Annotated in this window: 43 protein-coding genes (1 of these 43 running past the window's edge); 26 read left to right on the forward strand and 17 right to left on the reverse strand. The window is 71.8% G+C overall.

The genetic code is table 11. From position 1 onward, the window contains the following. Positions 1–209 precede the first annotated feature (209 nt). The gene (locus tag AABA78_RS12105) at positions 210–1376 is read left to right on the forward strand and encodes an ice-binding family protein (protein WP_338263123.1); all 1167 of its coding nucleotides are present in this window, start codon (positions 210–212) and stop codon (positions 1374–1376) included. A 75-nt stretch (positions 1377–1451) separates the two neighbouring features. On the opposite strand, the gene nhaR is transcribed toward AABA78_RS12105, so the two are convergent. After that, positions 1452–2360: a transcriptional activator NhaR gene (gene nhaR, locus AABA78_RS12110; protein ID WP_338263124.1), complete on the reverse strand. Its 909-nt coding sequence runs from the start codon at positions 2358–2360 to the stop codon at positions 1452–1454. Between the two features lie 52 nt (positions 2361–2412). Between nhaR and AABA78_RS39190 the strand changes: the two genes are divergently transcribed. The 8 genes from AABA78_RS39190 to AABA78_RS12145 all read left to right on the forward strand — a co-directional run bounded on the left by AABA78_RS39190 (position 2413) and on the right by AABA78_RS12145 (position 9964). Further along, positions 2413–3081 carry an ice-binding family protein gene (locus AABA78_RS39190; RefSeq protein ID WP_353544784.1) on the forward strand — a complete coding sequence of 223 codons (669 nt, stop codon included), beginning with the start codon at positions 2413–2415 and terminating at the stop codon, positions 3079–3081. A gap of 264 nt (positions 3082–3345) precedes the next feature. Then, positions 3346–3930, forward strand: a complete 585-nt coding sequence (locus tag AABA78_RS12115; RefSeq protein WP_338263125.1) for a DNA-3-methyladenine glycosylase — start codon at positions 3346–3348, stop codon at positions 3928–3930. 35 nt (positions 3931–3965) lie between these two features. Then, positions 3966–4595: an RNA polymerase sigma factor gene (locus AABA78_RS12120; RefSeq protein WP_120524966.1), complete on the forward strand. Its 630-nt coding sequence runs from the start codon at positions 3966–3968 to the stop codon at positions 4593–4595. A 65-nt stretch (positions 4596–4660) separates the two neighbouring features. Next, positions 4661–4900 (forward strand): anti-sigma factor family protein, encoded by a 240-nt coding sequence (locus AABA78_RS12125; RefSeq protein WP_014399836.1) that lies wholly within the window; start codon positions 4661–4663, stop codon positions 4898–4900. After that, complete coding sequence (locus AABA78_RS12130; RefSeq protein ID WP_171420690.1) at positions 4897–5967, forward strand: radical SAM protein; 1071 nt, start codon at positions 4897–4899, stop codon at positions 5965–5967. The genes AABA78_RS12125 and AABA78_RS12130 overlap by 4 nt, the downstream gene beginning before the upstream one ends. A gap of 176 nt (positions 5968–6143) precedes the next feature. Beyond that, positions 6144–6905: an SDR family oxidoreductase gene (locus AABA78_RS12135; protein ID WP_338263126.1), complete on the forward strand. Its 762-nt coding sequence runs from the start codon at positions 6144–6146 to the stop codon at positions 6903–6905. A 144-nt stretch (positions 6906–7049) separates the two neighbouring features. Further along, positions 7050–7673 carry a DedA family protein gene (locus tag AABA78_RS12140; RefSeq protein WP_338263127.1) on the forward strand — a complete coding sequence of 208 codons (624 nt, stop codon included), beginning with the start codon at positions 7050–7052 and terminating at the stop codon, positions 7671–7673. Positions 7674–7765: 92 nt separating this feature from the next. After that, the gene (locus AABA78_RS12145) at positions 7766–9964 is read left to right on the forward strand and encodes a hypothetical protein (RefSeq protein ID WP_338263128.1); all 2199 of its coding nucleotides are present in this window, start codon (positions 7766–7768) and stop codon (positions 9962–9964) included. Here AABA78_RS12145 and AABA78_RS12150 read toward each other — a convergent pair. Further along, positions 9961–13110, reverse strand: a complete 3150-nt coding sequence (locus AABA78_RS12150) for an ABC transporter substrate-binding protein (protein WP_338263130.1) — start codon at positions 13108–13110, stop codon at positions 9961–9963. The two genes, AABA78_RS12145 and AABA78_RS12150, sit on opposite strands and share 4 nt — an antisense overlap. Before the next feature lie 65 nt (positions 13111–13175). Between AABA78_RS12150 and AABA78_RS12155 the strand changes: the two genes are divergently transcribed. Then, positions 13176–14249 (forward strand): transglutaminase domain-containing protein, encoded by a 1074-nt coding sequence (locus AABA78_RS12155; RefSeq protein ID WP_338263131.1) that lies wholly within the window; start codon positions 13176–13178, stop codon positions 14247–14249. Here AABA78_RS12155 and AABA78_RS12160 read toward each other — a convergent pair. Continuing rightward, complete coding sequence (locus AABA78_RS12160; RefSeq protein ID WP_171412037.1) at positions 14233–15258, reverse strand: arginine N-succinyltransferase; 1026 nt, start codon at positions 15256–15258, stop codon at positions 14233–14235. The genes AABA78_RS12155 and AABA78_RS12160 overlap by 17 nt on opposite strands. A 334-nt stretch (positions 15259–15592) precedes the next feature. Here AABA78_RS12160 and AABA78_RS12165 point away from each other — a divergent pair, with 334 nt between their 5' ends. The 5 genes from AABA78_RS12165 to AABA78_RS12185 all read left to right on the forward strand — a co-directional run bounded on the left by AABA78_RS12165 (position 15593) and on the right by AABA78_RS12185 (position 19645). Continuing rightward, positions 15593–16615: a polysaccharide lyase family 20 protein gene (locus AABA78_RS12165; protein ID WP_338263132.1), complete on the forward strand. Its 1023-nt coding sequence runs from the start codon at positions 15593–15595 to the stop codon at positions 16613–16615. Positions 16616–16703: 88 nt separating this feature from the next. Further along, positions 16704–17639, forward strand: a complete 936-nt coding sequence (locus AABA78_RS12170) for a type VI immunity family protein (protein ID WP_338263133.1) — start codon at positions 16704–16706, stop codon at positions 17637–17639. 28 nt (positions 17640–17667) lie between these two features. Further along, the gene (locus AABA78_RS12175) at positions 17668–18954 is read left to right on the forward strand and encodes a TIGR04013 family B12-binding domain/radical SAM domain-containing protein (RefSeq protein ID WP_338263134.1); all 1287 of its coding nucleotides are present in this window, start codon (positions 17668–17670) and stop codon (positions 18952–18954) included. Positions 18955–18976: 22 nt separating this feature from the next. Continuing rightward, a complete protein-coding gene (locus AABA78_RS12180; RefSeq protein WP_171412030.1) occupies positions 18977–19318 on the forward strand; it encodes a hypothetical protein in 342 nt (113 codons plus the stop codon). Between the two features lie 81 nt (positions 19319–19399). Next, entirely contained in the window at positions 19400–19645 is a 246-nt protein-coding gene (locus AABA78_RS12185; RefSeq protein WP_171412029.1) for a hypothetical protein, read from the forward strand. Between the two features lie 57 nt (positions 19646–19702). Here AABA78_RS12185 and AABA78_RS12190 read toward each other — a convergent pair whose 3' ends face one another. The 3 genes from AABA78_RS12190 to aceB form a co-directional block, all read right to left on the reverse strand. Beyond that, positions 19703–20116, reverse strand: a complete 414-nt coding sequence (locus AABA78_RS12190) for a hypothetical protein (RefSeq protein ID WP_171412028.1) — start codon at positions 20114–20116, stop codon at positions 19703–19705. A 210-nt stretch (positions 20117–20326) separates the two neighbouring features. After that, the gene (gene aceA / locus AABA78_RS12195) at positions 20327–21613 is read right to left on the reverse strand and encodes an isocitrate lyase (protein ID WP_014399818.1); all 1287 of its coding nucleotides are present in this window, start codon (positions 21611–21613) and stop codon (positions 20327–20329) included. Positions 21614–21677: 64 nt separating this feature from the next. Further along, the gene (gene aceB, locus AABA78_RS12200) at positions 21678–23300 is read right to left on the reverse strand and encodes a malate synthase A (protein ID WP_338263135.1); all 1623 of its coding nucleotides are present in this window, start codon (positions 23298–23300) and stop codon (positions 21678–21680) included. A 275-nt stretch (positions 23301–23575) separates the two neighbouring features. On the opposite strand from aceB, the gene AABA78_RS12205 reads away from it, so the two are divergent. Further along, on the forward strand, positions 23576–23935 hold the full coding sequence (locus AABA78_RS12205; protein WP_338263136.1) for a PspC domain-containing protein: 360 nt from the start codon (positions 23576–23578) through the stop codon (positions 23933–23935). Positions 23936–23960: 25 nt separating this feature from the next. Here the strand turns inward: AABA78_RS12205 and AABA78_RS12210 are convergent, their stop codons facing one another. Then, positions 23961–25865 (reverse strand): methyl-accepting chemotaxis protein, encoded by a 1905-nt coding sequence (locus AABA78_RS12210; protein WP_338263137.1) that lies wholly within the window; start codon positions 25863–25865, stop codon positions 23961–23963. Between the two features lie 31 nt (positions 25866–25896). After that, a complete protein-coding gene (locus AABA78_RS12215) occupies positions 25897–26448 on the reverse strand; it encodes a PDC sensor domain-containing protein (RefSeq protein ID WP_338263138.1) in 552 nt (183 codons plus the stop codon). 225 nt (positions 26449–26673) lie between these two features. On the opposite strand from AABA78_RS12215, the gene AABA78_RS12220 reads away from it, so the two are divergent. Continuing rightward, on the forward strand, positions 26674–27252 hold the full coding sequence (locus AABA78_RS12220) for a Uma2 family endonuclease (RefSeq protein ID WP_370469454.1): 579 nt from the start codon (positions 26674–26676) through the stop codon (positions 27250–27252). Positions 27253–27256: 4 nt separating this feature from the next. Here the strand turns inward: AABA78_RS12220 and AABA78_RS12225 are convergent, their stop codons facing one another. Beyond that, positions 27257–27736, reverse strand: coding sequence for an MOSC domain-containing protein (locus tag AABA78_RS12225; protein WP_338263140.1), 480 nt, complete (start codon positions 27734–27736; stop codon positions 27257–27259). Between the two features lie 122 nt (positions 27737–27858). Between AABA78_RS12225 and fumC the strand changes: the two genes are divergently transcribed. From fumC to AABA78_RS12240, 3 genes are all read left to right on the forward strand, one after another. Then, a complete protein-coding gene (fumC, locus tag AABA78_RS12230) occupies positions 27859–29256 on the forward strand; it encodes a class II fumarate hydratase (RefSeq protein ID WP_338263141.1) in 1398 nt (465 codons plus the stop codon). Positions 29257–29349: 93 nt separating this feature from the next. Next, complete coding sequence (gene clpP / locus AABA78_RS12235; RefSeq protein WP_014399808.1) at positions 29350–29949, forward strand: ATP-dependent Clp endopeptidase proteolytic subunit ClpP; 600 nt, start codon at positions 29350–29352, stop codon at positions 29947–29949. Positions 29950–30075: 126 nt separating this feature from the next. Then, positions 30076–30483 (forward strand): hypothetical protein, encoded by a 408-nt coding sequence (locus AABA78_RS12240; RefSeq protein WP_338263143.1) that lies wholly within the window; start codon positions 30076–30078, stop codon positions 30481–30483. Positions 30484–30578: 95 nt separating this feature from the next. Here the strand turns inward: AABA78_RS12240 and AABA78_RS12245 are convergent, their stop codons facing one another. The 4 genes from AABA78_RS12245 to AABA78_RS12260 form a co-directional block, all read right to left on the reverse strand. Continuing rightward, positions 30579–31016, reverse strand: a complete 438-nt coding sequence (locus AABA78_RS12245; protein ID WP_338263144.1) for a DUF3293 domain-containing protein — start codon at positions 31014–31016, stop codon at positions 30579–30581. Continuing rightward, the gene (locus AABA78_RS12250) at positions 31009–32721 is read right to left on the reverse strand and encodes an MBL fold metallo-hydrolase (protein ID WP_338263145.1); all 1713 of its coding nucleotides are present in this window, start codon (positions 32719–32721) and stop codon (positions 31009–31011) included. Before AABA78_RS12250 ends, AABA78_RS12245 begins: the two co-directional genes overlap by 8 nt. A gap of 136 nt (positions 32722–32857) precedes the next feature. Then, positions 32858–33373, reverse strand: a complete 516-nt coding sequence (locus AABA78_RS12255) for an ester cyclase (RefSeq protein WP_338263146.1) — start codon at positions 33371–33373, stop codon at positions 32858–32860. Then, a complete protein-coding gene (locus AABA78_RS12260; RefSeq protein ID WP_338263147.1) occupies positions 33370–35784 on the reverse strand; it encodes an acyl-CoA dehydrogenase family protein in 2415 nt (804 codons plus the stop codon). The genes AABA78_RS12255 and AABA78_RS12260 overlap by 4 nt, the downstream gene beginning before the upstream one ends. A 151-nt stretch (positions 35785–35935) precedes the next feature. Here AABA78_RS12260 and AABA78_RS12265 point away from each other — a divergent pair, with 151 nt between their 5' ends. Beyond that, positions 35936–37204, forward strand: coding sequence for a phospholipase D-like domain-containing protein (locus AABA78_RS12265; RefSeq protein WP_338263148.1), 1269 nt, complete (start codon positions 35936–35938; stop codon positions 37202–37204). A gap of 3 nt (positions 37205–37207) precedes the next feature. Here AABA78_RS12265 and AABA78_RS12270 read toward each other — a convergent pair whose 3' ends face one another. Beyond that, positions 37208–37957: an endonuclease III domain-containing protein gene (locus AABA78_RS12270; RefSeq protein ID WP_338263149.1), complete on the reverse strand. Its 750-nt coding sequence runs from the start codon at positions 37955–37957 to the stop codon at positions 37208–37210. A gap of 234 nt (positions 37958–38191) precedes the next feature. On the opposite strand from AABA78_RS12270, the gene AABA78_RS12275 reads away from it, so the two are divergent. Beyond that, the gene (locus AABA78_RS12275; RefSeq protein WP_338263150.1) at positions 38192–38521 is read left to right on the forward strand and encodes a hypothetical protein; all 330 of its coding nucleotides are present in this window, start codon (positions 38192–38194) and stop codon (positions 38519–38521) included. Positions 38522–38524: 3 nt separating this feature from the next. Here the strand turns inward: AABA78_RS12275 and AABA78_RS12280 are convergent, their stop codons facing one another. Beyond that, positions 38525–39025: a GNAT family N-acetyltransferase gene (locus tag AABA78_RS12280; protein ID WP_338263152.1), complete on the reverse strand. Its 501-nt coding sequence runs from the start codon at positions 39023–39025 to the stop codon at positions 38525–38527. Positions 39026–39932: 907 nt separating this feature from the next. Here AABA78_RS12280 and AABA78_RS12285 point away from each other — a divergent pair. The 3 genes from AABA78_RS12285 to AABA78_RS12295 all read left to right on the forward strand — a co-directional run bounded on the left by AABA78_RS12285 (position 39933) and on the right by AABA78_RS12295 (position 46363). Then, positions 39933–44918, forward strand: a complete 4986-nt coding sequence (locus AABA78_RS12285) for a hypothetical protein (RefSeq protein ID WP_338263154.1) — start codon at positions 39933–39935, stop codon at positions 44916–44918. 33 nt (positions 44919–44951) lie between these two features. Beyond that, on the forward strand, positions 44952–45878 hold the full coding sequence (locus AABA78_RS12290; protein ID WP_338263156.1) for a CHAP domain-containing protein: 927 nt from the start codon (positions 44952–44954) through the stop codon (positions 45876–45878). A 77-nt stretch (positions 45879–45955) separates the two neighbouring features. Continuing rightward, complete coding sequence (locus tag AABA78_RS12295) at positions 45956–46363, forward strand: hypothetical protein (protein WP_338263158.1); 408 nt, start codon at positions 45956–45958, stop codon at positions 46361–46363. Between the two features lie 15 nt (positions 46364–46378). On the opposite strand, the gene blaCOR is transcribed toward AABA78_RS12295, so the two are convergent. Both blaCOR and AABA78_RS12305 read right to left on the reverse strand, forming a co-directional pair. After that, positions 46379–47149, reverse strand: a complete 771-nt coding sequence (blaCOR, locus tag AABA78_RS12300) for a COR family subclass B1 metallo-beta-lactamase (RefSeq protein WP_338263159.1) — start codon at positions 47147–47149, stop codon at positions 46379–46381. A gap of 136 nt (positions 47150–47285) precedes the next feature. After that, positions 47286–49697 carry a protein kinase domain-containing protein gene (locus tag AABA78_RS12305; RefSeq protein WP_338263160.1) on the reverse strand — a complete coding sequence of 804 codons (2412 nt, stop codon included), beginning with the start codon at positions 49695–49697 and terminating at the stop codon, positions 47286–47288. Positions 49698–49854: 157 nt separating this feature from the next. Between AABA78_RS12305 and AABA78_RS12310 the strand changes: the two genes are divergently transcribed. Continuing rightward, positions 49855–57671: the 5' portion of a flagellar hook-length control protein FliK gene (locus AABA78_RS12310; RefSeq protein ID WP_338263161.1), read on the forward strand. It continues 1723 nt past the right edge of the window; only the first 7817 of its 9540 coding nucleotides appear in the window; the start codon lies at positions 49855–49857; its stop codon lies off the right edge, out of view.

Raw genomic sequence — 57671 nt, forward strand, 5'->3', positions numbered from 1 at the left:
CACGCCCGGCTCCAGCTTGAAACTCAGGTCCGTGGCAGCAGCGGAAATCGGAAGAACCCACAGGCCCAGGGACACATGTCGAGAAAACCGACGTGTGCGGCTCGTCACGGAGCGCACGGTGCCTCAAAGGACCCAATGACGGTAAAACCGTCAGATAACGCTGAAAGTTCCTTCTTTTCAAAACGTCGGAGGAGGCGCATCTCTGGACGATGAGAACGAAGTCCAAAGTGAAGCAGCTCCAGAACGTCGCGGCCCTCCTCCTGCTCGTGCTCGTCTCCGCCTGTGGAGACTCGGAGGCGCAGGACCCGGAGGACGCGGGTAGCAGGGCGGACGGTGGCAACACGGCGGACGGTGGCAACACGGCGGACGCGGGGACCGCGACGGCGCCGACCCTCCTCTCCAACACCCCCCTGGCGGCGGCCACCGGCGTCCCCTTCAATGACAGCATCAGCGCCACCTTTAGCGAGGCGATGGACCGCGCCACGCTCACCCCGAGCACCTTCACCCTGACGGCCGGAGCCTCGGCGGAGCCGGTCCCGGGCACGGTGCACTACGCCAACAGGAAGGCGGAGTTCCTGCCCGCTGCCCACCTCGCGAGCAACACCCTGTTCACCGCGACTCTCACCACCGGCGCCCGGAGCGCCGCTGGCGTCGCGCTCGCGGCGCCGCACACCTGGAGCTTCACCACCGGCAGCACCCGGGTGCCAGGCGTCCCCGTGAATCTTGGGACCGCGGGTGACTACGTCATCCTCGCCAAGAGCGGCATCTCCACGGTGCCGACCTCGGCCGTCACGGGCAACATGGCGGTCAGCCCCGCTGCCGCGAGCTACATCACCGGCTTCTCGCTGACCGCGGATGCCACCAACGCCTTCGCGACCTCGCCCCAGGTGACGGGGAAGGTGTACGCGGCCGACTACGCGTCGCCCACCCCGTCCAACCTGACCACGGCGGTCGGCGACATGGAGCTGGCCTTCACGAATGCCGCGGGGCGCGCCGCCGACTTCACCGAGCTGGGCACGGGCAACATCGGCGGGATGACGCTCACCCCGGGTGTCTACAGGTGGGGCACCGCGGTCCTCATCCCGACGGACATGACGCTCACCGGCAGCGCGACGGATGTGTGGATCTTCCAGATTGCCCAGGACCTGACCCTGAGCAGCGGCACCGACATCGTCCTGGCGGGTGGCGCGCTGCCCAAGAATGTCTTCTGGCAGGTCAGCGGGCTGGTGGACCTCGGCACCACGGCGCACCTGGAGGGCATCGTCCTGAGCCAGACGGCCATCACGCTGCGGACCGGCGCTTCCGTCAACGGCCGGCTGCTGGCCCAGACGGAGGTCACCCTCGACGGCAGCACCGTCGTCCAGCCCGCCCCGTAGCCGGGCACCGGAGCCGTCCACGGCGGTAGAACCGCCAGCAGCTCCCGGAGTCCCCGCGCCTTGGCGGGGACTTCGTCATTTCCGGGCGAAGATTTCCTGCCGCGCGGCCTCGAAGATGGCGACCACCGAGGGGTGCCGCACCTTCCGCTCGGAGGAGATGGCATAGAACTGCTGGCGGACCGCTTCCGCCCGTCCCACCACGCGCACCCCGTAGTCCTGCATGACCTCGGCTTCAATCACCGTCGGGGCCGCGAAGACACCCATTCCCTGTCTTCCGAAGTCCTTCGCCAGGGCGCCGTTGTCGAACTCGGCGACCACCTTCGGCCTCAGGCCCTGCGACTCGAACCAATGGTCCAGGGTGCGCCGCACCGCTGAGGGCGCGCCCGGGAGCAGCAACGGCGCCTCATGCAGGGAGCGCGGGAAGCCGCGGCGCGTCGCGGTGGCGAGCTTCGGGGCCGCGAAGAAGGTCGTGCCGCACTCGCCGAGCAGGTGGTTGAACACCCGGACGGAGCTGGGCCCCGCGGGCCCGTCGGCGATGACCACGTCGACCGTGTGGACCGCCATCTCGGCGATGAACTCCACCACGGACTTGTCGCCGCGGCAGACCAACCGGACGGGCTGGTCGGAGCGCAGGGCGGGCTCGAGGAACCGCCGCACGAGGGACGGAGGGAGCACATCCGCGACCCCCACCACCAGTCGCAGCGGCCGCGCTCCGGACGCCCGTCCCTTGAGGGTGTCGAGGAACTCGCCGCCCAGGGTGAAGATGGCTTCCGCGTACAGGAGCGCGACGCGGCCGGCTTCAGTGAGCACCAGGTTGCGCCCGCTGTGCGCGAACAGCTTCTCGCCGAGGACTTCTTCCAGGCGGTGAATCTGCCCGCTGATGGTCGGGTGCGCCAGGCGCAGCTTCTTGCTCGCCGCGACGATGCTGCCTTCCTTCGCGACGACCCAGAAATAGTAGAGGTGATGGTAGTTGAGCGAGGCCACGGTGGGAGACTCTATGTCGAACCTGCCTGGAGGCGGTGCCGCTTCGCCGCCAATGCCTGCCGCCTGCCTTGACGTGAGACATTGCTGTGTTGTGTTTGTTTCAGGGGCCTCCCGAGCGAGCCTTGCTCCGGGCAACGGACTCATCCATACAAAAAAACCTGGACTGGAAGCGCTTCGCTTCGTCTGGGGTCACCCCGGAGTCTCTGTGCAATCCTTCACTGCAAATCCCCGCCACCCGTCTGTCTCCAGCAAGCTCGCGGCCCGGCTCGGCGTCGCCCTGCTGACACCCTGGGGCTTCCAGGCGGTCGCGAAGGGCCCTGCCTCCTCGGTGACGGGGGATATGGGCGTCAGTCCCGTCGCCGCCACCTCCCTCACCGGCTTCTCGCTGGTCGCGGACGCCACGAATGTCTTCTCGACGCCCACCCAGGGGGGCGGCAAGGGGTACGCCGCCAACTACGCGGTGCCCACGCCCATCATCGGACTGCCAGCACAGCCTTCGACTCAAATTTCAGTTCGTCAGCCTCACGGCCATGAAAGTCGCTGGCAGAGGCAAAGGAGACCGGGAATGCAGCCAGGAATGGAGATGTGGCGGCGGTGCGCAGGTCCGCCTGTCCCCTGGCTCCAGAGCGTGCCGTGTGTTCACAGGGAGAGGTCGAAGGTCAGGCCTTCTTCAGCCCGGGGGAATGTCCGGGGCCGGCCTGGAAGTCGACATGGTTGTTGATCGTCATCCAGCCCTCGGCAGGAACCTGGACCGTTCCGTCGATGGCGTAGTCCGCGGGCCCGCTTCCCTTCGCGAAGGGACGCCGCCATACCGCACCCGCATGCGGCCGGTGACGCTGGACTCCCGCCCGCATCCGGTTCCTCCGAGGACCGCGAGCGACAGCACCAGGGCGAACGGGGTACGGAGGAAGGGGAGACGTTCCCTCAGTGGGTTGTGCATGAGGCCGTCTGCCATCATCTTCCGCGACCCGACAAGCCCCTACCCATGAGCCCTCTTCCCCTGTCCTTCTACGCCCGGCCCACCCTGGAGGTGGCGCGTGACCTGCTGGGCACCCTGCTGGTGGTGGACGGGGTGAAGGGCCGGCGGGTGGGCCGCATCGTGGAGGTGGAGGCCTACCTGGGCGAGCACGACCTAGCGTGTCATTCGTCCAAGGGGCGCACGCCCCGCACCGAGGTGATGTTCGGGCCGGCGGGGCGCTCCTACGTCTACCTCATCTACGGAATGCACCACTGCTTCAACGTGGTGACGGACGCGCCCGGGGTGGCGGCGGCGGTGCTGGTGCGAGGGGTGGAGCCGGTGGAAGGCATCCCGCCCGGCGAGCGGACGGACGGGCCCGGGCGGCTGTGCCGGGTGCTGGGGCTGAACCTGAACCACAACGGCCTCAAGCTGGACTTGGACGGGCTGCACCTGCTGCCGGGGACGCCGGTGCCCGAGGCGCGGGTGGAGCGGGGGCCGCGCATCGGCGTGGAGTACGCCGGGGCGTGGGCCGCTGAACCCTTCCGGCTGTGGGACCGGGACAGTGGACACGTCAGCCGCTTCGTGTCCCGGCGGCCTCGCCGTCGTCCTTGACGCGGAACGTTCTGGCTGGTTGGGTGGAAGACGCCATGTCCCAAGAGGCTTCCCAGGAAGAAGACCGGCAGGAAGAAGACCGGCGGCTCCTGGCAAGGGCCCAGGACGGTGACGTGTCCGCCTTCGAGGCCCTGGTCGGCCTGCACCAGGACCGGGTGTACGGCCTGGCGCTGCGGATGACGCGTTCGGAAGCGGACGCGGCGGAGATCACCCAGGACACCTTCCTTTCCGCCTACCAGCACCTGAAGGACTTCCGGGGCGAGGCGGCCTTCGGGTCCTGGGTGCACCGCATCGCGGCGAATCACGCCCTCATGCGCCTGCGGCACCGCCGGGTGGCCCAGGCGGCCGAGTCCGAGCTCCAAGCGCCGGAATTCACGGAGCGGGGCACCCTGGCGGACTACCCCGTCACGGACTGGAGCCGGGACGCGGAGGAGAAGGCGCTGGACGCGGAGCTGGGGCAGGCAATCCAGCAGGCGGCCGACCGGTTGCCGGAGGGCTACCGGGAAGTCTTCCTCTTGAAAGACGTGGACGGCCTCAGCTACGAACAAATCGCAGAAGTGACGGGGGACTCCATCCCCGCCATCAAGAGCCGCCTGCACCGGGCGCGGCTCGCGCTGCGAGAAGCCATCGACCTGTTCTACAACCGGGACAATCGCGGGGTGTGAAACCCCCAGGGCGTCTCGGCATCTTCGAACTGGAACGAGGGGAGCCGCAGTCAGCCGAGGTTCGGATGTATACCTGCAAAGATTCCATCAACCTCCTGCTGGAGTTCCTCGAAGGCGAGATGCCCGAGGAGGAGGCGCGGCACCTGCAGGAGCACCTGTCGGGCTGTAAGCCCTGCGAGGAATTCCTCAGCACCTATCGGGCGACTCCCGGCCTCTGCAAGCGCGCCATGGCGCTGAAGATGCCCCGGGAGGTGTCGGCGAAGCTGACCGAGTTCCTGCGCTCGAAGATCAAGTCCTGCTCGTGAACCTGAAACAACTGTCGCTGCCGGAGCTGGAAGCGGCGCTCGCGCCGGCCCAACCGTCCGCGACCGCGGTGCGCAAGGTGTTCGCGGGCGTCTTCGCCCACGCCCGTCCCACGGTGGACGCCATCGCGCTGGCGCCCCAGGTGCCGCGCCGGGTCGCGGACCTGCTCCGCGCCCAGGCGGAGCTGCCGTCCCTCAAAATCGTCGAACGTCGTCAGGCGGAAGACGGCTTCGTGAAGTACCTCTTCGAATCGCCGCTGGGCGGCCGCATCGAGGCGGTGCGCATCCCCATCTTCGAGGAGAAGTACGTCGTCTGCGTGTCCAGCCAGGTGGGCTGTGCGCTGGCGTGCGACTTCTGCATGACGGGCAAGCTGGGCTTCCAGCGCAACCTCCAGACCTGGGAGATTTTGGACCAGGTGATGCAGGTGCGCGCGGAGGCGGACCGGCGCGTGGGGGGCGTCGTGTTCATGGGGATGGGCGAGCCGCTGCTCAACTACAAGGAGACCGTCCGCGCGGCGCAGATCCTCTCGCACCCGGCGGGGTTCTCCATCTCCGGCACGGCCATCACGTTCTCCACCGCGGGGCATGTCCCGGCCATCCGCCGCTACACGCGGGAAGGGCATCCGTTCCGGCTGGCGTTCAGCGTGACGAGCGCCATCCCGGAGAAGCGCGCGAAGGTGCTCCCCATCGAGAAGACGCACCCGCTGCCGGAGCTGATTGAAGCCATCCGCGAGTACAGCGAGGCGCGGCGCGAGCGGGCGATGATCGCCTACGTGGCCATCCAGGGCTTCAACCTGGGGCGTGAGGACGCGGAGGCGCTGAAAGTCGCGTTCGAGGGCATCCCCATCAAGGTGGACCTCATCGACGTGACGGATCCCACGGGCAAGTACCTGCCGCCCACGGCGGAGGAGCTGAGCGCGTTCCGGGACCACCTCCAGATTCTGAAGGCGCCCATCGCGCGGCGCTACTCGGGCGGCAAGGAGATTGGCGCCGCGTGCGGCACGCTGGCGGCCAGCCAGTACGGCGGCACCGTGCTGCCGACGCCGGCGGTGGCGCCCCGCCAGGCCTGACGGGGTGGATGCGCCGGCCTGGGCTTCGTGCCCGGCGGCGCTCGCGGCTTCTCGATTCGACGGCAAGAACCGGAGCGCGGGGCATGGCCTCGCGGCGCTACGAGGACCGTGCGCCGCGGCGAAGGCCCGCGCGGGCGCGACCTCATGAGCGGGCCAGTGTCCGGGAGAACCGTCGGATGACGCATCGATTGGAAGGGAAGGTCGCCCTGGTGACGGGGGCGGGTTCAGGGATTGGAAGGGCGACGGCGCTGGCGTTGGCCCGCGAGGGCGCGCGGGTGGTGGCGGCCGGCAGGCGCGGCGCGCCGCTCGAGGAAACGGCGCGCATGGCGGCGGAGCGGGGAGGGCAGGTGGTGGCCCACGCCGCGGACGTCACGCGGGAGGGCGACGTCGAGGCCGTGGTCCGCTTCACGCTGGAGACGTTCGGGCGGCTCGACGTGGGCGTCAACGCGGCCGGGGGCACGTTCGGCGGTGGGCCGACGCACACGTTGGACACGGCCTGCTTCCGGGAGTGGATCGACGGGTATCTGGTGAGTGCGTTCCTGTCGACGAAGCACCAGGTGGGCGCGATGTTGAAGTCGGGCGGGGGGAGCGTCATCAACGTCGGGACCTTCGTCGGGTACACGAAGGCGATGCCCGGCACGTCCGGGTACGCGGCGGCGAAGACGGGGCTCATCGGGCTCACGCGCACCGTCGCGGCCGAGTACGCCCCGCAGGGCATCCGCGCGAACGTGCTCGTCTCCGGCGGCGCGGACACGCCCATGTTCCGGAGCTGGAATGCCTCCGAGGAGCAGCGCTCCGCCGCCGCGCGGCTGCATGCGCTCCAGCGCGTCGCGGATCCGGGGGAGATCGCCAACGCGGTCGTCTTCCTCGCGAGCGGGGAGGCGTCCTTCGTCACCGGAAGCGTCTTCACGGTCGACGGGGGGCTCTCGCTGGTCTGAAGGCCCGGCGTGGGCGGGCTGGGGGCAGCCCCGGCCCGCGCGTGTTCACCGCCGCGCGGACGTTGCGGTTCCTGGGTTCCGCCGGGCGGCAAGACGACTTAAGTCTCGCGCGAGGAACTTCCGGGCCTGGAGGGCACCGCGCGGATGTGGATCGAGCACGTCGACAAGCTGATTGGTTCGCTGGGGCCGTTCGGGTTCCTGGTGCTCGGCGTGGCGGCGATGCTGGAGTACGTGGTGCCGCCATTCCCCGGGGACACCATCGTGTTGATGGGCGGCATCTACGCCGTGCGGGGGGAGAAGCCCTGGTGGCTGGTGCTCGCGGTGGTGACGGCGGGCAGCGTGGTGGGCGCGTTCATCAACTACGCGGTGGGCCAGTGGCTGGCGAAGCGCTTCGAGGCGAACCCGAGCCGCTCCTTCTTCGGGCTCACGCACGCACGGCTGGAGCAGGTGCAGACGCGGATGCGGCACGCGGGGCCGTGGCTGTTGCTGGTGAACCGCTTCCTGCCGGGCATCCGGGGCGTCATCTTCATCGCGGCGGGGGCGGCGCGAGTCCCTCGCTTCAACGCGCTGTTGCTGGGCGCGGTGTCCGCGCTGGCGCACAGCGGCCTCATCCTGGCGCTGGGCATGGCGGTGGGCGGCAACCTGGAGCGGCTGACGGTGCTGGTGTCGCGCTACCAGTACGCGGTCATCGGGTTGCTCGTGGTGGCGGCGCTGGGCTTTGGCGTGCGGGCATTGACGCGGCGGCGTGAGTCGGCCGTGGAACCGTAGCGGGCCCGGCCGGGCAGGGAAATGTGCGGGGACTGCCTGCCGCGGCGGCACGCACGTTGCGCGGGCCCGGGGTGGCGCGCTTGAGTCGGGGCATGTTCCGCGCCCGTGCTCGCTGGTGGCTGCTCGTGTTGCTCGTCCTGGTGGGAGGGTGCCGCTGTGGCGACGACCCCGGCGTGGGCGGTGCGACCGCCAGCTTCCGGCCGCAGGAAGAGGTCGTGGACTTCGGCCGGGTGCTGGAGGGCACGCAGGTGCGCCGCTCGCTGACGCTGGTGGCCACCGGCCGCGCGGGCGTCACGGTGGCGGCGGTGACGGACGCGCCCTTCTTCGTGGTCGTGTCCCAGATTGTCGTCGCGGGCAGCGGCACGGGCACGGTGGACATCCTGTTCTCCGCGGGCAACACGCCGGTGCAGGGCGAGCTGGTGCTCACCGCGGGGCGCACCACCGCGAAGGTGAAGCTCACCGGCGTGGGCGTGCGTCCGCTGGCGTGCGTACCGACGGGCGAGTGTCGTGACTCGCGCTTCGACCTGGAGTCCGGCCAGTGCATCGAATCGCCGCAGGCGGACGGCGCGTCGTGCATCCCGGGCAGCCGCTGCCAGGAGAACGGCCGCTGTCAGGCGGGAGTCTGCGTGGGACAGCCGCGCACGTGTGATGACGACAACCCGTGCACGGTGGACAGCTGTTCTCCGACGCAGGGGTGCGTGACGGCGAGCGTGGCGTGCCCGGCGTCGCTCAACCCGTGCAAGGTGGGCGTGTGCGACCGCAACGCGGGTTGCCAGGAGGTGGACGTGGCGGACTTCAGCCCCTGCGGCGCGGTGAGCTGCAAGGCGGCGCAGGTCTGCTTCAGCGGCACGTGCCGGACGGTGAAGCCGCCGGACGGCTTCGTCTGCGCGCCGGCCACGCCCTGCCAGGACGAGGGCAAGTGCAGCGCGGGCGAGTGCCTGCGCCCGGACGCGGGAGACCTGGAGTCCGTCTTCAGCGCGGGGCTGGGCGGAGCGCCCGTCGCGGAGGACGGAGGGCCGGTGCTGCTGGTGGACGACGGGACGGTCTACGCGTCGGTGTGCGGAGAGGACGCGGGCTGCTGGCTCGCCGCGTACACGGAAGGCGGGCTGCTGCGCTACGCATCGCCCTATGACGACGGGGGCGCGAGGACGTTGCTCGCGGCGTCGGATGCGGGGGTGGTGGTGCTCGCGCCGGAGGCCCTGGAGGCGTACGCGCCCCGGGGCGTGGGCGAGCTGCGCTGGCGCACGTCGCTGGCCATCTCCGATGCGGCGCTGGATGGAGGGACATCCGAGGGAGTGCCCGGCACGGGAGCGGGCAGGGTGGCGCTGACGAAGGAAGGGGACGTGCTGACGTACGTCACGTGGAGCGGCGACGCGGGCACGGAGCCACTGCGCTCCAGGCTCGTGTTGCTGAGCGCGGACGCGGGAGTACCGCTGGCGCTGGGGCCGGAGGAGGACGGAGGTGGAGCCGCAAGGCTCGCGGTGGACGACGCGCGTGGCGCGTATCTCTACACGCCGTGGGATGGACGGCTGGCCTTCACGGAGTGGGCACTGCCTGCAACAGGCCCGGATGGTGGGACCGCAGTTGCGCAGCTGGGGCCGTACTTGAGTGAAGTGATCGAGGACGGCGGCGTCGCATCGCTGAGCCTTGAGCCGCTCGATGCGGGTGTTCCAGGTGGCGCGCCCTCACTGGCGCTCGCGTCGGGACGGTTGCTCGTGGGCACGCGGGCCTTCGTGGACACGGATGGAGGCGTGCTCGGCGCGCTGGATTGGGACGCGGGCTCGCGCACGCTGTCTCCCCTGGCGGAGCCTGTGTTGATGTCGCCCGGTGGCACGGTCGGTCATGCGCTCGCGCTCGCGTGCGACCACACGGACGGCACTCCCTGTGTCGACGCGGAGCTGCGCACCGTGCTGCGTTCGTTCAGCTCCGATGACGGCCATGCCCTCTCGGAAGTGGACGTGCTGCCTGCACCGCTGCTTCCCGGCACCTTCCACGAAGCCGCGCTGCTGGAGCAGAGCACCGTGGGCGTGCTCGCGGACGCGGCGCTGCCGAACGGTCAGCGTCAGGCGTGGCTCGAATGGATTGCCTTCGGCAACAAGGTCAACCAGTGCGCCCTGCCGGGCCGAGTGGAGGTCGCGGGCGCGGTGTTCGCGGGAGACCTGCTGCATGTGGCTCTGCGCCGTGACGGCGTCTGGCGGCTGGAGTCCTATCCCGTCGGCATGCGTGCCGAATCCAGGGGCTGGCCTCAGCGCAACGCCAGTCCCGCCGGGACGCGCCGGGCCGTGCCCTAGCCGACCACCGCCGGGTCCACCCAGAGGTCCTCGAAGCGCACCTGCGGCGGGGTCTGATGCAGCCGCAGGTTCTGCACGGACGCCGCCGCGGCCGCGTGCGTGCGGTCGTGGTACAGCGGGATGAGCGGGCAGTCCTCGCGCGCCAGTTGCTCCGCGCGCTTGTAGAGCTGCGAGCGCAGCTCCGGGTCGATGGACACGCGCGCTTCCGCGGTGAGCCGGTCCAGCTCCGGGTTGCGGTAGCCCAGCGGGTACACCGTCTGCGCGCTGGAGTTGAGCAGGAAGTGCAGGAACGCGTCGGGGTCCGGGAAGTCCGCCAGCCACAGCGTGCGGAACGCAGGGACCTTCCCCTCTCGCAGGCGCGGCAGGTACTCCTCCGGGCTCATCTGCTCATGCCGCAGCTCCAGCAGCCCCGCTTGAATCATGGGCCGGAAGAGCACCGCGTCCTCCGCGGACGTGTCGCGGCCCACCGGGTGGTGCAGGGTGAGCTGCAAGCGCCGCACGCCCGCCTCGCGCAAGAGCCGCTCCGCCAGCGTCAGGTCCGGCACCGGCGCGGGCCCCAGCTCCTGGGCCCCGTCCAGCAGCTCCGGCGGCGTGAAGGTGCGCGCCACGCGAGCCCCCGGGTGGAACTGCTCCACCACGCCCGGGATGTCCATGCCCGCGCGCAGCGCCCGCCGCACGCGCACGTCGTTGTACGGCGCCTCGTTCAGGTTGAGCCCCAGGAACGCCGTGGAGGGCGTGGTGCTGGTCACCACCTGGTGCGCCTCCAGCCCCTTGGCCTCCGTGTGCTCCACGTGCAGGAACGACACGAGGTCCACCTGCCCGTCCAGCAGCTGCCGCACCGCCTGGGGCCGCGTGTCCGAGATGACGAACTCCAGCCGGTCCAGCAGCGGCACCCCGCCGCGCCAGTAGGTTGCGTTGCGCTCCAGCACCATCCGGTCCGGCTGCAGGCCGACGACGCGGAACGGCCCGGTGCCCACCAGCTTCCCCGCCGCGTCCAGCTTCGCCACCGCCGTGGCCGTCAGCGCCATGAGCTGGAGGAAGAAGGCCTTGGGCTCGCGCAGCCTGATTTCGAGCGTGCCCTCGTCCAGGACCTCGATGCCCGTCACCTCGCGCGCCAGGCCGCTGGAGTACTCCCGCGCGCCCTCCACGTCCTCCAGCAGGCTGCGGTCCGGCGAGCGCAGCGCCGGGTCCATCAGCCGCTCCAGGTGGCGCTTCACGTCCAGGGCGGTGCACATGCTGCCGTCGTGGAAGGTGACGCCCCGGCGCAGGTAGAAGCGGTAGCGGCGCGCGGAGGGGTCCGCGTCCCAGCGCTCGGCCAGGTCGGGCACCAGCACGCCGTCCTCCAGCCGCACGAGGCAGGAGAAGAGGCACGCCGTCAGCTCCGCCATCTGGTTCTCGACGCTGAACAGCGGATCCACCGTCTGCCGCGCGCGCAGCGAGCCCGCCTGGTGCAACCCCACCCGCAGCGTGCCGCCCGTCCGCGCGCGGGGCAGCTGGAAGCGGAACACCTCCGCCTCCAGGCTCGCCGTCTCGTGGCCCAGCTGGTCCACCGTGCGGTCCAGCCCGTCGCCAATGCGGATGACCCGGCGCGCGTCCTCGCGCACCTGCGCCACCTCCTCACGGATGGACGCGTCGCCCCGGGTGAGCACCTGGTGCGCGGAGCGCAGCTCCTCGATGGCCGCGCTCAGCCGCATCACCGCCTCGGACAGGTCGCGGCCGGTGCGCGCCTGCGCCTCCGCCTTCTGGCCGGCGCTCTGGCCCACGCGCGACATCTCCTGAATCTGGCGCACCAGGTCCCGCGCGTTGCCGGACTGCTCGATGGCCATGCGCGTGATGTCCTCCACGCGCTGAGCCACGCGCTTGCTGGCCTCCACCACGGTGGCGCCCTGCGCCTCCAACTGCTGCGTCTCCATCACCGTGGCCTCCACGGCGGCGAAGGTGCGCTGGGTGATGGCGCGGATCTCGCTCAGGGCCTCGGAGGCGCGGTCGCCCAGGGCCACGCCCGCGGTGGCCTGCTCGCGCCCCTCCTGCACCAGCGCGACGGCGGTCTCCACCGCGTCGCGGATGCCCGTCACCATGGTGCCAATCTCGCGCGTGGAGCGCGTGGTGCGCTCGGCGAGGCTGCGGATCTCGTTGGCCACCACGCCGAAGGGGCGGCCGTGCTCACCCGCCTGCGCGGCGATGATGGCGGCGTTGAGGGCCAGGAGGTTCGTCTGGTCGGCGATCTCCTGGATGACGTCCACGATGCGGCCAATCTCCAGCGACCGCGTGCCGAGCATCTCCATCAGCTCGGCCGCCTTGCGCACCGTCTCCTCCACCCGGTACATGCCCTGCACGCTGTCGCCCACCAGCGCCTCACCGCGCTGGGCGGTGGTGGTGACGGCGACGGCCATGCTGTTGGTCTCCATGGCGCGGCGGCGCACGGCGAAGATGCCGCCCTCCACCAGCGCGACGAAGTCCTCCGCCTCGGACGCGAAGCGGCCCAGCTCGTCGCCCGACGCGGCGATGTGCGTGAGCCGCTCCGTCATCGCCTGGGTGAGGCCGCTGGTGCGCTGGCTGAAGTCGTTGACGGTCTCCAGGCCGTCCACCACCTGGTGCAGCCGCTCCGTCATCTCCAGCAGCGCGCCCGTCGTCTCGTGCGCGAAGGTCTCAATGTGCTGCACGCGCTTGATGGCCACCTGGAGGCTGGTGCCGTTGCCGCCCACGGCGGAGAGCGTGCGCTCCACGGCGCCGCCCTGACGGCGCGCGGCCTCCAGCAGCATGCGGGCCTGCTCGCTCACGCCGTTGCCGGTGCGGTGCAGGTTGCTCGTCACGCGCTGCACCTGGGACATGGCGCGGCGCAGGGACAGGATGAGGCGGCGCAGGTCCTCCTGGCCCTCGAAGCCCGTGTGGATGGGCGTGGTGAGGTCGCCCTCCGCCAGCCGGGACATCAGGTCGCGCCGCTCGCGCCGGCGCATCGCCGCGAAGCGGAACCACGCCAGGTAGCTGCCGATGAGCCAGAGCAGCGGCACGCCGAACAGCAGCACCGCCCACCCGGCCGCGTCATCCGGCTTGCCCGTCACCCACCGCAGCAGCAGGCCCAGGAGGATGGCGGAGACCAGGGCCGCCGCCACCCCGAACGAGAAAAGGTATCGTTTGGCGCCCATGGACGGGGGTGACGCTAACCCGCCTTCTCGCGCCGGTCCTCCTTTCGACGCATGCTTCATGAGACATGAAGGCCCTCCTCGCCATCGCCATGCTGGCGCTCCCGGTAATCCCCGCCAGCACGGGCGCCGAGCCCGCTAGGTCCGGAAGCCCGGCGCGGTTCGTCTTCGCGTGGCGGGGCGTGCCGGTGGGGACGGTGGGGCTGTCCCTGGACGCGGGGCGGTTCACGTACACCAGCCGGCACCTGCACGTGCGTGAAGGGCGCGCGGGCGAGCGCGTGCGCGAGGTGACGCTGCGCGTGGACGCCTCGGGGCGTGTGACGGACGCGGACGCGGTGCCCCAGGCGCTGTGGCTGTGGCGCGGGCCGCCTCCCGAGGGCTGCGTGAAGGGCCGCGAGGAGCTGTCCGGCCAGGAGGGCCCCCACTGCGTCACGAAGCGAAGCCCCACGAGCGCGGAGGGCACGATGCTGGGCGCGCGCTTCCTCGCCCGCTACGACGACCAGGGCCAGCTCCAGGCGCTGGAGGTGGGGGACTCCCGCTTCACGCGGGCGGCCCCCGGGGAGCGGCTGCGAGCACCGCCGGAGCTCTTCGCGGAAGGGGTGCCCGTGGAAGGCGGCACCGAGGGCGCGCTGAGGCTCGTGCCGGGCGGGCAGGCACGGGGCACGTTGGAGACGCGCGGGGAGGGGACGTCCTTCACGGTCCCCTTGCGCCTGCCGGAGATGACGGAGTGGACCGCGGGCGAGGCGCGGGCCCTCTCCGCGAAGGTGCACGCAGCCTTCCCGGACAAGGGGCCCACGGCGGCGGACTGGCGTTCAGGCGGGGAGGGCGAGGCCGGAGGCTGCCTGGCGCACGCGCTGCGCTTCGCGTCCCTGGCGCGCGCGCGGGGCCAGCGGGTGGGGCTGGTGCACGGGCTGCTGGTGGTGGACGGCGGCGCCGCCCGGCCGCACGCCTGGGTGCGGGTGGCGCTGCGGGGCGGCGGGACGCTGGACCTGGACCCCACGTCCCTGGATGCCGTGCGCCCGGACACGCACCTGGCGCTGGCGCTGGTGCCACCGGACGGCCCCGGCCTGGAGGCCGGGGAGCGCTGGCTGTCGCTGCTGCGCGGGGACTGGCGCGTGGTGCGCGCTACTCGAATGGAATGATGGACAGCTTCGCGCCGGCCTTCACTTCCAATATCTCCTTGGCGCGCGCGGGCAGGTAGATGACGGTGTTGTCCAGCCGGGCCTGGCAGCGCACGGAGCGGAAGCGGTTGCGGCCGGACTCGCGCTCGGCGGCGACCAGCACGTCGTCGCCCTCCAGCTCGAAGTCCTCGTCCGCCAGCTTCACCGTGCGGTAGCGGCGCACCAGGGAGATGTCCGCCGTGTCCGCCTCGAAGTGCGGACCGCCGTCGAACGGGTCGATGCGCTCCACGTACCGGAAGCCCACCCGCTCCAGCATCCGCTGCACGCCGCGCGTGGCCGGGCCCACCTCCCCCAGCACCTTCTGCACGCGGTCCGGGAACAGCGACGCGTAGATGTCCGACGAGGGGAACAGCTCCTTGATGAACTCCTTGTTCTGGCGGCTCAGCCGGTCGGCCTCCAGATAGGTGAGCCCGGTGAACTTCTTCCCGCACGCCTCCCACAGCAGGCTGCGCCCGTCCGGGAGCAGCGGCGGCAGGAGCTCCGCCAGCACGCGCGGCCGGAACAGCCGCCGGTGCATGGCGATGAAGAGGAAGCGCACGAAGGACAGCTGCTTGCCGGGCTTGTCCGGCGTCGCGCGGTAGGGCGGGTCCACCACCAGGCCGCCAATCTCCGTGGGGCCCTCGTAGTTGTACGCGATGGACAGCACCTTGTGCCGCAGGTGCCGCTCCAGCGAGGCGGAGTAGTGCTCGCGCTCGCTCACCTCGTAGTAGATGTGCGGCGCGTCGTACGTCCCGTGCTGGGCGATGATCATCGACGTGCCGATGATGAGGTTGTTGCGCACGTCCTCCAGCACGAAGAGGTACTCGCGCTCGAACGGGTCCTTCACCTTGCCGGCGAAGCTCTTCACCGACTTGTCGATGATGGCCTCGAGCGTCTCCTCGTTGTTCGGCAGGTTGACCGTGTTCAGCACCGCGGCAAGACGCTTCAGGCCGGGCAAATCGGTTTTCTGGACGTCTCGCAACACGAGCATGGGGCACGCTGAAGAGCGCCCCAGGAAGGGAGCGCCGGAAGGGCCCGTGACCTTACACCACGCCCCCGTCCCGTCAGCCTCCTGCATGCTCCCCTGTCAATGACGCGTTGCGTTCAGGACACCGCTTCCCCGTTCGCTCGCTGGGTACGGGCGGTCCGCGCCCGACGTGAAACATTGCTCAATCCAGGGGAGGGCCTGCCTGCTCGCATGCCCTGTTGTCAGGCGTCTGGGAATGGTTTGGCGGCGGAATGAAGACAGGGAATGATTGCTGCCATTCGTTGTCGAAGTTTGAAAGCAAAGCATCAAGCCTTCCCCCTCCCCCAAGGACTCTTCATTGAAAGCACTGCACCTCTGGCTCGCGGTTTGTCTGCTCCCGAGCCTCGCTGCGGCGGAAATCGTCTGGCGGGGCGATTTCGAGACGGGAAACCGCTCCCAGTACAGCACGGAGCAGATGGTGAGCTCGGACCGGCTCCAGGTGGTGACGAGCCCGGTGGCGGAGGGCAAGTACGCGCTCAAGGCCACGGTGAAGCAGGGCGATGACCCCATCAACTCCAGCGGCAACCGAAACGAGCTGGTGTACCTGAGCAACGAGAAGGTGGGGTCGGAGTACTGGTACCGCTGGAAGGTGATGTTCCCGAACGACTTCCCCAGCGTGGACGCGTGGCAGCTCTTCACGCAGTGGCACCACGACGGGTGCTGCGGGTCGCCGCCGGTGGAGTTCTTCGTGAAGGGCGAGCTCATCCGCCTGACGCTGAACAGCAGCGGCACGGTGTGGAGCACGGCGCTCAAGCGCGGCGCGTGGCAGGAGTTCATCTTCCACGTGAAGTGGTCCCCGGACGCGTCCGTGGGTTACGTGGAGCTGTGGCACAACGGCGTTCAGGTGCTGAAGAAGACCAAGGCCATGACGATGTTCTCTGGCCAGAACAACTACCTGAAGCTGGGGCTGTACCGGGCCGACACCATCTCGCCGGTGGGCGTCGTCTACCACGACGGGATGATCCAGGCGACGAGCCGCGAGGACGTGTTCCCGGTGGTGCAGCCGGATCCGGACCCCGTGGTGGACGCGGGCACCCCGGTGGATGCGGGCACGTCCGTGGACGCGGGCACGCCGGTGGATCCGGTGGTGGACGCGGGCACGCCGGTGGACCCCGTGGTGGACGCGGGCACGCCGGTGGATCCAGTGGTGGACGCGGGCACCCCGGTGGACGCGGGCACGGGCACGAGCGTGAAGCCGTCTCCGCTGGACGAGGGCGACGTGGACTTCCGCGGCGGGTGCTCCACGGGCGGTGGTTCGATGGCCGCGTTCTCGCTGCTGGGGCTCCTGGGCCTGGCGCGGGCGCGTCGTCGCCGGAGCTGAGCGGCAGGTGAAGGGCCCTCCCGCTCCGGTGCGTCCGGGGCGGGAGGCGGGTTGAAGGAGCGCGCGCTTCCATGCGAGGAGGCGCGGAATGACTCCTCTGATGACCGCAGGCGTACCCAGCGTCCGCGAGACCCTCGATATCGAAGGGGAGTGGGTGTCCCTTCTGCGCGAAGGGATCAGCATCACCTTCTACATTCAGGCCCGTCATGAAGACCTGGCTCCGGCCATCTGGCGAGCGCTGGAGCGTTACCGCCAGGCCATCGAGCCAAGGAAGCTGGTCTGGTACTGGGACTGTTTCACGGGATACTGGCCGAGGCTGGATGCGGAGGGTGAAGCGGAGCTTCGTTCTCGGATGATGGAGCCGGCCTTTGCCTCGGCCCATGTGATGGCGCTGTCCGGCTCCGCGACGGGCATCTGCTTCAAGTACGAAGGCCGTGGCACCACGGCGCCCAACTTCCACGACACGTACCCGGAGAACACCTGCTGCCTGGAGTTCCGGCTGCCCACCGAGTTCCTGGACGAACGCGGGCCGGAGTGGATCCGCGCGCTGGCCATCGACCTGGGGCGCGAGTTGCCGTGGAACTCGGGGCACGCGGGCCTGTCACTCGAAGTCCATGCCTGGACCCAGTCGCTCACGCCGCGCCTCCAAGAGGTGACCCGGCGTCACCCGGGCTTCGACCTGGTGCACCGGCTGAACAGACTGGCCCTGTACCTGGGCACGAAGCTTCGTCCCCCTGCCTGGCTCACGTTCCTGGGGCCCCCGGTCCTGAACGAACTGGGCGGCGTGGAAGCACTCCGCTCCCGGCTGCATTCCCCATCAACCCAGGTCGAAGCCCTGTCCCCAGACCGTGCGCTGGTGTCCCTGGGCCCTGTCCCCGAAGCAGGCGACCTGGAGGCCGGTGACACACTGACCGCGTACCGCGAGCTGGCCCGCGTGCTGGAGCCGTGGCTCTACACGCACCGGGGGGAATGGGGCCTCTTCACCGAAGCCGAGGTCCGCCAGTGGGAGCGCCGCTTCCTCTGAGCGCGCTGTGGCATCATCCCCGGCCGCCATGCCGCAGACGCCTCGCAAGGTCTCGCTCGTCCTGAGCTACCAGTACCCCGGCAAGTACGCCTTCACCGTGCTCGCCGGCGCCGTGGAGGCGGACCCCGCGCTCTCGGACGTGTCGCTGCACTTCCCTCGCAACCGCGAGGACCTGCTTGCCACCGTGCGCGAGCGCGTGGACGCGGGCGACACCGTCGTCGCCGCGTGGTCCTTCTACTCCGCCAGCTTCGGCCCCTCCGTGGAGGAGCTGACCTGGGTGCGTGAACGGCTGGAGGGCCGCGACGTGCTCTGCATCGCGGGCGGCGTGCACGCCACCGCGGAGACCCTCCAGACCCTCCAGGCCGGCTTCGACCTCGTCGCGGTGGGCGAGGGCGAACACACCCTGCGCGCCCTGCTGGCCCGCGTCCTCGCGGGCGAGGACCCGCGCACCACGCACGGCACCGCGCACCTCAAGGACGGCAAGCTCGTGCAGCACGGCCACGGCGAGGGCGTGCGCCTGGACGACTTCCCTCCGTTCGCCGCGAGGCACGTGAAGTTCGGCGCCATCGAGATCACCCGCGGCTGCATCTACGCCTGCCGCTTCTGCCAGACGCCCTTCATGTCCAAGGCGCGCTTCCGGCACCGCACCGTCGCCAACATCGCCCGCTGGGCCCGGGAGCTGCGCCGCGCGGGCCGGCGCGACCTGCGCTTCATCACCCCCACGTCCCTGTCCTACGGCACCCCCGACGAGACCGTGAACCTGGCCGCCGTGGAGGAGCTGCTCGCCGCCGTGACGGAGGCCATGGCCCCGGACGGGCGCATCTACTACGGCACCTTCCCCTCGGAGGTGCGCCCGGAGCACGTCACCCCGGAGGCCCTGGCGCTGCTCAAGCGCTACGTGGCCAACGACAACCTCATCATCGGCGGCCAGTCCGGCTCCGAGCGCATCCTCCAGGCCACCCGGCGCGGCCACGACGTGGAGACCGTGGTGCGCGCCGCGCGGCTCGCGGTGGAGGGCGGCTTCGTGCCCAACGTGGACTTCATCCTGGGCCTGCCCGGAGAGGAGCCCGCGGACGTGGACGCCACCCTGGACCTCATGCAGCGGCTGTCCGACCTGGGCGCCCGCGTGCACGGCCACACCTTCATGCCGCTGCCCGGGACACCGTACCGCGACGCGGCCCCGGGCCGCCTGGACGCGCGCACCCAGCAGCGGCTGGACTTCCTCGCGTCCCAGGGCCGCCTGTACGGCCACTGGAGGGCGCAGGGCGTGCTCGCGGAGGCCATCGCCGCCCGCAGACAGCCGCGCGCCCGCTAGCCGCACCCGTTACACTCGCGCGATGGCTGAACAGACGCCTTACTGGCTCCTCATCTCCGTGCTCTTCAGCTCCCAGCCCCTCACCCCGGCGCTGGCGATGACGCTGCACGAGGCCGCCTTCGAGCTGTACTCGCGCGGCGAGGGCTCCCGCGAGGTGGCGGGCGATCTGCTCTCCGGCCGCGTGAACAACCTGCGCAAGGACGTGTCCCTGGGCGGCATCGCCGGGCCCGCCTTCGAGGCGGAGATCGAGACCGAGCGCGGCTCCGGCGTGGTCCGCTTCGTCCTCACCCGCCAGGGCCTGGAGATGATGAAGGCCCAGGCGCCGGCCCCCGCGGGCCCCGCGAAGCCGAAGTACCTCAACTGAGGAGGGGGCCCCCTGGCCGCCCGGCCGCTCCCGGAACGGCACCCCGTCACCACCTTGAGGGCTCAAGGGAGGAATGGCGGCATGGACCCCAAGGACGAATACCTCAAGAAGAGCGCCGGCATCCCGCTGGACCCCAGCAAGCAGAAGGACCCGGACGAGGACGGCGACCGGGTGCCCGCGGAAGGGCGCGCCGAGGAGCTCAACGACGTCACCGGGCAGAACGGCGGCCAGCGCTCCGACGTGGATCAGCCCTGGAACGACACGAAGAACCGGCACGACGGCATCCGCGACAAGTACAGCGACGACAGCGACAAGAAAAAGCCCTGAGGTCTCCCCCAGGGCTTCGTGAAGTCAGTGCCGTGAAGGACGGCCTGGGGCGAGGGACTACTCGCGCTCCAGGTCCACCTTCATGCCGCCCATGTGCAGGATGGACTGGGACAGGGACACCGACGACATGATGGCCAGGTCCTGGATGGCCTTCATCTCCTCGCTCTGGGGCTCCGTGCCCGGCTGCGAGGCCGCGGCCTGCTGCTGCTGGGGCTGCTGACCCGTGACGTTCACCGGCGTGGAGGTCGCGCCCGCGGTGTAGGCGTTCACCAGCCCGCCGTGCGGCGTGGCCCCCATCTGCGCCAGCGCCGCCGACACCACCGAGCCGCCGGACAGCTGCGCGCCCGCCTTCGGGGCCTGCGCGGCCGCGCCCGACATCAGCGAGCCGAAGCGGCTGCCCGACACGGAGGAGGCGGTGTTCGTCGTGGCCGGCTGCACCCGCGGACCGGAGAGGGACGTGATGCGGTTCATGGCGGCTCCCGTCAAAGGCCCCGGTCAACTCCGGCACACCCGTGGGCATGCCTGTGGGGCTTCAAGTTCGTTCTCCCCATTATCGCCCCGGCCCCGGGGAAGTTGCCGCTTTCGCCTCGCGAACGGCGAAGGCCGCGAAATCCCGGGGGAATTTCCCCTGGGACGCCGCGGCCTTCAGGCCTTTTCAGGCGCTGGGATGATCCGCCGGGCCTAGAACTGGTGGGCCTCGGTGGACTCGTGCAGGGCCAGGGTGCTGGCGCTGCCGCCGGAAATCACCTCGGCGACCTGGTCGAAGTAGCCGGTGCCGACCTCGCGCTGGTGGCGCGTGGCGGTGTAGCCGTGCTTCTCCGCGCCGAACTCCGACTGCTGCATCTCGCTGTAGGCCGCCATGCCGCGGTCCTTGTACTGACGGGCCAGCTCGTACATGGAGAAGTTCAGCGCGTGGAAGCCCGCCAGGGTGACGAACTGGAACTTGTAGCCCATGGCGCCCAGCTCGCGCTGGAACTTCGCGATGGTGCTGTCGTCCAGGTTCTTCTTCCAGTTGAAGGACGGCGAGCAGTTGTACGCGAGCATCTTGTTGGGGAACTGCTTGCGGATGCCCTCCGCGAAGGCCTTGGCCTGCGCGAGGTCCGGGGTGCTGGTCTCGCACCACACGAGGTCCGCGTAGGGCGCGTACGCCAGGCCGCGCGCGATGGCGCACTCCAGGCCGCCCTTGATGCGGTAGAAGCCCTCGCCCGTGCGGCCCGCCGCCTTGTCGATGAAGGCGTGGTCGTACTCGTCCGCGTCGCTCATCAGGAGCTTGGCGCTGTCCGCGTCCGTGCGCGCCACCAGCAGCGTGGGCACGCCCATCACGTCCGCCGCCAGGCGCGCCGCGGTCAGCGTGCGCACGAAGTGGCTGGTGGGCACCAGCACCTTGCCGCCCATGTGGCCGCACTTCTTCTCGCTGGCCAGCTGGTCCTCGAAGTGCACGCCCGCGGCGCCCGCTTCAATCATGCCCTTCATCAGCTCGTAGGCGTTGAGCGGACCGCCGAAGCCGGCCTCCGCGTCCGCGATGATGGGCGCGAACCAGTTGCGGTCCTTGCGGCCTTCCGCGTGGTCGATCTGGTCCGCGCGGCGCAGGGCGTTGTTGATCTTCTTCACCACGGAGGGGACGGAGTCCGCCGGGTAGAGGCTCTGGTCCGGGTACATCTGGCCGGCGTTGTTCGCGTCCGCGGCGACCTGCCAGCCGGAGAGGTAGATGGCCTTGAGGCCCGCGCGCACCATCTGCACGGCCTGGTTGCCGGTGAGGGCGCCCAGCGCGTTGATGTAGTCCTCCGTGTGGAGCAGTTCCCAGAGGCGGCGGGCGCCCAGCTCCGCCAGCGTGTAGCTCACGCGGATGGAGCCGCGCAGCTTCTCCACGTCCTTCTCGGTGTAGTTGCGCTTGATTCCCTCGAAGCGCTGGGCATGGAGCTTCGCGTGAGGGGAGGCATCGGAAGTGGTCGGCGTCGCGTCGTACATGCCAGGACTCCTCGGGCTGCGGTGAAGGGTTGAAGAAGACGTCGGTGCTGCGTTTGGAAAAGCGTCAGGACTGAGGGTCGAGGGCCTCGTAGGCGGGCAGGGTGAGGAAGTCCTCGAAGACGGGCGCGGTGGACAGCTGCTCGAAGAGGGCGCGGGACTTCTCCATGTGCGCCTGGCCGTAGCGCTCGGGCGCGCCCTCGCGGCCCATCTGCGCCATCTCCTCCGCGAGCAGCTTGCGGAACAGCTCCTGGGTCACCTTGCGGCCGTCATCCAGCGTGGCGCCGTGGTGGATCCACTGCCACACCTGGGCGCGGGAGATTTCAGCCGTGGCCGCGTCCTCCATCAGGTTGTAGAGGGGCACGCAGCCCAGGCCGCCCAGCCACGCGGCGGTGTACTGGATGCCCACGCGGATGTTGTGGCGCAGGCCCTCCTCCGTGCGCGTGCCGGAGGGCACCTGGAGCAGGTCCGCTTCCGTGACGCGGACGTCCTCGCGCTTGTTGGCCACCTGGTTCGCGCCCTGCATCTGCGCGTCGAAGATCTCCTTCGCCACGGGGACCAGGCCCGGGTGCGCGACCCAGGTGCCGTCGTGGCCGTTCTTCGCCTCGCGCAGCTTGTCCGCGCGGACCTTGGCCATCACCGCGTCGTTGGCGGCCGAGTCGCCCTTGATGGGGATGAAGGCGGCCATGCCGCCCATGGCGTGCGCGCCCCGGCGGTGACAGGTCTGGATGAGCAGCTGCGAGTAGGCGTTGAGGAAGCCCTTGTCCATGGTCACCTGCCCGCGGTCGGGCAGCACCACGGACGCGTCGGACTGGAGCGTCTTGATGAAGCTGAAGATGTAGTCCCAGCGGCCGCAGTTGAGGCCGGCCGAGTGCTCGCGCAGCTCGTAGAGGATTTCGTCCATCTCGAACGCGGCGGGCAGCGTCTCGATGAGGACGGTGGCCTTGATGGTGCCGCGCGGGATGTCCAGCTCGCTCTGGGCCAGGTGGAACACGTCGTTCCACAGCCGGGCCTCCAGGTGGCTCTGCATCTTGGGCAGGTAGAAGTAGGGGCCCGTGCCGCGCTTGAGCTGCTCGCGCGCGTTGTGGAAGAAGAAGAGGCCGAAGTCGAAGAGCGAGCCGGAGATGGGCTTGCCGTCGATGCGCACGTGGCGCTCCGGCAGGTGCCAGCCGCGCGGGCGCACGAAGAGGACGGCGTGCTTGTCGTTGAGCGCGTAGTGCTTCCCGTTCTCCGCCGTGAAGGAGATGGTCTTGCGTACGGCGTCGCGCAGGTTCAGCTGGCCGCGCACCACGTTGTCCCAGGTGGGGCTGTTGGCGTCCTCGAAGTCCGCCATGAAGACGCTGGCGCCGGAGTTGAGCGCGTTGATGATCATCTTGCGGTCCACCGGCCCCGTGATTTCCACGCGCCGGTCCTGCAGGTCCGCGGGCACCGGGGCCACCGTCCAGTCGCCCTTCCGGAGGTCCGCCGTCTCCGGCAGGAAGTGCGGGCGCTCGCCCTTGCGCCACGCCTGGGCCACCTTCTTGCGCCGCTCCAGCAGGGCTTCCCGCCGCTCACCGAAGGTGCGGACCAGCTTCGCCACGAAGGCCATGGCGTCCTGCGTCAGCACCTCCGCGTAGTCCGGATGCCAGGCCCCTTCCACGCTCACGCCGGGGCCGAAGGCCGGGGGATTCTGGGAGGTGCTGGCGTCCATGTCGGCTCCTGACGAGATGCGTTGTAAAAGCGGCCCAACGGGCTGAAAGATGCTCCCACCGTCTAGGGATGGGAAGTCTTGGTGAATCAGAACCTGCTTGCCTGTAAGGCTGTCAACATCATCCGGATTAAATCTGTAAATCCACTGACGCAGCCGGACATAACCCCCCGGAATCACGTCGCCGGCAGGGGGACGGCAATCAACGCGTGGTGGGTTCCGTAGGTAGGAATGAGACCCCCATGTGCCAAGCGGGGGCCTGACGGAGAGGTCACCTCATGGACGTCACGACACGCTGCAGGGCTTGTTCGAGGGAGCTGACCGGGGAGGCGAAGCGCTGCCCGCACTGCCGTGCGCGGGCGGTGCCGATGCACCGGGGCGAGGGGCGGGCGCTGCTGGGCGTCTGCGCGTCGCTGGCCCGCGAGCTGGACGTGGATCCGGCGCTGGTGCGGGTGGCGTTCGTGCTGATGTTCTTCGCGTCCGGGGGGATGAGCGCCGGGCTGTACCTGCTGCTCTGGGCGTTCATCCCGGCCAGGGCCTACGGCCGGGCCCCGCTGCAGGGGCCGCTGGACTGGGTGTCCAAGGTGGCGAACGCGCCCGTGGACGACGACACGCCCCGCTGGGAGAAGCGCGTCTGACGCGGTGGCTGGCTGGCGCGTCCGGCTAGACGCGCCAGACGCCGGCCACGGACTCCATGCGCTCGGCGACGCCGCGCAGGGCGACCGTCATCCGCTGGGTGCCGTGCATGGCCTGGAGGGTGTCGTCCATCATCCGGGACAGGTCCGTGACGGCCATGAAGATTTGAGCGATGCCGGCGTTCTGCTGGATGACGGCGGCGGCGATCTGCTGGGCCGCGGACGCGTTGTCCTGGATGATGTCCGTCAGCGCGCGCAGGCTCTGGCCGCTCTCGCGCACCTGGGCCAGGCCGACCTCGGAGCGGCGCTGTCCCTCCTCGGAGAGGGCCACGGTGTCGCGGATGCTGCCGCGGATGGCCTCCAGGATGTCGCGCACCCGGTCGGTGGCATGGATGGATTGATCCGCGAGGCCGCGGATCTCCCGCGCCACCACGCCAAAGCCCTTGCCATGCTCGCCGGAGCGGGCCGCCTCGATGGCCGCGTTGAGCGCGAGCATGTTGGACTGGTCCGCCAGGTCCTTCACCGTCTGGGTGATGCCGCCAATCTGCTGCGTGCGCTCGTGCAGGGTGGAGATGCCCTCGGCCAGGCGCGCCCCGTGGTCGCGCAGCTGCTCGAAGCCGTCCAGGCTGGCGTCCAGTGCCAGCTGCCCGGAGCCGCCCGCCTCGCGCGCCCGCGCCACCAGCGCGAGCACCGCCTGTGAGCGCTCCGCCGCGAGCTGGGAGGTCTGCTGGATCTCCTTCGCGGTGACCTGGGTCTCCTGGATGGCGGCGCCCTGGCGGGTGAGGATGCGCTCCTGCTGCTCGGTGGCCTGCGTGAGCTCGCCCACCGTCTGCCCCAGCACCCGGGTGGCCTGCTGGAGGCTGGTGGTGGACTCGCGCAGGTGGTCCATCATCCGGGAGAAGGCGGAGGCCAGCTCGCCCACCTCGTCCTGCTGGCCGCGGGACTCCACGCGCTGGGTGAGGTCGCCCTCGCGCACCACGCGGGTCACCAGCTCGCACAGCGTGGTGATGGGCCGGGTCACACCGCGCGCCAGGGCCCAGGCGGCCAGGACGGCCAGCACGAGGAGCGCGGCCACCGCGAGCACGCTGAGCTGGAGGAAGCGCCTGAGCGGCAGGAAGGCCTCTTGCGCGTCCAGCGTCGCCACGAAGCGCCAGCCCTGGCCCGCGCTGAAGCGGGCGGTGTTGTCGCGGGCCTCGGCCCGGACGGCGTCCACGAGGGCCGGCGCGTCCGCCGCCCGGGAGCTGAAGAGGCGGCCGCCGTCGGGCGCGAGCACCTCCAGGGTGAAGGTCTGCTGTCCCCGGTCCCGCGAGCGCTGGAGCGCGCCCGCGACCACCTCTTCCAGCTGGCCCCAGTCGTACGCGGCCAGCAGCACGCCCACGCGCGCGCCGGAGATGGGGCTGAGCACGGGCAGGGCCAGGGGCATCACCGGGCGGGCGAGGAAGGGGTCCTTCTTCGTGAGGGCCCGCGTGAGGACGGCGGGGTCCAGCCGGTCCTCCAGCGCGGTCTGGAACCAGGGCGCGGCGAGCACCTCCTGCTCGCGGCCCGCGAAGGCCTGGCGCAGCTCCGGCCGGCTCACGGAGACGGCGCGCCCGTCAGGGGTGAACAGCACCAGCCCCGCGAAGGAGGTGTGCCGGCCGTTGAGGGAGGCGAGCACCGCGTCGCTCTTGGCGTAGGTGTCGAAGAGGAGCGCGCCGCGCACGATGGCGTCCTCGGTCCACGCGCGGGCGTTCGCCTCTCGCTCGCGCAGGGACGCCTCGATGAGGTCCCGCAGGCCGTCCGCCTCCACCTGGAGGACGCCGTGCACCTGCTGCTCCAGGTTGCGCCGGATGACATGGACGCCCACCGCGACGACGGGGGTGAGGGCCGCGACGAGCAGCAGGCAGACCCACAGCGTGAGGCGGCCCCGCAACTTCAAACCGGACAGCAGGCGCATGCGCGAAGACCCTGGGAGGAGGCGGTGGGCGTCACAGGTCGAGCAGGGACAGGCCCACGGTGAGCGCGCCGATGACCTGGGCGCCGTCGCTGACGGGGAGAGACACCTGGATGACGTAGGCCTGGGAGGACTCGTCGAAGAACGGGGCCTCGCGCAGCACGGGGCCGCCCCGGCCCCCGGCGTAGGTGAGGCGCCACTTGGACTCGTCCCCCTGCCAGTAGTCGGACGTGCGGCGGCTGGCGCAGACGAGCGCGCCCTGGTCGTCCATGGTGAAGGCCTCCGCCACCGCCGGGCCCAGCCGCTCCCGCAGGCGGCGCAGCGCGCCCGTGCACGGGCCGTCCAGCACGCGCTGCTTGAGGGGCGTGAGGGCCGGGGTCGCCAGCCACTCCGCGTCCTGCTGCTGGATGGTGGCGAGCGGCGTGTGGCGCGCGTTCTGGGCTCGGATGGCTCGCACCACCTCCGGGTCCTCCGCCAGCCGCCGCAGGTGCGGCATCACGCCGTCCACCTTCTGGAGCTGCGCGACACCGTCAGGAGGGAGTAGCCCCCCCACGGCCAGCGCCAATCCCATCCACGGAATGGACATACCCAGACGCCCCCCAGGGCCGTGAGAACGACTGGGAAAAGTGTGTCACGGAACCCTTCGCTCCGTCACGCAGGCAGGCGTGATTTGAATTATTCAAAGTAAGCCTGTTTTCACCCGCTTCATGGCGGCCAGCGCTGCGCGGGCCTGTCTTCCTGCTCCCGTGTTCCAGACTTCGGGTCGGCCGCCGGCTTGAGGATGTCAGGGGTAGGGGGCATCCTTGCGCGCATGGGTGATGGAAACGGGAGCGGGAAGGGGAAGTCGGTGACGTACGCCGTCCTGGAGGACGTGCCGCCGACGAAGGTGGGGGAGATCATCGAGGGGGAGCTGGTCGTCAGTCCCCGGCCGGCGTCTCCCCACGCGCGGGCGGCGTCGAAGCTCGGCGGATGGCTGGATGGGCCATTCGACGAAGGCAGTAATGGCCCCGGTGGGTGGTTCATCCTGGATGAGCCGGAGCTGCGCTTCGCGGGAACAGGGGATGCGCTGGTGCCAGACCTCGCGGGATGGCGCCGCGAGCGGATGCCGCACATGCCAAGAACGCCTGTCTTCTCCCTGGCGCCGGATTGGATTTGCGAGGTGTTGTCCCCGTCCACCTACCGATGGGACCGGGGCCCGAAGATGCGCGTCTACGCGCGGGCGGGCGTGGAGTGGCTGTGGTTCATCGATCCACTGGCGGAGGGGTTGGAGATCCACCGCCTCCAGGACGGCCAATGGCGCTTGCATGAGGTGCACCTGGGAAGTGGAACCGTGAATGCCGTTCCCTTCGATGCGGTGCCCTTGAGCCTGGGCAAGCTCTGGATCCGGTGACGGCTCAGGGCAGCTTCGGCCGGATGATGCGCGGGGCGTCCGGGTTCACGTCCAGCAGGCGCACGGTGTCGCCTTCGTGCACGGTGCCTGGCTTCAACACTCGCGCGAGCTGACCCCTCCGGCCCCAGCTGTCCTTCAGCAGGCCGGGGCGCAGGGCGTCCAGCTTCCAGCAGGGGACGCAGGGCTCGGTCAGCTCCACCACCACCGCGTCCCCCAGCGCCAGCCGCTGTCCCGGCGGCAGCGCGTCCAGGGACAGGCCCTCCACCAGCACGTTCTCCTTGAGCGCGCCCTCGGGCACGTCCAGCGCCGCGCGCTGCGCTTCGTCCATCAGCAGCAGCTGGCGCTTGTGGCCCACGGCCCTGCGCTGGTGACGGTCGCCCTCGAAGCCGTGCTGCTCCACGGCGTGGGCCTGGGGGACCCGGCGCATGGGCGTGCCCCGCTCCTGGGCCAGGAAGAGGGCCTTGATGAATCCTGGGGTGCTCACGGCGTGACACTACCGCTGGCGGGCCCCTTTGGAGAGGGGGCGGCCTGTCACTCAGGCCTGCCAGGGCGGGGCGACGGTGTTAATCGCGCGGGACATCGTTCCTGTCCGGGAAAGGACCCACCGTGAGCACGAAGAACGTTCGCATCGAGAAGGACACCTTTGGTCCCATCGAAGTCCCCGCCGACCGGCTCTGGGGCGCGCAGACCCAGCGCAGCCGTCAGAACTTCGCCATCTCCTCGGAGCGCATGCCCCTGGCGCTCGTGTACGCGCTGGTGCTGGTGAAGAAGGCCGCCGCGCTCGTGAACCAGGAGAACGGCTCGCTGTCCAAGGAGAAGGCCCAGGCCATCGTGAAGGCCGCGGATGAGGTCCTTGCCGGCCAGCACGACGAGGAGTTCCCCCTGCTGGTGTGGCAGACGGGCAGCGGCACGCAGACGAACATGAACTGCAACGAGGTGCTGGCCAACCGCGCCTCGGAGCTGCTGGGCGGCGAGCGCGGCGAGGGGCGCAAGGTCCACGCCAACGACGACGTCAACAAGGGCCAGAGCTCCAACGACGTGTTCCCCACCGCGATGAGCGTGGCCGCCGTGGAGGCCGTGGTGAAGCAGGTGCTGCCGGAGCTGGTGGCCCTGCGCGACGTGCTGGCCCAGAAGTCCCAGGCCTTCCAGGCCATCGTGAAGATTGGCCGCACGCACCTGCAGGACGCGACGCCGCTCACCCTGGGCCAGGAGTTCAGCGGCTACGTGGCGCAGCTGGACCGCGCGAAGGCGCACATCGAGGCGGCCCTGCCGCACCTGCTGGAGCTGGCGCTGGGCGGCACCGCCGTGGGCACCGGCCTCAACGCGCCCCCGGGCTACGCCGAGCGCGTGGCGGCGGAGATTTCAAAACTCACCGGCCACGCCTTCGTCACCGCGCCCAACAAGTTCGAGGCGCTGGCCGCCAACGACGCGCTGGTGCAGGCGCACGGCGCGCTCAAGGGACTGGCGGCGGTGCTGTTCAAGGTGGCCAACGACATCCGCTGGCTGTCGTCCGGGCCGCGCTCGGGCATCGGGGAAATCAACATCCCGGAGAACGAGCCGGGCAGCTCCATCATGCCGGGCAAGGTGAACCCCACGCAGAGCGAGGCGCTCACCATGCTGTCCGCCCAGGTGATGGGCAACGACGTGGCCATCTCCCTGGGCGGCGCGTCCGGCAACTTCGAGCTCAACGTCTTCAAGCCCCTCCTCATCCAGAACTTCCTGCAGAGCACCCGGCTGCTGGCGGACGGCATGCGCAGCTTCCGGCTGAACTGCGCGGTGGGCATCGAGCCCAACCTCCCGCGCCTCCAGGAGAACCTCCAGCGCAGCCTGATGCTCGTCACCGCGCTCAACCCGCACATCGGCTACGACAACGCGGCGAAGATCGCCAAGACGGCGCACAAGCAGGGCAAGACGCTGAAGGAGGTGGCGGTGGAGCTGGGGCTCGTCACCGCCGAACAGTTCGACCAGTGGGTCCGCCCGGAGAAGATGACCGGGAACCTGTAGGCGCCCCTCCGACCCGCCCAAGCGTGGGACAGCGCACGCTCCTGCAAGAAGGGGGGAGCGCGCGCGCGGGGGGACGATTAGGGTACGGGGGCCATGAACGTCCCCTTCGTCATTGAGACCACGCACCGCGGCGAGCGGGCGTACGACCTCTACAGCCGTCTGCTCAAGGACCGCATCATCCTCCTGGGCACGCCCATCAACGACGATGTGGCCAACCTCATCGTCGCCCAGTTGCTGTTCCTGGAGTCCGAGGACCCGGACAAGGGCATCAACCTCTACATCAACTCGCCCGGTGGCTCCGTCACGGCGGCGCTCGCGATGTACGACACGATGCAGTACGTCAAGTGCCCCGTGTCCACCATCTGCGTGGGCCAGGCGGCCTCCGCGGGCGCGCTGCTCCTGCTGGCGGGCTCCAAGGGCAAGCGCTACGCCCTGCCCAACAGCCGCATCATGATCCACCAGCCGCTGGGCGGCGCGCAGGGTCAGGCGACGGACATCGACATCCAGGCGAAGGAAATCCTCCGGCTGCGCACGTACCTCAACGGCCTGTTCGTGAAGCACACGGGCCACACCATCGAGCGCATCGAGAAGGACACCGAGCGCGACTACTTCATGAGCGCCGAGGAGGCCCGGCAGTACGGCCTCATCGACGAGGTCGTGGAGCGCGCCTCCGGCGTCCCGGCGCCCAAGTAGCTTTCATTCCAGCGGGGACCGGAGGAGCAGGCCCCGCGCCATTCCTCCGGGCGGGCATGCGAAGGGCAGCGGTTTCGCAAGCCGCCCCACGGTGCGGCTTGACGGAGCCATGCCCAGTGTTCGGGTATGGTCCCCCGCCTCCTCGCCGCCGCTCTATTGCCTGCCTTCCTGGCGGGCATGGGTTGTGCCACCGGCCCGACGGGCCGCACGCCCGTTCCCCCCAGCTCCCAACCGGTCCAGGAGGAACTGGGCGAGCGAAATGTCGTCGACGCGGGCGCGGAGTACGCCCGGCAGAACGGCATGGTGCTGGCGGAGAGCGGCCAGGCGGTGCGCATCCGCCCCAACTACTGGCGGATCCGCTTCGCGCTCCCGGAGGAGGGCTCCGGGAAGTTCCTGGAGCTGGACTTCGACGAGCTGGCGCAGCAGGTGACCGGGGCCCGGCGCCTGGACATCACCTCCGCCCAGTCGCCCATCCCCCGCACGTCCCTGCCCAGCGAGTCGAGCCCCGCGACGGGCGGCTCGGGTCCCCAGTGAGGGTTACGGCCGCCGGGTGACGCGGTCGAGCACCGGAGTCTCCGAGATTTTCGCGGTGAGGGAGGCCTCCAGCGGGTGGCCGTGGCCTGGGTGACTCAGGAGCGGGAGGGCTCCAGGCACGGCACCAACTCCGCGGCGCCGCCCACGGAGCCCCAGAGCACGGCCTCCTGGTCGAACAGCCGGCCGATGCGCCGGGCTTCGTCGCGGGACAGGCCGGGGACGAAGAGGCTCTCCTCGAACCAGCGCCGGTCGTCGGCCTCGCCCACGGCGGACACGCTCGGATGTCCCTGGGCTTCGAGCAGCGCGAGGAGGTCTTGTTGAAGGCGCGCGTTGGTGTCGGGCGGACACGGCTGCGCGCGGGGATTCCACGCGGTGATGAAGGCCCAGGTGGTGATGCCGTGCACGGTGAGCGCGGCGTCGAGCACCGGGTGCAGGGCGTCCACGCGCAGCACATGCTCGCGGTCACCGACGAGCGGGTGCGGACGCACGACGTAGGCCGTGGCCTTGAAGGCCGCGTGCAGCGCGTCACTCATGCGGCGTCGCGACCGTCGCTCCCACACCCAGCGGGGCGGTCACGTCCGGTGGAGGCGCGGACTGCGTTGGCGCACCCTGCGGAGCGGAAGTCGCCGCGTTCATCGCGGGAGGATTCGCGCCAGGCGGTGCGGCCCGCGGAGTCGCGAGCTTCGTCCCCGTCCCCTGCGGAGCGGGAGCCGCCGTGCCCGGCGTGCCCTGCGGAGTCGCGAGCTTCGTCCCCGCCGCCTGCGGAGCGGGAGCCGCCGTGCTCGGCGTACCCTGAGGGGTCGCGACCGTCGGGTTCGCTCCCTGCGGAGGGACCGCCGCCGGAGGGGTCGTGCCCTGCGGCGCTGCCGGGGGGCGCGCGGCCGGCGCGGTCACGGGGGTGGGTGCTGGCTGCGCGATCGTGGCCGCTGACTTCGCGCCCTGCGGGCTCACGGTGGCGGGGACCGCGAGCAGCGGCAGCGCCGGGTGCCCTTCGCGGAGCTTGGGCGGAATCTGGCTGGCCACGATGGGCGCCTCCTCCGCGGTCTTCCACGGACGGTCGGGCCACCAGCGCTCCACGGGCGGCGGCGCCAGCGCGAGGAAGTCCTGCCCGGGCCGGGGCGCGGTGATGCCCACGCCGTCGTGCTTCGCGGCCACCAGCGAGCGTTCGATGGGCTCCGTCCAGCCGTGGTACGCCAGCGTCACCAGCCCCCAGTGCACCGGCAGCATCAACCGGCCCTTCACCAGCCGGTGGGCGAGCACCGCCTGCTCCGGCCCCAGGTGCCAGTCCGGCCAACCCGCGCCGTACTGGCCCGTTTCAATCATCGTCAAATCGAACGGCCCCAGCTTCGCGCCAATCTCCTCCATCGCGGGGAACAGGCCCGTGTCGCCGGAGTAGTAGACGCGGTGCCGCGGCCCCACCAGCGCCCAGCCCGCCCACAGCGTCTTGTCCTGCTGGAGGAACCGGCCGGACGCATGCCGCGCGGGCGTGGCCACGATGTCCAGCCCCTTCACCTTCGTGCGCTCCCACCAGTCCAGTTCCACGATGCGGCTGGCCGGCACGCCCCAGTATTCCAGGTGCGCGCCCACGCCCAGCGGCACCACGAACGTGGTGTTCCAGTCCTTCATCGCCGTGATGGTGGCGAAGTCCAGGTGGTCGTAGTGGTCGTGCGAAATCACCACCGCGTCGATGGGCGGCAGCGCGTCCAGCGCGATGGGCGCGGGGAACCAGCGCTTGGGGCCAATCCACTCCAGCGGCGACGTGCGCTCGCCCCACACGGGGTCCGTGAGCACGCGGTGCCCGTCCACCTCCACCAGCGTGGACGAGTGTCCCAGCCAGGTGACGCGCAGCCCGTCTTCCGGCGGCGTGGCGAAGCGCTTCGGGTCGATGCGGTCCACCACCACCGGCATCCGGGGCGTGCTCTCCGCGCTCGTGTGGAACAGGTCCGACAGCGTCCGCTCCCAGTTGTTGAGGATGGGTTGCGGGTTCACGAACCCCCCGTCCTGCCACTGCGGCGAGCGCGCCATCCGCTCCAGCCGCGCCCCCTCCGGCGCCTTGCCGAACGCGCGCCACCCATCGATGACGACGATGCCCAGGAACACCGCCAGCAGCAGCAGGGCCCACCCCAGCAGGCGCAACAACCGGCCGCCCCAGGACGGCCGCTGGCCGTAGGAGGGAAAGGCCGTGCGGAAGGCCTTCTGTCGGGCCTTGTCCGCGGCCCGCATGGGTCCCGCGTTCATCCTCATCCCCGGACCCTGATGGCTCCGGTGCATGGGTGTCAATGGGGAGACGTTTCGACGGTGCCCGGTTTTTCCTGACTCCGGCGGCGTCGCCCCCGACCCGTGGCCGTTCGGCCTGTCACCGGGTCAGGGCGCCTCAGGGGTCCGGCGGGACGACCTTGAAGCCGCGCTGGAGCAGCGGGGCCAGCCGGTCCGTGAGGTCCCACGACTCCACCAGCCGGCCGTCGCGCAGCCGGTACAGCGAGTCCCCGTGGAACGTGAGTGGGCGGGACCTGCCGTCGTGGGTGGGCGGGCCCTGGGTGTCCGTGCCCGTCGCGCGCCAGCGCACCAGCACCCAGTCGTCCTCCGCCATCACGTGGAGCAGCTCGAACTTCAGGTCCGGGAAGAGGGTGAACCCTTGTTCTGCCTGGGTGCGCACCACCTCCGGGCCGCGCAGCTCCTGGGGCGCTCCTTCCGAGCGGTCCACGAAGTCGGCGGCGACGTACTCGGGGATGCGCTCCAGGCGCTTCTGGTTGTAGATCTCCTCGGTGAACAGGCGGGCGCGCTCCTTGTTGGACTCGCCCACCTGCCGGGCCCGCTCCGCCGGGGAGACCGTCGCGCAACCGGTCAGCCCCACGAGCCCCAACACCACCCACGACACACAGGTCCTCATGACGCGCGGGAATCTGCCGGGCCCGCACGGGCGCTGTCAGCCGCCGTGTCGTCGAACCGTTCACCGCCGGGCGCCAGCCGCCCCAGGCCGATGGGCGCCGCCAGCAACGTGTCCGGAATCCCGAAGGCATCCACCAGCCCCACGGCGTCCGGGCGCAGCTCCTCGCACAGCTTCACGCGCTCCTTGCGGATGGCCTGGGCCTTGGGGGCCGTGAGCCAGCCGTGCTCCAGGAACCAGCCGCTGGCGGACTCCAGGCAGGACAGGCCGAAGAGGTCCGCCATGCGTCCCAGCACCGGCTTGAGCGACTCGTCCTTCACCGCCGCCACGCCGCGCAGGAACTGCTCCAGCACGATGCGCTCCACGCTCGCGTGCGCCAGGGCCAGCAGGTGCGCCTGCACCTGGTTGAAGGCCTCGAAGGCCTCCACGCCCGCGGTGAGCCGCTTGCGGATCCGCTTGGACACCGACGCGAGCAGGGCCTCCTCGCGGAAGCGCAGGGCGCGCAGCTGGAAGTCGCTGTCGCGCAGGTGGTCCGTGTCCGTGCGCCGGCCGGCGATGGGGTTGCGGTCCGTGAAGACCGTCGCGGCCTGGTCCACGATGAGGCGCAAGACGGCGAAGACGCGGTCGTCCTCGAAGCGCTGGCGGTAGCCCGTGAGCAGGCCCTTGGCCACCAGCTGCATGAGCACGGTGTTGTCGCCCTCGAAGGTGGTGAACACGTCCGTGTCCGCCTTGAGCGCGGCGAACCGGTTCGCGGTGAGGTAGCCCTGGCCGCCGCACGCCTCGCGGCACTCTTGAATGGTGGCGGTGGCGTTCCACGACGCGTAGGCCTTCAGGCCCGCGGCCAGCGCCTCCACCTCGCGCGCGTCGTCCTCCGTGCGGTGGACGTAGCGGTCCACCAGGTACTCCAGCGCGAAGTCCACCGCGTACGTCTTGGCCACCAGCGGCAACAGCCGCAGCTGGTGCGACTGGTGGTCCAGCAGGCGCACCTCGGGCGCGCCCTGGGGGCCGAACTGGCGGCGCAGGTCGCCGTAGCGCACGGCGATGGTCAGCGCGCTCTTGGCCGCGCTCAAGGACGCGCACGCCACGCTCACGCGGCCCGCCACCAGCGCGCCCAGCATGGTGAAGAAGCGCTTGGAGTCGCCGGTGATGGAGGACGTGTACTCGCCGGCTTCCGTCACCTGGCCGTAGCGGTCGAGCAGGTTGTCGCGCGGCACGCGCACGTGGTCGAACCACAGCCGGCCGTTGTCCACGCCGTTGAGGCCCAGCTTCTCGCCGCAGTCCTCGATGCGGATGCCCGGCAGCACCTTGCCGTGCGCGTCGCGCAGCGGAACGAGCAGCGCGTGCACGCCCAGCCGTTCCCCATCCACCTCCAGCTGCGCGAACACGGTGGCGATGAGGGCGTGGCGGGCGGCGTTGCCAATCCACTCCTTGCGCGCGGTCTCCGACGGGGTGTGGAGGACGAACTCGCCCGTGGCCGCGTCGTAGCGGGCCACCGTCTCGCAGTCGCGCACGTTGGAGCCGTGGCCCAGCTCGCTCATCGCGAAGCAGCCGGGCAGTTCCAGCGAGGCGACCTTCGGCAGGTACTGCTGGTGGTGCCGCTTCGTGCCCAGGAACAGGATGCTGGAGCCGAACAGGCCGAAGTGCACGCCCGCCTTGATGACGAGGCTCAAATCGAAGAAGGCCATCGTCTCGAACGCGGCGATGAACGCGCCCAGGTCCCCGCCGCCCTCGCGCCCCTTGGGGAAGGCGAGCTGCCCCAGGCCGTCGTTGGCCAGGTGCTTGAGCCAGTCGAAGACCTGGTCGCGGTAGGCGGTGGTGGACAGCCCCTCCTTGTAGCGGAAGTCCGCGTCCTCCAACCAACCGCGCACCCGCTGGCGCACGTCCGAGTAGGTGCGCTCAAGCACGGCCGTCATCGCCGCGGGGTCGAACGAGGCCGCGTGCGAGCGGGGCTCCGCGCGCGGGACTCGCGACGCCCTGGGCACCAGGGAGCGCACCGCCTCCTTGCCGTCCACGCCGAGCGTGGCCTCGATGGAGGCCAGGGCCTTGCCCAGCTCCGCCGCGGGGATGTTGAGGGGCGCCTCACCCGCGAGCGCCTGGGCCAGCTGCACGCCCAGCTCCGCCAGGTTCTGCTGATGACTGTTGGCCAGCTTCTCCGCGGTGGCGCGGATGTGTTCGCGCACGACGGCCAGCTCGCGGGGCGGGGGCGGACGCAGCGGATCCACCCAGAGGGCCAGGACGGAGCTGGACCTGAGGTCCAGCCAGGGCTGGGACCGGGCGGCGGCGCCCAGGGCGCGGAGCTCGTCGCCCGTCAACTCGCCGTCCGTCCAGGCGACGTAGAGCATGGGGACCAGCGGCGCCAGGCTGGGCAGGGACAGCAGCTCCCGGGCGGAGGGGCGGGATGGGGCGTCGAGCATGCAGTCTCTCCAGACGAGGGAACGGAACCCGGCCAGTGTCGCCATGGCGGAAGGCTCCGGCAACGATGGAATGGGGACCTGTTCACCGGGCGGAGCGGGGACCGGGCGGTGACTCCCGGAGTCGAGCGGGCGTTCTTAGTTTGCCGGGACCATGAGCGAGCTTACGGACGAGTTGCTGCCCCAGCCGGGGGCGCATGGGTTCGACGGTGGCGACGAGACGCGCAAGCACGAGATGCAGGGGCCGTTCGAGCTGCCTCCCGGGCCCGAGGGCTTCTCGTTCGCGCTCTACCAGGCCACGGGCGTGTCACTGACCCCGGGGCACCGGATGCACCTGCTGGAGAACAGCCAGGTCTTCGACCGGATGTTGGAGGACATCCGCGCGGCGAAGCACAGCGTGCACATGCTCATCTACATCTGGCGGCCGTGCGAGCTGTCGGACCGGTTCGTGGAGGCGCTGATTGAACGCTCCCGCGCGGGCGTGCAGTGCCGCGTGGTGGTGGATCCGGTGGGCAGCGAGGAGACCACCGGGGACAAGGACTTCGACCAGCAGATTGAAAAGCGGCTGACGGACGCGGGCGTGGAGGTGCACTACTACCGGCTGCTCGCGGGCAAGGTGCTGGGGCGGCTGTTGAGCCGGTCGCACCAGAAGATCGTCGTGGTGGACGGGCGCGTCGCGTACACGGGCGGCTTTGGCATCTGGAAGGTGTGGGAGGGGGACGGGCTGAAGCCGGACAACTGGCGCGACACGCACATCCGCGTGGAGGGGCCGGAGGTGCGGCGCATCCAGGTGACGTTCGCCAAGCACTGGATCGAGTCCGGCGGAGGGTTCCTGCCGCGCGAGTGCTTCCCGGAGCTGAAGGCGGACGGAGGCGGGTGCGCGGCGTTCATCGACAGCGCCGGGCGGTTGGGCATCACCGAGGCGGAGCGGATGGTGCGCCTGGTGGTGGCGGCGGCGACGCAGCGGCTGTGGATCGCCAACGCGTACTTCACGCCGCCCAACGACATCCTGGAGCAGCTGGAGGTGAAGGTCCGGCAGGGCGTGGACGTGCGGGTGATGGGCCCGGGGCCGAACCACGACGTGCCGGTGGTGCGCGCGTCGCAGCGGTCCACGTACGAGCGGCTGCTGGCGGCGGGGGTGCGCATCTGGGAGTACCAGCCGGCGATGCTGCACTCCAAGACGATGCTGGTGGACGACTGGTTGTGCGTCGTGGGCTCCACGAACCTGGACTCGCTGTCGCTCAACAAGTTGAGCGAAGGGTCACTGGTGTTCGAGGACCGGGAGATCGCCGCGAAGCTGGAGGGGTGCTGGGAGAAGGACGTGCGGCACTCGAAGGAGATTTCGCTGGAGAACGGCGGCCGGACGAACCCGTGGCGGAGGTTCGCGCGGCGGGCCACGCAGTGGGCAGGGCACGACCGGTAGGCTTCAGCGGTGGGAGGTGACGCCCTCCTGCCGACAGTACGGGAGGACGGGGCAGGTGGAGCACTTCGGGCGGCTGCCGGTGCACACGTGCTTGCCGAAGGGGACGAGGAGCCGGTTGAGCTCCACCCAGTAGGGGCGGGGGAGCACGGCTTCGAGCGCGGCGAGCGTGCGCTCCGGAGTGGCGGCCTTCACGTAGCCCCAGCGGTTGGTGACGCGATGGACGTGGATGTCCACGCTGATGACTTCATGGCCGCAGGCGATGCCGAGCGCCAGGTGCGCGCACTTGGGGCCCACGCCCTTGAAGGACTGGAGCACGTCCGGATCCGCGGGGAGCTGGCCGTGGAACGCGTCACGCGTGCGCACGGCGATGGCGTGGACCTGATGGGCCTTGCCTTCGTGGAAGGTGACGGGGCGGATGAGGGAGTCGATCTCTTCCGGCGTGAGGCGCGCGAGGGCTTCTGGCGTGTGCGCGCGGCCCAGGAGGCGGAGCGCGGCCGGGAGGCTGACTTCATCGAGCGTGCGGATGGAGAGGATGCACGCGATGAGCTGTTCGAAGAGGGAGCCGTGGCCCTTGGCGGCGAGCTCGAACATGGCCGCGTCCGCGAAGGAGCGGACTTCGTGGCGCACGCGGCGGAGGACCTCTTCGATGTCGAAGGGGAGCCTGTCCGTGTCTGACGGCACGGCATGCGCGGTGCGGGCGCTCTGTGCGCGCGGCGCACGCCGTGGGGCTGTCGGTGGCTTCTTGAGGGCCATGCGGGCCTCCTGACCTGGGAAGTTGGGTCCGGAGGACGTGACTGGCTGGGCGCTCTTGCCGGGACGGTGGGCGGGCGGTCAGGCTGGTGGGGTGATGCGGCCACGTTCCTGTTGGCGAGGTGCTACTTGCTGAAGCCTCATCACGTCCTGCTGCTGGTATCGCTCGTGGCGGATGGCGGAAGCACACCCTCTCGACCCGATGCCGGGGCCTCTGCACGGCCGGATGGAGGCGTCGTGACCGGGGCTTCGGATGGAGGCATCCCGTGGCCCACGGACCTGCGTCCGCTCGCGACACTGGAGGGGCCTGCTGTCCTGGCCGCCAATGCCGCGCTCCAGCGCGTCCTCGCCAGCCTTTCCAAGCAGGACGCGGGAGCCTGTGAGTCCTCTGCCCGCTCGCTGGACGTCGTGGTGGGCTTGGAAAAGGGCATCTACTTTGTCCGGGTCGATCGGCGGCTCGACCGATGCGGATGGCCAGTGGGCAGCCAGTTGGAGTTCGACTGGTTCGAGCTGTACGCGGTATCACCCGAGGGAAAGGTCCTCGGGCGGCGCGCGTTCATGCCGTAGCGCTCAGGACGCTTGGGTGAGGTTCAGCGCGTACCAGCGGTCGCAGCCGAAGTGGCCGGTGCGGCCCATGGGGGCGCGGAGCGGTTCGAAGCCGACCTTGCGGTAGAGCTTCTGGGCCTGCTCCATGCCTCCCAGCGTTTCGAGGTAGCACTGCCGGAAGCCGGCGCTTCGCGCGAACTCCAGACAGTGTCTCAACAGGCGCTCGCCCATGCCGTGGCCCCGGGCCTTGGGCAGGAAGTACATCTTGCGCAGCTCGCAGACGTCCGGTGCGCCTCCGTCCAGCGGCGCGATGCCCGCGCCTCCCACCACCTGGCCCCCATGCTCCACGACGAAATACACGTGCCGGGGTCGGCTGTACGCGGCGCTCATCGCGTCCACCTCCGGGTCGTGGATCGCGAACCCCGGGCCGTCCGCTCCGAACTCAGGCATCACCGCGCGGATGACCGCGGCCATCGCCGCGTCGTCCCGGGCCTCGATGGGCCTCAATGTCAGTTCCGTGCTCATGGCCTCCACGGTCCCATGACTCACGCCTGCCGGCCAGCGGCGCCGGGTGTGCACCTGTGCAGCGCCCTGCACAACCGCCACGCCCCCGACGCACCCCGGTGGGTATCAATCCTCTGTCCTTCCAGGGCATTCTGCGTGGCACGGTCGTTGTAGAGGGGGAAGCTCCATGTACTGTCCTGCCTGCCGACAAGAACGCCTGGGAAGCGCGCGCCAGTGCGTCGTCTGTGGCAATCGTCTCGCCGCACGAGCCCGGTCCGATATCGAGGCCGAGCTCGCGCACGTCCACTTCCTCCTGGACGAGGTGCGACGCTGGGACGTCCATGACGTACCGCCCCACGTCAGCCGCCGCCTCACCGAACGCTACGAGCGGCAGGCCCGGATCCTCCTCTCCGTCCTCACGGAGACGCCCGCCGAGGCTCGCAACGAGGCCGTCGTGCCTCCGACGATGGGGGAGGGCGCGGTCGCCCTCGGTCCTGTCGCGCTTCCTGCCGTCGACGCGGTTCCCGCTGAGGCGCCTGTCGCGCAGGTGGCCGCGGACCTCGTCGCCGATGCCTCCGCTTCCGCTGCTCACGCTGCTGTCATCGATGCCTCTGGCTCGAACGAGTCCGCCGCTCACGTTGTCGCTTCTGACGCTGCTGTCGCTCCGGACGCTCACGCCGCTGTCTCCGACGCTGCTGTCGCTCCGGACGCCCACGCCGCTGTCGCCAGCGACGCTGTCTCCGCTACTTCGAACGCTTACGCCACCGACGCCTCCGCGACCCCTGGTGCTACGGGGCCTTCCGCGGTTCGCTTCACCACGCTCGATCTCGCTGCGGCCCTCGGCATCGCGCCTCCGACTCCCGGGCTCCCCCGCGTCCCTCACGCTTCGGCCGCGGCCCGTGATTCCTCTGAGTCCCGTGCGCGGGCCGTGAACGAACAGCGCGCGGCCCGTCAGCTGCCCCCGAACCCGGGCGAAGCGTTCATGGAGCCTCCCGCTCCGAAGAGCCGCACGGCCCGCCTCGTCGAGGAGACGTCGACGTGGAGCCGCGTGTGGCGGCCGTTCCTCTACGAGAGCATCGCGTGGTTCATCGGCGCGTTCCTCATCCTCTCCGGCACGCTCTACTTCGTCTTCGAGTCCTGGGCCGGGATGACGTCCGTCACCCGCTCGCTCACCGTCTTCCTCATGACCGTGGGCTACTCCGTCGGCTTCTCCGTCTGGGGCGGCGTCCTCGCCCGCCGCGAGTCCCTGCGCAGGCCCGGCCACATCCTCGGCCTCATCGGCTCCGCCGTGGCCCCGCTCGGCGGCGTCGCGCTGGGGCCCATGGGCTTCGGTGAAACCCTCCAACTCGACGGCGTGCACCCCGCGCTGCTCGTTCCGCTCCTCTTCGTCTGGGCCGGCGCCGCCGCCTGGCTCGCCCGCAAGCCCTCCGAGTCCTTCGACGCGCCCTCCCGCCCGTTCATCCAGCTGGGCCTCGTCGGCGCCACGCTCATCATGGGCCTGGCCCCCCTGGCCGCGCGAGTGGGCACCCCGGCGGTGTGGCTCAACGCCCTGCCGTGCGTCCTCTTCTTCCTGCTGTCGAGCAAGGCCACCACCACCCCGCGCAAGGGCGACGCGCTCGCGTTCGCGCTCACCGCGCCCCTGTACCTCACCGCGCTGTTCGCCATCCGGTTGCACCTGGCCCTGGCCACCGCGGGCACTCCCGTCCCTCCCGGCACCTACGCGCCCTTCGTCGCGTTCGTGCTCGCCACCTGCCTGCGCTTCCGCACGCTCGAGGAGAACCGCGCCGCGGATCCGCTCGCGGTCGGCACCGTCGCGCTCCAGGTGGCCTGCCTCGCGGGCGCCATCACCGGCACCAACCCCTCCCTCTTCCTCACCGCCGCCATCTTCACCGGCACGCTCGTGTCGCTGTCGCGTGGCCCGGTGAACCGGCTGCCGTGGCTCTACCCGGCCTATGTCGGCGCCTACTTCACCTATGCGTCCAGCGTGCAGCTGGTCCCGCACGCCATCACCGTCCTCCTCAACGCCATCAAGGCGCGCCTGGGCTACCCGCCCGCGGAGGTGCTGCCCTTCCAGTACGGCGCGCTGACGGCCATCCCGTTCGTGCTCGCGGGCCTCGTGCTCGCGTACCGCGCCCAGCAGCGCGGCGAGCGCACCGGTGACGCGCGCTCCCTGGGGCTCGCGGACGTGCTGCTGCGCGCCACCACGTGGGCCGCGCCCGTGTTCGCGATCTACGGACACCTGGGCACCGACTCGCGCCCGGCCTTCTTCGCCGCGCTCGCGCTGGCCGGGATGTCCCTGGGCGCGGGCCTGCTGTTCAAGCGCTTCCCGCTGACCGCCGTGGGCTCGGTGCTCCTCGCCGTGCTGCCCTTCGACGCCATCCGCATCTTCGGCGCGGGCCCCGCGACCGTCGTGGCCGGCGTGCTGGCCCTGGGCCTCGCGGGCCTCGCCTGGCGCCTCGATGACGAGCGCACGCGGCGCTTCGTCTCCGCCGTGGTCGGCGTCATCGCGACGTGCGGGTTCGCCATCGCGCTCGTCACCCAGCCCATCACCGCGCCCGTCGTGGGCATGACGCTGGGCTGCGCGGGCGTGCTGGTGGCCGCGTACCGGCTGCGCGACGAGCGCTACCTCGCCTACGGCGCGTTCCTCGCGGGCGCCATCCTGCCGAAGCTCGCCTCGGTCCACTCCACGCAGGCGCTGCTCGCGACAATGGTGGGCGGCGCGCTGGTGCTCGCGCTCCTGGGCGAGCGCGGCGGCCTGCTCAAGCGGCTGGGCGTGCCGGCCCTCCTGTACGCGGGGCTCGCCGTGATGTGGGGCCTGGTCGACCAGGCCTTCATGGGCCCCGTGCTCCTCACCGCCGCCGCGACCGTGGCGGTGACCTCCCGCAGCTTTCCGGGCGTGCGGCCGTTCGCGGTCGTGCTCGTGGGCTTCGCGCTCCTGCCGGACGTGCCCCAGGTCTACACCGCGTGGGGCCTGTCGCCGGGGCTGTCGCTGGGGCTGCTCGTCGTCGGGTCGCTCGTGGCCTCCCTCGTCGCCGCGCGCAAGGGCAAGAGCGCGAGCACCACCACCGCGGGCATCCTCGCGCTCATCCTGCCGCTGGTGCCGGTGGCGCTGGCCCCCTACAGCCAGCAGCCCCTGTTCCTGCTGGGCGCGGCGCTGGCAGCGCTCTTCACCGCCCGCACGCTGCCCGTGACGGTGGGCCTGCTGCTGGCCACCATCGAGGCCACCGTCGCGTTGCACACGGCCGGCCCGCTGGCCCTGGTGGGGCTCGCCGCGCTCCTCAGCGTCCTGGCCCTCCTGGACGAAGTGCCCGCCGTGCGCCGCATCGCCACGGGCGGCGAGTCGTTCCGCATCGTCGCCACGCTGGGCGCGATGGCGGTGATGGCGGACGCGTCGATGTCCTGGCACGGGCACGCGCTGTCCCTGTCTCGCGGCGCCATGCCGCTCGCGCTCGTCGGACCGGCGCTGCTGCCGCTGTTGTGGACGCGCTCGCTGCGCCAGCCCTTCGTCGCGGCGCTGATGGTGCCCTATGGTGTGCTGACCCTGACGGCCTGGCACCCGCCGTTCATGTGGACCGCGCTGCTGCCGCTCTTCCCGCTGTTCGTGGTGCGCGTCGTGGAGCACGTGCCCGCCGTGGCCTCGCTGCTCCTGCACTCGCGGGAGGAGGGCCCGCGCCACGAGCTGTCGAAGTGGATGCAGGTGGCGCTCGCGTGCCTGGGCGCGGGGATGCTGCTGAACCCGGAGGCGGAGTTGGGGCAGCGCACGGCCCTCTTCTGCGCCATCGCGCTGGTGCCCATGACGGGGCCGCTGCCGTCCGTCCGTGTCATCGCCGCGTCCCTGATCCTGGTGTTCATCCCGGACGCGCGGCCCTGGGCCACCGGCCTGCTGCTGGCCCTGGCGCTGGCGGAGCACCACGCTCCCCAGGCCCTGGCCGCCTTCTTCCGCGGCCCGCGCGACACGGCGCTGCGCGCCTCCGCCACTGGTTCTGCTCTGGCGATCGCGGCCATCTCCACGCTGGTGCTGCCGTCTCCTGGCGCGCTCGCGGTGCTGGGCGCGGTGGTGCTCCTGTCCGCGTTCCTGCTATCGCAGCGCTGGCTGCTCACGGCGGCGGTGGCGGTGTTCGCGCTCGCGCCGCTGGGGCAGACAGGGACGCTCTCGGTGGGCGAGTGGCGTTCAGATGGCGCCGTGCTCGTCGCGCTCGTGGCCCTTGCCTCCGCGCTGCTGTCCGCGCTGTGCCAGTCCGGCGCCGTGCAGCGCGCGCTGACGAACGTCACCGCGCGCCTGACGCCCGGCATCGAGGGCACCTGGAGCGAGCCGCTGTGGGCCGGGGGCGCCGGCACCGTGGCGCTGCTCGTGGGCCTGCGGCTGATGGATGCGGGCCCGGGCGAGCTGCCCCTGTCCGTGGCGCTGGTCGCGGGCGCCGCGTCGCTGACGCTGATGGTGACGCGCGAGCGCCTGATGATGAACGCCGCCACGGCGCTGCTGGGCCTGGTGCTGGTCGCCGCCGTGCCGCCCCTGTGGGCGCCCGCGGTGGTGGCGGGCACGGGCCTGGTGCTCGCGGGCGTGGGCTTCGCGCTGGACCGGCGCGGCGTGGCGGTGGGCGCGGCCCTGCACCACGGCGGCGCGGTGCTGGCGCTGGTGTCGCTGGCGGGCCTGCGCTCGCTCACGCACCCGGGCATGCCGCTGTGCGTGCTCTTCGCGTGGGCCACGGCGTGGGTGGTGGTGCTGCGCCGCCGGGACCGCGAGTGGGTGGGCTGGCTGGCGTCCCTCTTCGCCGTGCACGCCTTCATCCTGAACTATGGGGCAACGCACTCCACCGGCCGGGGCGCGGAGTTCATCCTCCCGTACTTCGGCGCGGCGACGGCGCTCTTGGCCACGCTGGTGCTGTCCGTGGCGGGCAAGGCGGTGCGCGGGCGCATGGGGCGGGCGTTCTCCGTCATCGCGCTCATCGAGGTGCTGTTCGCGGTGCTGGCGGTGCGCCTGCCGGGCGGCGCGGCGCGCGAGGCGTGGGTGGCGTGCGGCGGGCTCGGGGTCCTGCTGTTCGCCCTGGTGCGCCACGCGGCGCGCGAGGAGGACGAGTCCGCCGCGTGGCTCGCGCAGGCGGTGGTGGCGACGGGCTACTTCTGCGTGCGCTTCATCGGCCTGGACGCGCGGCCCGACGCCGCGGACAGCCTGGTGTCCATCATGGGCGGCGCGGCCTTCACCGGCCTGTACCTCTTCGTGCGGCGCGAGGGCCTGGGCCGCAAGGCCTTCCGCCGTCCCGCCGTGGCGGGCGCGTGGCTCTTCCCGCTGGCGGGCCTGCTGACGGTGCCGTGGAGCCAGCCGTTCGTGGCCATGGCGCTGCTCGTGGGCTACGCGGCGCACTTCGCGGCGCTCGCGGCGTTCACGAAGCAGAAGGGCCCCGCGTCGCTGATGTCCGTCGCGGCCTTCAACACGGCGCTGTACCTCGTGTGGCTGGGCACCGGCTCCGGCGAGCCGCAGTACTACGCCATCCCCGCGGGCCTCTCCCTGCTCCTGCTCCTGCGCGTCTTCCGCAAGGGGCTGTCGCAGGACGCCTACGCGCAGCTGCGCGCCCTGGCGGTGACGGGCATCTACGTGGCGGGCGCGTGGAAGCCGCTGCTCTTCAACGACGGCGAGGCGATGCTCCTGTGCGTCTTCCTCTGCCTCGTGGGCGTGGGCGCGGGCATCGCGCTGCGGATCCGCTCCTACGTGTACCTGGGCTCGGCGTTCCTGGTGACGGCGGTGGCCGCCAACCTGGTGCGCTTCGGCATGCGCGACCACCGCGTGGGCGCCGCGTTCCTGTCGCTCCTGGGCCTCATGGTGGTGGGATTCATGGTGGTGCTCAGCGCCCACCGCGCAGCCCTGCTCCAGAAGTACGCGCGGGTGCGAGACCTGCTCGCGACCTGGGAGGGATGATCGCTGTTTGACGTAAAACGATTCCGGGGTTGAATGCGCCCGCGTTCACCCCCGGAGGACTTGTTGCTGCTGCGCCGTTCGTCGCTCGTCACCCTGATGTCGCTGGGCTGCCTGGTGGGTTGTGCGCACGTCCCGGACGCCGCGCCTCGCATGGCGGTGGAACTGCCGCTTTCAGCCGCCTCGCCGCCCTCCACCGTTGAAGCGCCAAGGGTCGCGGCGGTGGGCGCGGAGGGCGCACTCGGCGCGAAGGCCGAAGCCCCTCCGCCGCTGGCCTTCGTGACGCCCGAGGGCAGCGAGGGACTGGCGGCGCTGCTGGAGGCGGACGCGCACCCGATGCCGGAGGAGGCGGGCGTCATCGCGGCGGCGCTGGAGGCCGCGGCGCTCTTCACCGGACCCACGCAGGGGCCGGGTGGCTTCTGGGACGAATTGCTGCCGCCGCCGTCGAAGCAGGCGCGCGGCATCGTGGCGCGCGCGGCGCAGCTGGTGGGCGCGCGGCGTTTGGACCGCTCGGTGCCCAATGACTGTTCGGGGCTGGTGCGGCTGGCCTATCTCCAGGCCGGCATCGACCTGGTGGCGCACGGCTTCCTCGCGGGCGAGAACGCGGTGACGGGCATCTTCCGTCGCGCGCAGGCGGCGGGCGCGGTGCACCGGCTGAACCCGCGTCCGGGCGACCTGGCGTTCTTCAAGGAGACGTACGACCGCAACCGCGACGGCAAGCGCAACGACGGCATGACGCACATCGCGGTCGTGGAGGCCGTGGCGCCGGACGGCACCGTGACGTTCATCCACCGGGGCGGCAAGGGCGTGGCGCGCAGCCGCATGAACCTGGCCTTCCCCACGGTGCACAAGCTGAACTCCGGTGCGCTGCTCAACGACTTCATCCGACCGGCGAGCAAGGGGATGCGCGCGTACCTCGCGGGCGAGCTGTTCGTCGCGTTCGCTTCACCTGGAGGTTTGTAGTCTCACGGCAGTCCATCTCCAGGGCTCGCACCGCGAGCGCGTTTGAATCCAGACGCGGGTGTGGCGTCATCCCGCGCATGAGATTGTCCCTGCTCCTGGGAAGCCTGTTGCTGTCGTCCGGCTGCATCGTGGCGGAGACGCGCCCCTCGCATCCGCACCGACCGCCTCCGCGTCCGCCCCCGTCACGCCCGGTGGCGATGGGCTACGACGAGGCCGTGCGGCGCGGGTTCGACCAGTGCCGCGCTCGCGGCTACCGCTGCGAGTTGCAGGAGGCGCACCTCACCGGCAACGACGTGTGGAAGGTGAAGTTCCGCGTGGATGGCCGGGGCGAGAAGGGGCACCTGCACCTGGACTACGACGCGTACTCGCGCAACCTCATCAAGGTGAACGACAAGGTGAAGGACAAGGGCGGCCACTGGGACGACGACGACTGGGACGGCCCGGGGCGTGGCAAGAAGAAGGGCCACGCGCGCCGGGACGACTGAGCCGCCGCGTCGCTCTCAGTTCGAGGCCTTCTTCAGCAGGGCCTCGGTGTGGTCCAGCAGCTGCGTCCCGCCGGGCTGCTCGTGGCCGGGCACGATGATGCGGGCGTCGGGGAAGTGCTCGCGCTCGCGCTTCAGGCTGGCGGGCCAGGCGGCGACGTCCGCGTCCTCCAGGTTGCCCAGGGTCTTCGCGCTGGCGTCCTTGATGAAGCAGCCGCCGTAGAGGATGCCGGACGCCGGGTGCATCACGACGAGGTTGTCGGGCGTGTGGCCGGCGCCGGGGAAGAACACGGACAGCGGGCCGAAGTCCTGCGCGTCGCTCAGCCGCTGCTGGGGCACGGGGTTGCCCTCCGCCTTGGCGCGGCGGGCAGTGTCCTCGCGCGCGTGGACGGGGATGCCCTGGGCGTCGAGCGTGGGGATGCCGCCGGTCCGGTCGATGTGGAAGTGCGTCACCAGCGCCGCGCGCACCGGGTGGTGGAGCGTGTCCTTCGCCCAGGCGAGCAGTACCTTGGAGTGCTCCGGCGTCCACCCTGTGTCGACGAGGATGGACGCGTCACCGTCCTCCACCAGGAGCCCGTTCGCGGGCGTGCCGCCCCAGTCCTTGCCCGCCTTCGTGACGTGGATCCACACGCCCGGGGCGATGCGGCGCACGCTCACGTCCTTCGCGAGCACGACCTCCTCCTGCTTCGCGGAGGCAGCCTTGGTGGACGTCTTGAGAGGCGGCGCCGCGGAGGCGGTGGCGGCACAGGCGAGGAAGGCGAGCAGGGTGACGCGGTGCAGTGGCTTCATGGGGCTCCAGGAAGGGGAACGCATTGAGAGGCCCGCCGCGACTGCAAGATGGATGCACAGCGGATCCGCCGCGCTCCAGTCCGAGTCCCCCGCGAACGCGCGGCCTCCGTGCCGCACCCGCGTCCGGGGAGCCACGCTACGGCGCGGACTTCTTCTTCAGCTCCTCGATGATCCGGGCGAACGTCTGGGGGCTACAGGCCTTGCCGCCTGGAGGGTTCTCCGCCGCGCGCGTGAGGGCGGGCAGGGCGGCGGGGTTGCCCAGCGATGCGAGCTGCCCCGCGGCCTTCGTGCGCACGTTGCAGTCGTTGGACTCCAACGACGCGGAGTAGAGCCCCACCAGGTCCAGGCCCGCGCTGTTCTTCGTCACGTCCAGGTAGCGCAGCGCGCCCCACTGCTTCGTCGAGGGCGCTCCCCGGGCCAGGGACTCGAGATGGGAGCGCACCGTCGTCGCGGGCAGCGCCTCCAGGGCCCGGCGCGCGGAGAGGTCCTTCTCGCTGTTGCCGAAGTCCTCGGCCAGCCCGTCCAGGAGCCGCGGCTCCGGCGACCTCCGGCCTTCCTCGTCGAGGCCGAGGATGAGGCCGTGCTCCTCGTTGTGCCTGTTCAGCGCGTGCTTCACCACCGCGCGCAGCCGCGTCGCTTCCGCGTCGTCTGGCGCATCTGGCGCCTCCAGCCGCTGGAGTGCCTCCTTGGGCTTGTCGTCGTCCAGCAGCCCGCGCGCCTGCACCAGCGGATCATTCGCGTGCGCCACCCAGGCGGCGCCCGCCACCAGCAGCGCCAGCGCTCCCGCGACGCCGGCCTGCGCGCGCGGGTGCTGCCGCAGGTACGCCAGGCCTTCGCGCGCCTTCGTGCGCAGCCCGTCCAGGAGCGAGGGCTTCGTCCCGGCGTCGGGGAGGCCCAGCGCCGCGCCGAACGGTGAGCCCTCCGCCGAGCGCGTCACCCGGTACAGCTGCACCTTCTCATTGCGGCCGGGCAGGGGGATGGAGCCGCAGGGCTCGGCGGGGGCCTCGGCGCGGTTGCGCACCATGTTCACGGCCTCGGTGAAGGTCACCTCGTCCGCGGCGGCCACGTGCTCCACCGCCTTCACCACCTCCATCGGCTCGCCGAGCACCGCGTCGTTCGTCACCAGCACCTCGCCCGCGTGCAGGCACACGCGGATGTGGAGCTGGTGCTCCAGCGGCACCGTCTGGTTGTAGCGCCACAGCGCCTGCTGCATCGCCATGCCGCAGCGGATGGAGGAGGAGGGGGCCCGGAAGACCGCGAGCAGCGCGTCGCCGCGCTTCTGCACCAGCTTCCCGTCATGCTCGCGCACCAGCGGCATCAGCAGCCGGTCGTGCGTGTCCAGCATGCGCGCGTTCTCCTCGTGCGTCTGCCGGCTCATGCGGTCGGTGAAGCCCTGGATGTCGGTGAGCATCACCGTCACGTTCTGCGCCTTCGTCACCGCCGCGCCGCCCGTCACCGCGGGCATCCCGCCGCCCGTCACCCGGGCCGCCGTGCCGAACGCCGCCGTGCCCGTGCGCTGCTGCTGCTGCGCCTGCACCGGAGGCGCCGTCACGGAAGGCGCGGCCGGCGCAACGCCGAACGCCGCCGTGCCGGAGCCCGGACCGGCGGGCGCGGGGTTCACGCCGAAGGCCGCCGTGCCCGTGGAGGGCGTCATGTTCGCGTGGACGATGGGCGTGCCCTGGCTGGGCGTGAACGCCATCAGCGCCGCGTGCGCCAGGCCCAGCGCGTCCGCCAGTTCCTGCGCCGTCTGCGGCCGCTTCGCCGGGTCCTTGTCCAAGAGCCGCATCACCAATGACAGCAGCCCCACGTAGCGCGACAGCTGCGGGGCCGCGCGGTCCAGGGGCAGCGGCGCGTGCGAGGCGTGCTGCGACAGGAAGTGGCGCGGCGAGGGCCCGTCGAACGGCAGCCGCCCGGACAGCACGCGGTAGGCCAGCACGCCGAAGGAGTACAGGTCGCTGCGCGTGTCCACCTTCGCGCCCACGGCCTGCTCCGGGGACAGGTACTCCGGCGTGCCCAGCACCACGCCCACCTGGCTGAGCGCGCTGTTCGCGTCCGGCTCCACCAGCCGCGCGATGCCGAAGTCCAACAGCCGCGCCTGTTCCCCGCGCACCGACGGGGAGATGAGGACGTTCTCCGGCTTCAGGTCGCGGTGGATGATGCCCTTGTCGTGGATGGCCGCGAGCCCCTCCGCCAGCTGCTGGAGCAGCGCCAGGGCCCGGGGGGCGAGGAGCGGACCGCCCTGGAGCGCGTCGTAGAGGCTCTGCCCCTCCACGAACTCCATGACGAGGCACGCGGCGTCGCCGGACTCGCCGAAGTCCACGATGCGCACCACCGCCGGGTGCTCCACGGCGGAGAGGAGGCGGGCCTCGCGCTTGAAGCGCTCGGCCATGCCGGCCTGGGCGTGCAGGTCGTGGTGGAGGACCTTGATGGCGACCTTGCGGCCCAGGGAGACCTGTTCGCCCAGGTACACCTCACCCATGCCCCCGGAGCCCAGGGGCCCGAGGACCCGGAAACGACCGTCGAGAACCAGTGCGTCGGGGGCCAGCACGGCGCGGCATCTTGCACGGCTTCCGCCTTGGGCGCATGACGTTCCTCCAGGGCGGATTCACCTGGGTACATCGTGCCCCGCCGCCTGCCTCCCAGGCGGGGGTTTGCCCAAAAATTCCAGGGCTTAGGGGTCATGGTAGCCTCCCCAGCCTCCGACGATGGCCACCGATAGCGAGTCCCCCAAGCCCGCCGCGCCCGCATCCGGCGCCGCCCCCGAGCTACGCCTGTTGGATCGGCGTGCGTTCGTGGGCTTTCCGGCCTTGGAGGTCCAGCCCGGGCTGCGCATCGCCGACTTCGCGCTCCAGATTCCGGACGTCAGCTTCCCGTTCAACGTCAGCGCGGGCGCCACGCGCTACCAGCGCAAGAAGCTGCTGTTCGGCTTCCTGGAGCTGACGGTCGACGCGGACCTCGTCACCCGCAAGGTGGCGGAGCTGGCCGGGCGGCTCGCGGGCATCGAGGAGCTGCGGCTGCACTTCCGCCCCGGCTACCTGGAGGGCCAGGGCCGGCTGCCCGCGCCGGAGCGCACGCCGTTCACGTTCAAGATCGCCTTCGACGCGGACGGGGACCGGCTGGCCGTCTACGTCTACGACGTGCGGCTGTATGGCTTCTCCGCCACGCCGTCGGTGCAGCTGCCGGGCGTCCTGTCGGAGGCCGTGGGCGCGCTGGGCCTCCTGCCGGACGTGGAGGTGCGCGGCGCCACCGGCTTCTCCACCCGCGTGCTGCCCGCGCTGTGCGAGCTGGCCGCGCTGAGCCGGGGCTACAAGGTGCCCACGCTGGACACCGCGCGCCTGTCCGCGGCGGAGGTCTCCAGCACGGGCCTGCGGCTGCGCTTCGCCGCCGGTGGGCTGCCGCCGCCCGCCGCGCCGGACGAGGAGCTGATGCTGGCGCTGGAGGGCGCGCGGGCCTTCGCGGACGCGGAAGCGCTGGTCGCGCAGGGCCGGCTCGCGGAGGCGCGGCAGGCGTACCTCCAGGCCGGAGACGCGCAGGACGCGCACCCGTTCGCGGCGGAGCGGCTGCTGGCGTTGCTCGTCGCGGATCCGCAGGCGCACGACCTGGCCCTGGATGTGGCGGCCACGCTGTCGCGCCGCCGGGACCGCAGCCCCGCGGCGCTGTGGGGCGAGGCCGTGGTGCGCGAGCGCCGGGGTGAAGGTGCCCGCGCGGCGGAGCGCTACCTGGCGCTGTGCGCGCTGGCCCGTCGCACGTCGGAAGAGGCTGCCGCGTTCTTCGCCGCCGAGGCCGCCGCGCGCTCCTCGCGCGACACCGCGCCGCAGGTGGCGGTGAAGGCGCTGCACGAGCTGCTGGGCCTCAAGCCGGACCACCTGCCGTCGTTGAAGGCGCTGGCGCGCGCGTCGGACCAGGCGCGCGACCGGGCGGGCGCGGTGCGGGCGTACCGGCGGCTCGCGGCCCTGGCGCGCGACCCGTTGGAGGCCGCGGACGCGCACGTGCACCTGGCGCGGCTGTGCGCACAGACGGAGGACGACATCGCGGGGGCCCGGCTGCACTGCGAGGCCGCGCTGCGCCTGTCGCCGGATCAACCGGACGCGCTGCTCCTGCTGGGCGAGCTGTGCCACCGCGGCGGCGAGCACCTGCGCGCGCTGAAGGCGCTGGACCGGCTGCGCGAAGTGTCCATGGCGCGCCACGAGCTGGACCGCGTGGGACAGGCGGACCTGCTCGCGGGCCGGGTGTGGGAAGACGGCCTGAAGCAGCCGGAGAACGCGCTCTTGCGCTACCGCGAGGCGGTGTCGCTGCTGCCCGGTGAGCCGGAGCCGCTGTTCGCGTCCGCGCGCGTGGCCGAAGGCCTGGGCCGGTTGCAGGAGGCCCTGAGCGGCTACCAGCAGGCGCTGGAGCTGGCGGGACCGGCGCCGCGTTCGGAGAGCGTGCGCCACGCCGCGCACGAGAGCCACCACGCGCTGGCCCGGCTGTCGCGCACGAAGCTGGGTGACCCGGCGCGGGCGCGCGAGCACCTGGAAGCGGCGCTCGCGTTGGATCCGCGCGACGCGGTCGCGCTGGATGAGCTGATTCCATACTTCCGCGTCACCGGCCGCTCGCAGGAACTGGCCGAGGCGCTGGAGAAGGCCGCTGCTCTCAAGGAGGAGCCGAAGGCCCGCGCCGCGCTGTGGGCCGAGGCGGGCGAGCTGTACCGGGGCAAGCTCCAACAGGCGGACAAGGCCGACAAGCTGCTCACGCTCGCGCTGGAGGCGGATGGCGACCACCGGCCCGCGCTGGAGTCGCTGCTCGCGCTGGCCGAGGCCCGCCGCGACGGTGCGCAGCTCACCCGGTGCCTCGCGGCGCTGGCGCGGCTGACGGTGGAGCCGAAGGAGCGGGCGCAGAAGTACCGCCGCCTCGCGGTGGCCGCGCGCGACCTGGCATTCGACCTGGACCTCGCCGTGCATGCGCTGCAGGAGGTGCTGCGCGCGGAGCCGGATGACCTGCCTGCGCTGGGCGAGCTGTGCGCGTTGCAGCGCAAGCGCTCCGACCTGGCGGGGCTCGCGACGGCGCTGGAGGACCGCGCGCGCGTGGCCGAGGCGCAGGGCGACAAGCGGCTGGCGGCGGCGGCGCTGCGTGAGCTGGCCGGCGTGCTGGAGGCGCGGCTGGGTCGCGTGGGCGACGCGCTGGTGGCGCTGGAGAAGGCCGCGCGGCTCGCGCCGGACGCGGCGGTGCTGCTGGACCTGGCGGACCTGAGCCTGCGCTGCGAGCGGCCCGAGCATGCCCGGCGCGCGCTGGAGTCGCTCTTGGCCACGCTGCCGCGCACCGCGGCGCCGGAGAAGCTGGCGGACGTGCGCGCGCGGCTGGGACGGGCGTGTGAGCTGCTGGGCGACCGCGAGGGAGCCATCGCCGCGTACGCGCAGGCGTTCCCGCTGCGCCGGCTGGACGACGTGCTCGCCACGCGGCTGGAGGCCCTCTACACGGAGGCCGGCGAGACGCAGGCGCTGGCGGAGCTGTGGGCCACGCGCGCGCAGGCGCTGGTGGGCGCGGACCGGTCGGAGGAGGCCGCGCCGCTGTTCCTCCAGAGCGCGCGCGCCCTGCTGGAGCGCGGGGAGAAGGCCGCCGCGCTGATGCGCCTGGCCTCCGCGCTGGAGGCGAGCCCCGAGGGACCGCTCGCCGCCGAGGTGCTGGAGGCGTTGGCCGAGCTGGAGCTGGAGCGCGGCGAGAAGCTGGAGGCGGCGCGGCTGTACGCGCGGCGGGCCACGCTGGTGCCGGATGCCCGGGCGGGCGCGAAGCTGCTCTTCCGCGCGTCGCTGCTGGCCGCGGGCACGAGCCGCGAGGAGGCCTTCCTCGCCGAGGCGCTGGAGCGCGACGCGACGTTCGCGCCCGCGAGGATCCGCCGGGGCGAGCTGCGGCTGACCACGGATGCCCGCGCCGCGCTGGAGGACTTCGAGGCGGTGCTGGCCTTGCCGCCCGCGGACGTGGACGCCCCGCGCGAGGCGGAGCGCGTGGCCCTCACGCGCAAGGCCGCCACCGCCGCCGTGCGCGCGAACCGCACGGACGCGGCCCGGCGCCTGCTCGCGGAGTTCTGCGCGCGCACGCCCGAGGACCTGGACGCGCGGCTGGAATTGGCCGCGCTGCACCGCAAGGCCGGCGCCCGCGAGGCCCTGGCGGACCTGCTGGTGGAGCTGTGGCCGCGCCTCTCCGGAGACGCCCGCCGTCAGGCTCGCCGCGAGCTGGCGGAGCTGTGCCTCTCCCTGGGCCGTGCGAGCGCCGCGGCGGATTCGCTGCGCAGCCTGCTGGCGGAGGAGTCGCAGGACGCGTGGGCGGCGCAGGCGCTGCTGGAGCTGCTGCCCCCGCCCGGTACGGGCACGCCGGAAGAAGAAGCCGAGCGGCTGGAGCTGCTGGGCACGCTGGTGTCCGCCGCGTCGGGTGAGGCCCGCGCCGAACTGCTCGCGCGCCGTGCCGCCCTGCACCGCAGCGCGGGCCGCACGGGCCTCGCACGGGACGACTGCGCCCAGGCCGCGAAGCTGTCGCGTCGCCCCGCGCCGCTGCTGCTGATGCTGGCGGAGCTGGCGCGCGAGGCGTCGGACGCGCCCGCTGAACTGGATGCCTGGCGCCGCGCTGTCGCCGCGGATGCCACCCTGGGTGCTCGCGCCCGGGAGCGGCTGCTGGCCCTGGCCACCGTGCTGCTGGAGAAGGACGAGCGCGCCTCCGCCGGGGACGCGCTGCGTGCCGCCATCGCGCTGGAGCTGCCCGCCGACGCGCGGTGCGACGCCTTCTTCGCGCTCGCCGAGCTGGCCCGCCGCGACGGCAAGCCCGCCGACGAAGCCGCCGCGCTGGTCGAGGCCGCGCGTCAGGGGCCCATCGCCCGCCGCGTGGAGGCGCTCCTGCTGCGCGCCACGCTGCTCGAAGACCTGGGTGACCGCGAGGCCGCCGCGCGCGACCTGGAAGCCGCGCTCGTCCTGGCGCCGCGCCACGAAGAGGCCACGCTCGCGCTGCAGCGCGTGCTGCGCGACCTGGAGGACTGGGCCCGGCTCGCGGAGTTGCTCGCCGCCGAGGCGCCCCATGCGCCAACCGCCCTCGCCGCGTCGCTGTACTCGGAGCTCGCGAGCCTCTACCTCGACCGGCTGGGGCAGGGTGCGCCCGCCGAGGCCGCGCTGCGACAGGCGCTGCGGCTGACCCCGGCCGACGCGGCGGTGCGCCGCCGGCTGGTGTCGCTGGTGGCCGGTCGCGGCGAGCTGCTGGAGGCCGCGGGCCTGTTGGAGGCCGCGGCGGAGGACGCCGACGCCGCCGAGGCCGCGGCGCTGCTGCGCGAGGGCGTCACGTACGCGCGGCAGGCCCAGGAGCTGGACCGGGCGCTGGCCCTGGCGCGTCGCGCGCATGCGCGGGTGCCCGCGAAGGGCGAGGACCTGGCCACGCTGGCGGACCTGCTCTACCTGCGCGGCGCGGTGCGCGAAGCGCTGCCGTTGCAGGAGGCCCTGGTCCAGGCGGCGGACTTCCGCGCGGCTCCGGAGGCGGCGGAGGCCACGAGCTTGCGCCTGGGTGACCTGGCGGAGCAGGCCGGCGACGTGAAGCGCGCGGTGGCCGCGTACCGGCACCTGCTGGCGGAGCGTCCGCTGTGCGAGCGCGCCGTGGAGCGCCTTGCCGCGCTGCTGGAGCGCGATGATCCGCGCGGTGCCTTCGAGGTGCGCGTCGCCCACGCGCGCGTGCTGGCGCCGTCCGAGGACACCGTCGCGCGGCTCGTGTCGCTGGCGGAGCGCGCACGCGAGGCGCTGGCGGACGCGGGCATCGCCGCATCGCTGCTGTCGCACGCGGCGCAGATGGCGAAGGAGCCCTTGCCGCTGCGCCGCCGGCTCGTCGCGCTCTACCGCGAGACGGGCCGCACGTCGGAGCTGCTGGCGGAGCTCCAGCCGGTGGCCGCGCTCAGCCTCCAGGCCGGGGACGTGGACGCCGCGCTCGCGGCCTATGACGAAGAGGCCCGGCTCGCCGAGTCGCTGGGCCGCGCGGACGAAGCGCTTCGCTCGCTCGCCAATGCGCGCGACCTGCTCGCCGCCGGGGAGCGCAACGCGGAGGCCGCCGCGTGTGAGCGCCGCCGCGCGGAGCTGCTGCGCGACGTGAAGCTGGACCTGAACGCGGCCGAAGCGTCCCTGGAGCGCGCCTTCGGGTTCGCCGCGGAGCTGGACACCGCGCGCATGGGCGCGGCCCTGGCCGAGCGCCGCGACGACGCGGCCGCCGAGGCGCGCTGGTGGGAGCGCGGACTGCCCCGGATGACGGGCACGCGCGAGGGCGCGGCGGTGCTGCTGCGGCTTGCCCGCCTGAACCTGGGCGAGCTCGCGGACGTGCAAAAGGCCGAGGGCTTCCTGCGTCAGGCCCTGCGCCAGGACCGGTGGCTCACGGAGGCTGAAGGACTGCTCGCGGAGTTGCTGGAGCGCGACGGACGGCTCGCGGAGCTGGCCGCCTGGTACGAGGAGTGCGCGGAGGGGGAGATTGACGCCGACCGTCACGCGGCGCTGCTCCTCCAGGCCGCGGTCCTCTACCGCGACCGCGCGAACAAGCCGGAGGCCGCCGCCGCCGCGCTCATCGCCGCGCGCGCCGCGAAGCCGGACGACCTGGACCTGACCGCGCAGGCGGCGGAGCTGCTGCACCAGGTGCGCCGCCCCGCCGACGCCGCGGAGTTCGACGCCATCCTCCTGGAGGCGGATCCGTTCCGGGAGCCCGTCTTCACGCGCCACCGCGCCTTCCTGGAGGAGAGCGGCGAGCGCCAGGCCCTGGCCGAGCTGATGCTCCGCCGCGCCGAGCGCCAGACGCCCGCCGAGGCCGCCGCGAGCTACCTCGCCGCCGCGAGCGCCTTCCGCGAAGAGGGGGCCCGCGAGCGCGCCATCCTCTGCGAGGACCGCGCGTTCGAGCTGGACCCCGCCAACGCGGAGGCCTTCCAGCACGTGCGCGAGCGCGCCGCCGGAGACGTGCGCCGGCTGGCGGACCTGCTGGGCCAGCGCGCGGAGGCCGTGGCCCCCACGGAAGCGCTGCCCCTGTTGCGTGAGCGGGCCCAGCGCCTGCTGGACGCGGGCGAAGCGCTCAAGGCCGCGGAGGCCTTCGACGACTACCTGGGCCGCGCGGGCGGCGACGTGGATGCGCTCTGCGCCCGCGCCGAGCTGGCCGCGCAGGGTGGAGGCCCCGCCGCCGCGCAGCCGTATGACCGCCGGGTGCTGGCGCTGGGCGGGGACTCGCTGCCGGTGCCGGTGCGCGTGCGCACGTGGCTGCGGCTGGGCCATGCGTCGCTCGCGTCGGGGGCGTTCCACGACGCGGCGGATGCCTTCGAAGCCGTGGTGTCGCTGGAGCCGGAGGGCGCGCGCGGCGGTGAGGCGCTGTCGCTGCTCGCGGAGGTGCACTCGCGCACGGGCAACGGCCCCGGGCTGTACCGCGCGTCGTTGCAGCTGGCGCGCAGGGCCCAGGACGCGGCGACGGAAGAGGTGCTGCTGCGCCGCGCGGCCGACCTCTTCGATGATCCGCGCGAGGCCATCGACGCGCTGGTGCCCCTGGCCCGGTTGCGCCCGGCGGACGCGAGCGTCATCGACCGCGCGGTGGAGGGCCTGCGCGCCCTGGGCCGCCACGGCGACCTGCTGGGCATCTACGAAGCGGGCGCGGAGGCCGCGGGAGGCTCGCGCGCCGCGGAGCTGCTGCTCGCCGCCGCGTCCGTGGCGAACGAGTCGCTGTCGGACGCGGACACGGCCTGGGCCCTCACGCGCCGCGCGGCGGAAGCGGATCCGGAGAACCCGGCCGCCCTGCGCGCGCTGGTGGACGGCCTGCGCGCGCGCAAGGCGTCCGCCGAGCTGCTCGCCGCGCTGGAGCGGCTGATCCCCCTCACGGAGGACGCGGACGAGTCCGCGGTGCTCCGGCTGGAGTTCGCGACGCTGGCGAAGGACGCGGGCCGCGAGGACGCCGCCCGCGACGCGCTGGAGGCCGTGGTGTCGCGGGGCGCTTCCGGTGCCGGCTACGCCGACGCGTTGGAGGCCCTGGAGCCGCTGCTCGGTGAGGCGCACGCGCGCCGCGCCGAGGTGCGCGTGGCCCGCTCGGAGCTGGCGTCGGGTGAACAGCGGGTGTCGCTGCTGGTGGCCGCCGCGCGCGCCTTCGAGAAGGCGGGCCAACTGGACGAGGCGCTGAAGGCCGCGAAGGCCGCCGTCGCCACGGAGCCGGACCTGCGCGCCGCGCTGCTCGTCGCGCACCTGCACCGCGCCTCCGGAGACGCGCCCCGCGCCGCCCGCGCGCTGTTGCAGGCGGCCCGGCTCGCCGCCCCCGAGGAGCGTCCCCCGCTGCTGCTGGAGGCCGCCGGCCTCTGGGAGAAGGCGGGGGAGATGGGCGAGGCGCTGGAGGTCATCGAGCGCATCGCCACCGACGCACCGGACATGCTGTCCGCGTCGGAGCTGGCCGAGCGCTTCGCCCGCCTGGGCGCCTTCGCGCGCGCCCTGGACGTGGGCTTCGCGCCCGCCATGGCCGCCGGCGAGTACACCGACGCGCTGGCCATGGCCGCGCAGGCGGGCGACGTGCC

The sequence above is a fragment of the Corallococcus caeni genome (genome assembly GCF_036245865.1).
Taxonomy (GTDB): domain Bacteria; phylum Myxococcota; class Myxococcia; order Myxococcales; family Myxococcaceae; genus Corallococcus; species Corallococcus caeni.

Excerpts from the sequence above, each read along its gene's own strand:
- AABA78_RS12105 (WP_338263123.1), top strand. The coding sequence starts at position 210 with ATGAGAACGAAGTCCAAAGTGAAGCAGCTCCAGAACGTCGCGGCCCTC.
- AABA78_RS39190 (WP_353544784.1), top strand. The coding sequence starts at position 2,413 with ATGCCTGCCGCCTGCCTTGACGTGAGACATTGCTGTGTTGTGTTTGTT.
- AABA78_RS12115 (WP_338263125.1), top strand. The coding sequence starts at position 3,346 with ATGAGCCCTCTTCCCCTGTCCTTCTACGCCCGGCCCACCCTGGAGGTG.
- AABA78_RS12120 (WP_120524966.1), top strand. The coding sequence starts at position 3,966 with ATGTCCCAAGAGGCTTCCCAGGAAGAAGACCGGCAGGAAGAAGACCGG.
- AABA78_RS12125 (WP_014399836.1), top strand. The coding sequence starts at position 4,661 with ATGTATACCTGCAAAGATTCCATCAACCTCCTGCTGGAGTTCCTCGAA.
- AABA78_RS12135 (WP_338263126.1), top strand. The coding sequence starts at position 6,144 with ATGACGCATCGATTGGAAGGGAAGGTCGCCCTGGTGACGGGGGCGGGT.
- AABA78_RS12140 (WP_338263127.1), top strand. The coding sequence starts at position 7,050 with ATGTGGATCGAGCACGTCGACAAGCTGATTGGTTCGCTGGGGCCGTTC.
- AABA78_RS12145 (WP_338263128.1), top strand. The coding sequence starts at position 7,766 with ATGTTCCGCGCCCGTGCTCGCTGGTGGCTGCTCGTGTTGCTCGTCCTG.
- AABA78_RS12150 (WP_338263130.1), bottom strand. The coding sequence starts at position 13,110 with ATGGGCGCCAAACGATACCTTTTCTCGTTCGGGGTGGCGGCGGCCCTG.
- AABA78_RS12155 (WP_338263131.1), top strand. The coding sequence starts at position 13,176 with ATGAAGGCCCTCCTCGCCATCGCCATGCTGGCGCTCCCGGTAATCCCC.
- AABA78_RS12160 (WP_171412037.1), bottom strand. The coding sequence starts at position 15,258 with ATGCTCGTGTTGCGAGACGTCCAGAAAACCGATTTGCCCGGCCTGAAG.
- AABA78_RS12170 (WP_338263133.1), top strand. The coding sequence starts at position 16,704 with ATGACTCCTCTGATGACCGCAGGCGTACCCAGCGTCCGCGAGACCCTC.
- AABA78_RS12175 (WP_338263134.1), top strand. The coding sequence starts at position 17,668 with ATGCCGCAGACGCCTCGCAAGGTCTCGCTCGTCCTGAGCTACCAGTAC.
- AABA78_RS12180 (WP_171412030.1), top strand. The coding sequence starts at position 18,977 with ATGGCTGAACAGACGCCTTACTGGCTCCTCATCTCCGTGCTCTTCAGC.
- AABA78_RS12185 (WP_171412029.1), top strand. The coding sequence starts at position 19,400 with ATGGACCCCAAGGACGAATACCTCAAGAAGAGCGCCGGCATCCCGCTG.
- AABA78_RS12190 (WP_171412028.1), bottom strand. The coding sequence starts at position 20,116 with ATGAACCGCATCACGTCCCTCTCCGGTCCGCGGGTGCAGCCGGCCACG.
- aceA (WP_014399818.1), bottom strand. The coding sequence starts at position 21,613 with ATGTACGACGCGACGCCGACCACTTCCGATGCCTCCCCTCACGCGAAG.
- aceB (WP_338263135.1), bottom strand. The coding sequence starts at position 23,300 with ATGGACGCCAGCACCTCCCAGAATCCCCCGGCCTTCGGCCCCGGCGTG.
- AABA78_RS12205 (WP_338263136.1), top strand. The coding sequence starts at position 23,576 with ATGGACGTCACGACACGCTGCAGGGCTTGTTCGAGGGAGCTGACCGGG.
- AABA78_RS12210 (WP_338263137.1), bottom strand. The coding sequence starts at position 25,865 with ATGCGCCTGCTGTCCGGTTTGAAGTTGCGGGGCCGCCTCACGCTGTGG.
- AABA78_RS12215 (WP_338263138.1), bottom strand. The coding sequence starts at position 26,448 with ATGTCCATTCCGTGGATGGGATTGGCGCTGGCCGTGGGGGGGCTACTC.
- AABA78_RS12220 (WP_370469454.1), top strand. The coding sequence starts at position 26,674 with ATGGGTGATGGAAACGGGAGCGGGAAGGGGAAGTCGGTGACGTACGCC.
- clpP (WP_014399808.1), top strand. The coding sequence starts at position 29,350 with ATGAACGTCCCCTTCGTCATTGAGACCACGCACCGCGGCGAGCGGGCG.
- AABA78_RS12240 (WP_338263143.1), top strand. The coding sequence starts at position 30,076 with ATGGTCCCCCGCCTCCTCGCCGCCGCTCTATTGCCTGCCTTCCTGGCG.
- AABA78_RS12245 (WP_338263144.1), bottom strand. The coding sequence starts at position 31,016 with ATGAGTGACGCGCTGCACGCGGCCTTCAAGGCCACGGCCTACGTCGTG.
- AABA78_RS12250 (WP_338263145.1), bottom strand. The coding sequence starts at position 32,721 with ATGAACGCGGGACCCATGCGGGCCGCGGACAAGGCCCGACAGAAGGCC.
- AABA78_RS12255 (WP_338263146.1), bottom strand. The coding sequence starts at position 33,373 with ATGAGGACCTGTGTGTCGTGGGTGGTGTTGGGGCTCGTGGGGCTGACC.
- AABA78_RS12260 (WP_338263147.1), bottom strand. The coding sequence starts at position 35,784 with ATGCTCGACGCCCCATCCCGCCCCTCCGCCCGGGAGCTGCTGTCCCTG.
- AABA78_RS12265 (WP_338263148.1), top strand. The coding sequence starts at position 35,936 with ATGAGCGAGCTTACGGACGAGTTGCTGCCCCAGCCGGGGGCGCATGGG.
- AABA78_RS12270 (WP_338263149.1), bottom strand. The coding sequence starts at position 37,957 with ATGGCCCTCAAGAAGCCACCGACAGCCCCACGGCGTGCGCCGCGCGCA.
- AABA78_RS12280 (WP_338263152.1), bottom strand. The coding sequence starts at position 39,025 with ATGAGCACGGAACTGACATTGAGGCCCATCGAGGCCCGGGACGACGCG.
- AABA78_RS12290 (WP_338263156.1), top strand. The coding sequence starts at position 44,952 with ATGCGCCCGCGTTCACCCCCGGAGGACTTGTTGCTGCTGCGCCGTTCG.
- AABA78_RS12295 (WP_338263158.1), top strand. The coding sequence starts at position 45,956 with ATGAGATTGTCCCTGCTCCTGGGAAGCCTGTTGCTGTCGTCCGGCTGC.
- blaCOR (WP_338263159.1), bottom strand. The coding sequence starts at position 47,149 with ATGAAGCCACTGCACCGCGTCACCCTGCTCGCCTTCCTCGCCTGTGCC.